The 56364-nt window shown below is 55.5% G+C and carries 58 protein-coding genes and 1 tRNA gene (2 of these 59 running past the window's edge); 32 read left to right on the top strand and 27 right to left on the bottom strand.

Going from position 1 to position 56364, the window contains the following annotated elements; translation table 11 throughout:
- Together FIV00_RS28015 and FIV00_RS28010 are read right to left on the bottom strand one after the other, a co-directional pair.
- Positions 1 to 20: the 5' portion of a peptidase U32 family protein gene (locus FIV00_RS28015; RefSeq protein WP_152504497.1), read on the bottom strand. Its footprint begins 967 nt before the window's first position; only the first 20 of its 987 coding nucleotides appear in the window; its start codon is at positions 18 to 20; its stop codon lies beyond the left edge, outside the window.
- 17 nt (positions 21 to 37) lie between these two features.
- Complete coding sequence (locus FIV00_RS28010; RefSeq protein ID WP_152503776.1) at positions 38 to 601, bottom strand: SCP2 domain-containing protein; 564 nt, start codon at positions 599 to 601, stop codon at positions 38 to 40.
- A 210-nt stretch (positions 602 to 811) separates the two neighbouring features.
- On the opposite strand from FIV00_RS28010, the gene FIV00_RS28005 reads away from it, so the two are divergent.
- From FIV00_RS28005 to FIV00_RS27995, 3 genes are all read left to right on the top strand, one after another.
- On the top strand, positions 812 to 2278 hold the full coding sequence (locus tag FIV00_RS28005) for a UbiD family decarboxylase (protein WP_247649304.1): 1467 nt from the start codon (positions 812 to 814) through the stop codon (positions 2276 to 2278).
- Positions 2275 to 2895 (top strand): UbiX family flavin prenyltransferase, encoded by a 621-nt coding sequence (locus FIV00_RS28000; RefSeq protein ID WP_152503774.1) that lies wholly within the window; start codon positions 2275 to 2277, stop codon positions 2893 to 2895. Before FIV00_RS28005 ends, FIV00_RS28000 begins: the two co-directional genes overlap by 4 nt.
- 128 nt (positions 2896 to 3023) lie before the next feature.
- Complete coding sequence (locus tag FIV00_RS27995) at positions 3024 to 3419, top strand: VOC family protein (protein WP_173006192.1); 396 nt, start codon at positions 3024 to 3026, stop codon at positions 3417 to 3419.
- Between the two features lie 240 nt (positions 3420 to 3659).
- Here FIV00_RS27995 and FIV00_RS27990 read toward each other — a convergent pair whose 3' ends face one another.
- The 13 genes from FIV00_RS27990 to FIV00_RS27930 form a co-directional block, all read right to left on the bottom strand.
- Positions 3660 to 4586, bottom strand: coding sequence for an SMP-30/gluconolactonase/LRE family protein (locus tag FIV00_RS27990; RefSeq protein ID WP_152503773.1), 927 nt, complete (start codon positions 4584 to 4586; stop codon positions 3660 to 3662).
- Positions 4586 to 5329, bottom strand: coding sequence for a cytochrome b561 domain-containing protein (locus FIV00_RS27985; protein WP_152503772.1), 744 nt, complete (start codon positions 5327 to 5329; stop codon positions 4586 to 4588). The genes FIV00_RS27990 and FIV00_RS27985 overlap by 1 nt, the downstream gene beginning before the upstream one ends.
- Positions 5326 to 6198, bottom strand: a complete 873-nt coding sequence (locus tag FIV00_RS27980) for a carbohydrate ABC transporter permease (protein ID WP_152503771.1) — start codon at positions 6196 to 6198, stop codon at positions 5326 to 5328. The genes FIV00_RS27985 and FIV00_RS27980 overlap by 4 nt, the downstream gene beginning before the upstream one ends.
- Positions 6198 to 7121, bottom strand: a complete 924-nt coding sequence (locus FIV00_RS27975) for a carbohydrate ABC transporter permease (protein WP_152503770.1) — start codon at positions 7119 to 7121, stop codon at positions 6198 to 6200. The genes FIV00_RS27980 and FIV00_RS27975 overlap by 1 nt, the downstream gene beginning before the upstream one ends.
- A gap of 67 nt (positions 7122 to 7188) precedes the next feature.
- Positions 7189 to 8520 carry an extracellular solute-binding protein gene (locus FIV00_RS27970; protein WP_152503769.1) on the bottom strand — a complete coding sequence of 444 codons (1332 nt, stop codon included), beginning with the start codon at positions 8518 to 8520 and terminating at the stop codon, positions 7189 to 7191.
- Between the two features lie 29 nt (positions 8521 to 8549).
- On the bottom strand, positions 8550 to 9641 hold the full coding sequence (locus FIV00_RS27965) for an ABC transporter ATP-binding protein (RefSeq protein ID WP_152503768.1): 1092 nt from the start codon (positions 9639 to 9641) through the stop codon (positions 8550 to 8552).
- Positions 9642 to 9765: 124 nt separating this feature from the next.
- The gene (locus tag FIV00_RS27960; protein ID WP_247649303.1) at positions 9766 to 10797 is read right to left on the bottom strand and encodes a LacI family DNA-binding transcriptional regulator; all 1032 of its coding nucleotides are present in this window, start codon (positions 10795 to 10797) and stop codon (positions 9766 to 9768) included.
- 287 nt (positions 10798 to 11084) lie between these two features.
- Positions 11085 to 12227, bottom strand: coding sequence for a substrate-binding domain-containing protein (locus FIV00_RS27955; RefSeq protein ID WP_247649302.1), 1143 nt, complete (start codon positions 12225 to 12227; stop codon positions 11085 to 11087).
- Between the two features lie 37 nt (positions 12228 to 12264).
- Complete coding sequence (locus tag FIV00_RS27950; protein WP_247649301.1) at positions 12265 to 13392, bottom strand: ABC transporter permease; 1128 nt, start codon at positions 13390 to 13392, stop codon at positions 12265 to 12267.
- Between the two features lie 9 nt (positions 13393 to 13401).
- Positions 13402 to 14199: an ATP-binding cassette domain-containing protein gene (locus FIV00_RS27945; protein ID WP_371419559.1), complete on the bottom strand. Its 798-nt coding sequence runs from the start codon at positions 14197 to 14199 to the stop codon at positions 13402 to 13404.
- 111 nt (positions 14200 to 14310) lie between these two features.
- Positions 14311 to 15360 (bottom strand): substrate-binding domain-containing protein, encoded by a 1050-nt coding sequence (locus FIV00_RS27940; RefSeq protein ID WP_152503767.1) that lies wholly within the window; start codon positions 15358 to 15360, stop codon positions 14311 to 14313.
- 23 nt (positions 15361 to 15383) lie between these two features.
- On the bottom strand, positions 15384 to 16406 hold the full coding sequence (locus tag FIV00_RS27935; protein WP_152503766.1) for an ABC transporter permease: 1023 nt from the start codon (positions 16404 to 16406) through the stop codon (positions 15384 to 15386).
- A gap of 11 nt (positions 16407 to 16417) precedes the next feature.
- Complete coding sequence (locus tag FIV00_RS27930) at positions 16418 to 17926, bottom strand: sugar ABC transporter ATP-binding protein (RefSeq protein ID WP_247649300.1); 1509 nt, start codon at positions 17924 to 17926, stop codon at positions 16418 to 16420.
- A gap of 208 nt (positions 17927 to 18134) precedes the next feature.
- Between FIV00_RS27930 and FIV00_RS27925 the strand changes: the two genes are divergently transcribed.
- Positions 18135 to 19082 carry a LacI family DNA-binding transcriptional regulator gene (locus FIV00_RS27925; RefSeq protein ID WP_152503764.1) on the top strand — a complete coding sequence of 316 codons (948 nt, stop codon included), beginning with the start codon at positions 18135 to 18137 and terminating at the stop codon, positions 19080 to 19082.
- Positions 19083 to 19100: 18 nt separating this feature from the next.
- Here FIV00_RS27925 and FIV00_RS27920 read toward each other — a convergent pair whose 3' ends face one another.
- Positions 19101 to 20093 carry a LacI family DNA-binding transcriptional regulator gene (locus FIV00_RS27920; RefSeq protein WP_152503763.1) on the bottom strand — a complete coding sequence of 331 codons (993 nt, stop codon included), beginning with the start codon at positions 20091 to 20093 and terminating at the stop codon, positions 19101 to 19103.
- Positions 20094 to 20246: 153 nt separating this feature from the next.
- Here FIV00_RS27920 and FIV00_RS27915 point away from each other — a divergent pair, with 153 nt between their 5' ends.
- The 3 genes from FIV00_RS27915 to FIV00_RS27905 are packed head-to-tail and all read left to right on the top strand — an operon-like array spanning position 20247 to position 23013.
- Positions 20247 to 20735: a TRAP transporter small permease gene (locus FIV00_RS27915; RefSeq protein ID WP_209006737.1), complete on the top strand. Its 489-nt coding sequence runs from the start codon at positions 20247 to 20249 to the stop codon at positions 20733 to 20735.
- Complete coding sequence (locus FIV00_RS27910) at positions 20732 to 22012, top strand: TRAP transporter large permease subunit (protein WP_152503762.1); 1281 nt, start codon at positions 20732 to 20734, stop codon at positions 22010 to 22012. The genes FIV00_RS27915 and FIV00_RS27910 overlap by 4 nt, the downstream gene beginning before the upstream one ends.
- Positions 22013 to 22029: 17 nt before the next feature.
- Positions 22030 to 23013 carry a DctP family TRAP transporter solute-binding subunit gene (locus FIV00_RS27905; protein ID WP_152503761.1) on the top strand — a complete coding sequence of 328 codons (984 nt, stop codon included), beginning with the start codon at positions 22030 to 22032 and terminating at the stop codon, positions 23011 to 23013.
- Between the two features lie 7 nt (positions 23014 to 23020).
- On the opposite strand, the gene FIV00_RS27900 is transcribed toward FIV00_RS27905, so the two are convergent.
- The 5 genes from FIV00_RS27900 to FIV00_RS27880 all read right to left on the bottom strand — a co-directional run bounded on the left by FIV00_RS27900 (position 23021) and on the right by FIV00_RS27880 (position 26629).
- Positions 23021 to 24037 (bottom strand): LacI family DNA-binding transcriptional regulator, encoded by a 1017-nt coding sequence (locus tag FIV00_RS27900; protein WP_152503760.1) that lies wholly within the window; start codon positions 24035 to 24037, stop codon positions 23021 to 23023.
- 111 nt (positions 24038 to 24148) lie between these two features.
- Positions 24149 to 24481 (bottom strand): hypothetical protein, encoded by a 333-nt coding sequence (locus FIV00_RS27895; protein ID WP_152503759.1) that lies wholly within the window; start codon positions 24479 to 24481, stop codon positions 24149 to 24151.
- On the bottom strand, positions 24478 to 25365 hold the full coding sequence (locus FIV00_RS27890) for an NAD(P)-dependent oxidoreductase (protein ID WP_152503758.1): 888 nt from the start codon (positions 25363 to 25365) through the stop codon (positions 24478 to 24480). Before FIV00_RS27890 ends, FIV00_RS27895 begins: the two co-directional genes overlap by 4 nt.
- The gene (locus FIV00_RS27885) at positions 25362 to 25862 is read right to left on the bottom strand and encodes a gluconokinase (protein WP_152504490.1); all 501 of its coding nucleotides are present in this window, start codon (positions 25860 to 25862) and stop codon (positions 25362 to 25364) included. The genes FIV00_RS27890 and FIV00_RS27885 overlap by 4 nt, the downstream gene beginning before the upstream one ends.
- Positions 25862 to 26629 carry an SDR family oxidoreductase gene (locus FIV00_RS27880; protein WP_152503757.1) on the bottom strand — a complete coding sequence of 256 codons (768 nt, stop codon included), beginning with the start codon at positions 26627 to 26629 and terminating at the stop codon, positions 25862 to 25864. Before FIV00_RS27880 ends, FIV00_RS27885 begins: the two co-directional genes overlap by 1 nt.
- Before the next feature lie 85 nt (positions 26630 to 26714).
- Here FIV00_RS27880 and FIV00_RS27875 point away from each other — a divergent pair, with 85 nt between their 5' ends.
- Together FIV00_RS27875 and FIV00_RS27870 are read left to right on the top strand one after the other, a co-directional pair.
- Positions 26715 to 27662: a 2-hydroxyacid dehydrogenase gene (locus FIV00_RS27875; protein ID WP_152503756.1), complete on the top strand. Its 948-nt coding sequence runs from the start codon at positions 26715 to 26717 to the stop codon at positions 27660 to 27662.
- Positions 27663 to 27669: 7 nt separating this feature from the next.
- Complete coding sequence (locus FIV00_RS27870; protein ID WP_152503755.1) at positions 27670 to 28701, top strand: L-idonate 5-dehydrogenase; 1032 nt, start codon at positions 27670 to 27672, stop codon at positions 28699 to 28701.
- A 148-nt stretch (positions 28702 to 28849) separates the two neighbouring features.
- Here the strand turns inward: FIV00_RS27870 and FIV00_RS27865 are convergent, their stop codons facing one another.
- Positions 28850 to 29266 (bottom strand): heme-binding protein, encoded by a 417-nt coding sequence (locus FIV00_RS27865; RefSeq protein WP_247649299.1) that lies wholly within the window; start codon positions 29264 to 29266, stop codon positions 28850 to 28852.
- A 222-nt stretch (positions 29267 to 29488) separates the two neighbouring features.
- On the opposite strand from FIV00_RS27865, the gene FIV00_RS27860 reads away from it, so the two are divergent.
- Positions 29489 to 29836 carry a cupin domain-containing protein gene (locus FIV00_RS27860; RefSeq protein WP_152503753.1) on the top strand — a complete coding sequence of 116 codons (348 nt, stop codon included), beginning with the start codon at positions 29489 to 29491 and terminating at the stop codon, positions 29834 to 29836.
- 153 nt (positions 29837 to 29989) lie between these two features.
- Here the strand turns inward: FIV00_RS27860 and FIV00_RS27855 are convergent, their stop codons facing one another.
- Positions 29990 to 30670 (bottom strand): FadR/GntR family transcriptional regulator, encoded by a 681-nt coding sequence (locus FIV00_RS27855; RefSeq protein WP_209006736.1) that lies wholly within the window; start codon positions 30668 to 30670, stop codon positions 29990 to 29992.
- A 26-nt stretch (positions 30671 to 30696) separates the two neighbouring features.
- Positions 30697 to 31413 (bottom strand): ribonuclease activity regulator RraA, encoded by a 717-nt coding sequence (locus FIV00_RS27850; RefSeq protein WP_152503752.1) that lies wholly within the window; start codon positions 31411 to 31413, stop codon positions 30697 to 30699.
- 636 nt (positions 31414 to 32049) lie between these two features.
- Here FIV00_RS27850 and FIV00_RS27845 point away from each other — a divergent pair.
- The 9 genes from FIV00_RS27845 to FIV00_RS27805 all read left to right on the top strand — a co-directional run bounded on the left by FIV00_RS27845 (position 32050) and on the right by FIV00_RS27805 (position 42946).
- The gene (locus FIV00_RS27845) at positions 32050 to 33150 is read left to right on the top strand and encodes an ABC transporter ATP-binding protein (RefSeq protein ID WP_152503751.1); all 1101 of its coding nucleotides are present in this window, start codon (positions 32050 to 32052) and stop codon (positions 33148 to 33150) included.
- Positions 33151 to 33152: 2 nt separating this feature from the next.
- The gene (locus FIV00_RS27840) at positions 33153 to 34139 is read left to right on the top strand and encodes a sugar ABC transporter permease (RefSeq protein ID WP_152503750.1); all 987 of its coding nucleotides are present in this window, start codon (positions 33153 to 33155) and stop codon (positions 34137 to 34139) included.
- 13 nt (positions 34140 to 34152) lie between these two features.
- A complete protein-coding gene (locus FIV00_RS27835) occupies positions 34153 to 35034 on the top strand; it encodes a carbohydrate ABC transporter permease (RefSeq protein WP_152503749.1) in 882 nt (293 codons plus the stop codon).
- A gap of 27 nt (positions 35035 to 35061) precedes the next feature.
- The gene (locus tag FIV00_RS27830) at positions 35062 to 36624 is read left to right on the top strand and encodes an extracellular solute-binding protein (RefSeq protein WP_152503748.1); all 1563 of its coding nucleotides are present in this window, start codon (positions 35062 to 35064) and stop codon (positions 36622 to 36624) included.
- 65 nt (positions 36625 to 36689) lie between these two features.
- On the top strand, positions 36690 to 39026 hold the full coding sequence (locus FIV00_RS27825) for a DUF4962 domain-containing protein (RefSeq protein WP_152503747.1): 2337 nt from the start codon (positions 36690 to 36692) through the stop codon (positions 39024 to 39026).
- Between the two features lie 62 nt (positions 39027 to 39088).
- Positions 39089 to 39835 carry an SDR family NAD(P)-dependent oxidoreductase gene (locus FIV00_RS27820; RefSeq protein WP_152503746.1) on the top strand — a complete coding sequence of 249 codons (747 nt, stop codon included), beginning with the start codon at positions 39089 to 39091 and terminating at the stop codon, positions 39833 to 39835.
- A 236-nt stretch (positions 39836 to 40071) separates the two neighbouring features.
- Positions 40072 to 41070, top strand: coding sequence for a TRAP transporter substrate-binding protein (locus FIV00_RS27815; RefSeq protein WP_247649298.1), 999 nt, complete (start codon positions 40072 to 40074; stop codon positions 41068 to 41070).
- Positions 41071 to 41127: 57 nt separating this feature from the next.
- Positions 41128 to 41664 (top strand): TRAP transporter small permease, encoded by a 537-nt coding sequence (locus tag FIV00_RS27810; protein ID WP_209006735.1) that lies wholly within the window; start codon positions 41128 to 41130, stop codon positions 41662 to 41664.
- A gap of 1 nt (position 41665) precedes the next feature.
- Complete coding sequence (locus tag FIV00_RS27805; protein WP_152503745.1) at positions 41666 to 42946, top strand: TRAP transporter large permease; 1281 nt, start codon at positions 41666 to 41668, stop codon at positions 42944 to 42946.
- A gap of 688 nt (positions 42947 to 43634) precedes the next feature.
- On the opposite strand, the gene FIV00_RS27800 is transcribed toward FIV00_RS27805, so the two are convergent.
- On the bottom strand, positions 43635 to 44048 hold the full coding sequence (locus FIV00_RS27800) for a VOC family protein (protein WP_152503744.1): 414 nt from the start codon (positions 44046 to 44048) through the stop codon (positions 43635 to 43637).
- A 406-nt stretch (positions 44049 to 44454) separates the two neighbouring features.
- Between FIV00_RS27800 and FIV00_RS27795 the strand changes: the two genes are divergently transcribed.
- Entirely contained in the window at positions 44455 to 44931 is a 477-nt protein-coding gene (locus FIV00_RS27795) for a GNAT family N-acetyltransferase (protein ID WP_152503743.1), read from the top strand.
- A 40-nt stretch (positions 44932 to 44971) separates the two neighbouring features.
- Here FIV00_RS27795 and FIV00_RS27790 read toward each other — a convergent pair whose 3' ends face one another.
- Positions 44972 to 46546 carry an ABC-F family ATP-binding cassette domain-containing protein gene (locus tag FIV00_RS27790; protein ID WP_152503742.1) on the bottom strand — a complete coding sequence of 525 codons (1575 nt, stop codon included), beginning with the start codon at positions 46544 to 46546 and terminating at the stop codon, positions 44972 to 44974.
- Positions 46547 to 47142: 596 nt separating this feature from the next.
- Here FIV00_RS27790 and FIV00_RS27785 point away from each other — a divergent pair.
- Complete coding sequence (locus tag FIV00_RS27785; RefSeq protein ID WP_152503741.1) at positions 47143 to 47520, top strand: hypothetical protein; 378 nt, start codon at positions 47143 to 47145, stop codon at positions 47518 to 47520.
- Positions 47521 to 47707: 187 nt separating this feature from the next.
- Here FIV00_RS27785 and FIV00_RS27780 read toward each other — a convergent pair.
- Positions 47708 to 47797 (bottom strand) — tRNA-Ser (locus tag FIV00_RS27780).
- Positions 47798 to 48365: 568 nt separating this feature from the next.
- On the opposite strand from FIV00_RS27780, the gene FIV00_RS27775 reads away from it, so the two are divergent.
- The 11 genes from FIV00_RS27775 to rsfS form a co-directional block, all read left to right on the top strand.
- Positions 48366 to 49013 (top strand): 50S ribosomal protein L21, encoded by a 648-nt coding sequence (locus FIV00_RS27775; protein WP_152503740.1) that lies wholly within the window; start codon positions 48366 to 48368, stop codon positions 49011 to 49013.
- A 56-nt stretch (positions 49014 to 49069) separates the two neighbouring features.
- The gene (gene rpmA / locus FIV00_RS27770) at positions 49070 to 49339 is read left to right on the top strand and encodes a 50S ribosomal protein L27 (protein ID WP_152503739.1); all 270 of its coding nucleotides are present in this window, start codon (positions 49070 to 49072) and stop codon (positions 49337 to 49339) included.
- A 141-nt stretch (positions 49340 to 49480) separates the two neighbouring features.
- On the top strand, positions 49481 to 50086 hold the full coding sequence (locus tag FIV00_RS27765; protein WP_173006191.1) for a GNAT family N-acetyltransferase: 606 nt from the start codon (positions 49481 to 49483) through the stop codon (positions 50084 to 50086).
- Positions 50083 to 50652 carry a GNAT family N-acetyltransferase gene (locus FIV00_RS27760; protein WP_152503738.1) on the top strand — a complete coding sequence of 190 codons (570 nt, stop codon included), beginning with the start codon at positions 50083 to 50085 and terminating at the stop codon, positions 50650 to 50652. The genes FIV00_RS27765 and FIV00_RS27760 overlap by 4 nt, the downstream gene beginning before the upstream one ends.
- Entirely contained in the window at positions 50649 to 51203 is a 555-nt protein-coding gene (locus FIV00_RS27755; protein ID WP_152503737.1) for a GNAT family N-acetyltransferase, read from the top strand. Before FIV00_RS27760 ends, FIV00_RS27755 begins: the two co-directional genes overlap by 4 nt.
- Complete coding sequence (locus FIV00_RS27750; RefSeq protein ID WP_152503736.1) at positions 51190 to 51735, top strand: GNAT family N-acetyltransferase; 546 nt, start codon at positions 51190 to 51192, stop codon at positions 51733 to 51735. Before FIV00_RS27755 ends, FIV00_RS27750 begins: the two co-directional genes overlap by 14 nt.
- Before the next feature lie 49 nt (positions 51736 to 51784).
- Complete coding sequence (gene obgE, locus FIV00_RS27745; protein WP_152503735.1) at positions 51785 to 52831, top strand: GTPase ObgE; 1047 nt, start codon at positions 51785 to 51787, stop codon at positions 52829 to 52831.
- The gene (proB, locus tag FIV00_RS27740; protein WP_371419598.1) at positions 52828 to 53964 is read left to right on the top strand and encodes a glutamate 5-kinase; all 1137 of its coding nucleotides are present in this window, start codon (positions 52828 to 52830) and stop codon (positions 53962 to 53964) included. The genes obgE and proB overlap by 4 nt, the downstream gene beginning before the upstream one ends.
- A gap of 50 nt (positions 53965 to 54014) precedes the next feature.
- Positions 54015 to 55295, top strand: coding sequence for a glutamate-5-semialdehyde dehydrogenase (locus tag FIV00_RS27735; protein WP_152503733.1), 1281 nt, complete (start codon positions 54015 to 54017; stop codon positions 55293 to 55295).
- 10 nt (positions 55296 to 55305) lie between these two features.
- Positions 55306 to 55944, top strand: a complete 639-nt coding sequence (locus FIV00_RS27730; protein WP_152503732.1) for a nicotinate-nucleotide adenylyltransferase — start codon at positions 55306 to 55308, stop codon at positions 55942 to 55944.
- A 202-nt stretch (positions 55945 to 56146) separates the two neighbouring features.
- Positions 56147 to 56364: the 5' portion of a ribosome silencing factor gene (rsfS, locus tag FIV00_RS27725; RefSeq protein ID WP_209006734.1), read on the top strand. 193 nt of this gene lie beyond the right edge of the window; 218 of the gene's 411 nt are visible here — the first part of the coding sequence; it begins with the start codon at positions 56147 to 56149; its stop codon lies beyond the right edge, outside the window.

The following is a 56364-nucleotide window of genomic DNA, read 5'->3' as shown; positions in this document are numbered from 1 at the left end:
GCCGGGCAGACAAGCTCCATCCGCGTTTTTTCACTGCTCACCACTGCCCGCCCTGCTCAAGAGAGCTGGTGTGCCGGCTTTGGTTCCCGGTTAGCCTCTTGGCTTTGTCGAGCAACGTTCCGCTGAAGCCATTCATCCACTGCGCCGGTTTTCCACTCAAACCGAAAAATTCTCCAGGCGTCAGATCAGCTTCTTCCAGTGTGTTGCGCAGTGCCAACACATGTTCGGTCCTGCCCTCGATTCTAAGGTCCCGCGTGAAGAACAGGGCATCGGCGTCATATGTTCCATCAAGCAGTCCCAATAGGACCAGGAAGGGTGCCCTGACAACAGCCTTGGCTCGCGTGATTTGGTCCTTGTTGCAGATTTCGACGTTGGATTTGTCATTGTCCAAAGACAGAAGAAATGCATGTGGCATGTCATCTGGAACAATGGCGATCGGCACTTTGACAACAGCACCTAGCCTTTGAAGCAGCTCCGGTCTGCGCGCTAACAGGCGCCGCGTGAACCTTGTCAGAAGAACCTCCATCGGCGTTTTCGGCAAGGGAGCGATCAAGGTTGAAATAAGGGGGGGCAGACTGAGGGCAGGCGCAGTGGTTTGCATTTGGGGTCTCACTTTCAGCGCTGAATGTAATTCGCGCAAACGCCCGAATGACTTGACAAAGATCAAGGTTCAATCGCGTCCGTTCAGGACAATCGATCGTCTTGAGTGAGGGCATAAGCATCGGAGCTAAATGCTTGAAAACTCCTTTGACAGCAAAGCGATACGATGTCCGGCCGTGACTTGCCGAAATTTCATAACCTTCAGGAATTTATGACGTTTTTAGCTTCCGAAGAGGAGCTGAAACAACTTTCTGAACCCGTTGATATTCATCTGGAAGCGACAGCTTTGCACCAGCGGGTCATCCGTGACGGTGGGCCTGCATTGCTGCTGAAGGCTCCCAGTAGCGGGGCCCGGGTGCAATTTGCCGCATCCCTGCTTGTGAACATTTTCGGGACGCGAAAAAGGGTCGCAAACGGTCTTGGCGTCCATCCTGATCAATTGCCGGACCTGGGACGGTTTCTGGCCGCATTGCGCGCGCCAGAACCCCCGGCGTCTCTGCGTGATCTGCCAAGCCTGTTTCCTGTGGCCAAAGCCGGGTGGAACACCCGTCCCAAAAAAGTTGCTGCCTCCAAATATCTGCATGATGTTGCGCCGAACCTTTCGAGCCTACCCGTTCAGACCTGTTGGCCGGAAGACGCCGGACCGCTGATCACCTGGGGGCTTGTCATCACAAGGCCACCCGGCGAAGACGATCCACGGCTCTATAATCTGGGCATTTACCGAATGCAGGTTCTGGACGGCCAACGTGCCATCGTGCGCTGGCTACCGTTTCGCGGTGGGGCGCAGCACTACAGGCAATGGCAGGGCAAGGGCCAAGCGATGCCCGTTGCCGTCGTCATCGGTTGCGATCCAGCGACACTTCTTGCCGCCGTGATCCCGGCTCCGGGCAATATCAGTGAACTGGCGCTCGCTGGCATTTTTAACGGCAGGCCCGCGCGTCTTGCGCCCTGCCGCAGCATTCAGATGCATGTTCCAGAAGGCGCGGAAATCATACTGGAAGGTGAGATCCATCCTGATGAGACGGCTGTCGAGGGTCCATTCGGTGATCACACCGGCTATTACAATGACCCTGCCGATTATCCGGTCTTTCACCTGAAGGCGCTCCGCATGCGCGAAAATGCGGTTTATCTGTCGACCTTCACAGGGCGTGCACCCGACGAACCATCGGTTATCGGCGAGGCCATGACAGATCTCTTTCGCCCGATCCTGCAGCAGGCCTTGCCGGAAATTCTGGATGTCTTTCTGCCACCGGCGACCTGTTCCTACCGGTTCGCCATTCTCAAGATCGACAAGTCATATCCGGGACAGGCACGACGCGCGATGATGGGTTTCTGGTCGTTGCTGCCGCAATTCTCGATGACCAAATACGTCATTGTGGTCGACGCCGACATCGACATTCGAAACTGGGACGAGGTGATGTGGGCCGTCGCGACCCGATCCGACCCGGAACGCGATCTTCTTGTTCTCAACTCCACGCCGGTTGACCAGCTCGATTTTGCAAGTCCAAGAGAAGGCCTGGGCGGTAAACTCGGGTTGGATGCAACCATCAAGATCGGTTCAGAAACCGCGCGGCCATTTTCGAAGAAACTTGTGATGCCGCGGGATGTGGAAACGCGAGCGGAAGGTCTCTTCCGCAAACTGAATTCTCCTAAGTGTGTGGAATCCCCAAGACTATGACTTCATCCAGACGCGTCATCATCGGCATATCCGGGGCGTCGGGCGCTGCAATTGCACTTGAGATGCTGCGCATGTTGGCGGCCCTTCAGGTTGAACGATATGTCATCGTTACCCGCGGGGCGGAACACACAATCGATCACGAACTGGGTCCAGATGGCCGCGAGCAGATCGGTGCATTGGCGACAGTTGAACATCCGCAGTCGGATCTTTTTGCACCTGTCGCAAGTGGGTCGTTCTCAATGGACGCAATGCTGGTTGCACCATGTTCCATGCGAAGTCTTGCCTCGATCGCCTATGGAACAGGCGAAGGGCTCTTGTGCCGCGCTGCGGATGTGACGCTGAAAGAGCGTCGGCCTCTTGTTCTATTGGCCCGCGAAACGCCACTCCACGAAGGACACCTGGAAGCCATGCTGAAAGTAACGCGCATGGGAGCAATCGTCTCGCCGCCCGTGCCGCCCTTTTATGCCGGATTGACCGATCTGGACGATCTTGTCCGCCAGACCGCCGCCAGAGCCCTGGCAACTGCCGGTATCGATCCACAGGCAAACCTGCGCAGATGGCAGGGTGCCACTGAGCAGGTTGTCAGCCCCTTGCTGAAAGGATCTGAGCCAGCTTGACGATGGCCAGAAACGGACAACCCGGTAGGCACCTTGAACCCGGATTGCTGGTTGCCGCCGGAACATCTGAGAGCCGTTGAATCTATTTTGTTCTTGTTTTATTCTCCTCTTTTTCAGGAGAAACAACAATGTCAGTGATCAGTCATATCACGCTCGGCACCAACGATATCGAACGTGCTGGTGGTTTCTACGATAAAGTTCTTGGGGTCCTTGGTTTCGAAAGACTGCCCAAGCCACCCGGTAAGCCGCCGGCTTATGAAAAAGGCGGCATGCCAACCATTTATCTCTATCCGCCCGAAGATGGTCGGCCAGCCACCTGGGGAAATGGCACTCACGTTGCGTTCGTCGCTGAAACGAACGAAGCCGTCAGAGCTTTCCACCAAGCCGCATTGCGCTTGGGAGGAAGCTGCGAAGGTGAACCTGGTAGGCGTCCACACTATGGGGACAATTATTACGCTGCCTATGTTCGAGACCCGGACGGAAACAAACTCCAGGCCGTCTGTTATGCGGATATGCATCAGTAATGCTAGGTGGCTGGTGCCAACGAGCTACCGAAATTGGAGTAAAATGGATAAGCTTCTGAGATGCTTGCTTGCAACGGACTGAGACCGTGCAAGCCTTGCATCTGGATTCCACAGGTGTAGTGACTAGGTTACTGTTTTTGCGAAATTGTTGACCGTCACAAGGCTTGAGGTTGAAGAATAGTACTATTTGGCCTTTGAGCGTTTCCGTTCTGCTTTTTTTGATTTGCCTACGTTTAACGCTCAGATCCCAACCCCATTTACATTCAGATAAACCGAATAGAGTGAACTTGTGCCGGTGATGAACAGGCGGTTGAGTTTGTCGCCGCCGAAGCAGACGTTGGAGACGATTTCGGGGATGTGGATCTTGCCGATGAGGTCCCCACGGGGATTGAGGCAGTGGACGCCGTCGGCGGCGGATGTCCAGATGCGGCCATCCCTGTCGAACCGGAAACCATCGAAGAAGCCGTTGGTGCAGTGTGCGAAAACCTCGCCGCCGTGAAGCGTCTTGCCGTCGCTGCCGATCTCGAATTTCCGGATATGCGCCGGCCCGTCTTCCTGGTGGGTCCCGCCCGTGTCGGCGATGAACAGGGACTTTTCATCCGGAGAAAAGGCCAGGCCATTCGGCTTGACGAAGTCGGTGGAAACCGTCTCGACGATGCCGGTGTCAGGGTCTGCACGGTAGACGTGGCAGGCTCCGATTTCACTCTCCGCGCGTTCGCCTTCATAGTCCATCAGAATGCCGTAGGAAGGATCGGTGAACCAAACCGAACCATCGGATTTCACAACGACATCATTGGGCGAGTTCAACCTTTTGCCGTCCCACGTGTCGGCAAGAACCTTGATGGATCCATCGTGTTCGGTCCGCGTCACACGCCGGGTCAGGTGTTCACAGGAGACAAGGCGGCCCTGTCTATCCGTCGTGTTGCCGTTTGAGTTGTTGGACGGCGCGCGAAAGACGGAGACAGAACCATCAGTTTCGTCCCATCGCATCATCCGATTGTTCGGAATATCCGACCAGACCAGATAGCGGCCTGCCGGAAACCAGGCAGGGCCTTCGGACCATCTGGCACCGGTCCACAGCCGTTCAACCCTTGCATGACCGATAAAGCAGGCTGCGAACTCGGGTTCGATGACTTCAAATCCGGTTCCTTCAAGCACGCCGAACATTACATATCTCGCTTCTTGCTATAAGGCCCAATGCTGGAATGAGGCGCTTGCACCTTGTCCTTGAGCCTTGTCATCCGATTGCCCGGGTGAGACGGGTCGGGCCCCCAAATCGCCTGATAGGTGTCAAAGGCCCAGCCTCTTTTTTCAAGGACAAAGGCCACAAAGAGCAAGCCCAGCCACCACGATGACAGAAAAATCCACATCCATTTGGGAGCATTTGCCTGCCAGAGACCACTGACAAATGCACCTATCATCAGGATCAATGCGATGTAACCCAAAAGCTTGTGATAGGTCTCGAAGAGTTGCCTGCGCAGCGTCATGTCATAGTGGTCACCACGCAATGAGCCGTCTGCAGCACGGCTGGTCGGTCCGCCTTTGCTGCCGCGCAACAGACCGGAAAGCGCCTGGAAGAGACCAAGCACCAAAACGCTGTAGCCGAAGGTTCGGTGCAGAATAGCTGCCCCGGTATTTTGTTCCGACACCAGAATCAGGCCGAGGCCAATGGCGGATAGCACCAGAACCAGGCTTTGCGATATCCAGTGCCAGCGCCACCAGGTCTTGTTGTCCAGTTCCTTCGGCCATTTCTGCCCCGGCAGCACCTTGAAATATCGCGCGGCGATCACCGCCGATGGTGCCAGCACTCCCCAGCCGAGGACCATGGTGCGGGCGTGCCAGGACAAGGCCACTCCCACATCATGGGCCCGGGCCGGGTCCGCCGGGGAGAGCAGCCAGTCCCAGATCATCCCTTGACGGCCCCCGCCGTCATTCCGGTGATGATCTGCTTTGATGCAACAAAGGTGAAGAGGATCGGCGGAATCGCCAGCAACATGCCAGTCGCCATGATCACTCCCCAATCAATGTCATATTCGGTAATCGAGTTCACGATCGTGACCGGTACTGTTCTGGTTGATCTGCCGGAGAGAGCGTTGGCCAGAAGAAACTCGTTCCAGGCGATGCGGAACGTGAAGATCGCCGCAGCTGCGAGCCCGGGCTGAATAATCGGCAGCACCACCAGAAAGAAGACCTGGAAGGGGTTGGCCCCATCCATGCGGGCAGCCTCTTCCAGCTGGATCGGTACCTGCACAATGAAACTCTGCAGGATCCAGATCACGAATGGCAGGTTCATGGCCGTATAGATCAGAATGATGCCGGTGTAGGTCTGGTCCAGACCGAACTGGAAGGTCCAGATACCGAATACAGGCACCAACAGAACCGCCGGTGGAACCATGCGCATCAATAGGGTGGTCATGGAGACCGTACCGCGTCCCATGAAGCGGAAGCGCACCAGCGCATAGGCCGCCATGCAGCCGATCACCAGCGTCAGCCCGGTTGAGATCAGGCCGACGATCAGGGAGTTCTTCAAGGCGCGCCCGAAGGTCGGGTCGCAATAGTCCACATGCGCCGGCTCATACCACAGAACATTGCACAAAACGGTTTCGTAGTTCTGGATTGTCGGCGTGAAGAAGAATGCGGAAACCGAAGCGTCGTAGACGTCGACATTGGTCTTGAACGATGTTGCCAGCATGAGCGCAATCGGGCCCGCGCTCATGAACACAAGTGCTGCGATCAGGGCGTAAAAGGCAGGATTGCGGGTCTGTGTTTGGGACGCCATCAGTCATCTCCCTTTTCGGCAATCGCCCGTTGCCTGGCAGCGCGCGCTTCCTGCACGCGGTTGTAAGCAAACATCCCGATTGTGATGGCCATGAGCAGCATCAGGAGGACATTCGACATGGCCGCGGCCTCGCCGAGCTCCTGAAATTCCTGAGCGGTTCTGAAGATCCTCAGCGCAAGAATTTCAGTTGAAAGACCAGGACCGCCATTTGTCAGAACCAGAATGACTTCCAAAACCTTGAACGCATCAATCAGGCGTAGAAGCAGTGTCACGATCAGGACCGGCATCATAAGGGGAAGTTTGATGAGAATGATCTTCTGCCACTCGCTCGCCCCGTCGATCTCGGCAGCCTCCAGCGCGGACCGGGGCAGGGATTGCATTGCAGCGAGAGCGAGGATGAAAATGAAGGGGGTCCATTGCCAGACATCGGCGATCACGACTGCAATGAACGACCATGTACTGTCGGAAAGCCAGGGGATGCCTTCCAGTCCCATATCCTTGAGGGTGCGATTGAAGATCCCGACGGTCGGGTGGTACATGTAGCGCCACATGAGACCGACAACGATGGGCGCGATCATCATCGGCAGGATGAAAACCGTGCGCAGGACGGCCATTCCGGGAATGTTGCGATCCAGAAGCAGTGCCAGCCCGACGCCTAACGCCATTTCCAACGTCACGACAACCGCAGCAAATCGGATGGTGACCCAGAAACTCTCGCGAAAGGCTTCATCGCTCATCAGATTGATGTAGTTGCGCAATCCGATGAATTCGGCCTGGCCGATCCGTTGGCTGGGGCTCCAGTCCAGAAAACTGGCATACACCATGTAGCCGATCGGATAGAGCAGCGCGATGATGAGGATGATCCCGGCAGGCGCCAGAAACAGATAGGGGGTCAGCCTGTTGGCCTTGATCGCAACGCTCATTGCTGATCGCTTTCAATGTCACGATTGAATTGGAGGCCCCCACGGCTGGGCCGTGGGGGACAGGATTTTATTGGGTCCAGGTGTAGTAACCGGCCTCATCCATGAGGGCACGGGTCCGTACCGAGACGCCTTCGAGGGATTCCTGGATCGGGAAGTCGTCGACGATGATCTTGGAGAGCGTGGTGCCCAGATCAGCGTTGATCTTACCCCAGACAGGGATAATCGGACGCCAGTCGGGATCGGCATTCTTCAATGCTTCGCCGAAGGTTTCCATGTGCGGAAACTTCTCGTTCACTTCAGGATCAGAGTGCGTCGAATAACGGGACGGATTGCCACCTGCGAGCGCAATCAGTTTGTCGGCTTTTTTCGATGTCAGCCACTGCATCAGCAGGAAGGCTGCGTCTTTGTTCGGCGCGTTTTTCGGAATGCCGATGCCAAAGCCACCGGTTTGGGAGCCGGCGCGCACGCCAACGGGGTGCGGAGCCCAGCCAATCTTGCCAACCACCTTAGATTTGTCGGGATTGTTGACCTGACCGGCAAAGACGGTGGAGTCGAGGAACATTGCGGAATTGCCCTGCAGGAAAGAAGCGCCTGCTTCAGCAAAGCCGAATGTCTTGGATCCTTCAGCACCGCAGTTCACGATCTTTTTCAACGCCTCGGCCGCTTTGACACCGGCTTCGTTGTCGACGATCGGGTTCCACTCGTCATCGAAAATTCTGCCGCCAAGCGGAGCAAGGTGAAGCAGGAAGGCGTGGCTGGCGTGGTGACCTGAAGCGGCACGTGAGGCCAAACCGCCCATGCCTGGTTCCAGTTCGGGGATCAGGCAGGCAAGTTCGAGAAGCTCATCATAGGTTTCGGGAACCTTGAGGTCATGCTTTTCGAAAATGTCCTTCCGGTAACCGAGGATGGATGTTTCCGATCCAAACGGCAGGCCGAACAAGGAGCCGGTCGGGCCCGGAAGATATCCCTTTTTGCCACCCGCGACGCCGATATTGGCGACGTATCCATCGATCAGATCTTCTGCGTCGAAATTCGGGTCAGCAAGCTTCGGGTTCATGAAATAGCGTGCAAGATTTTCCAGCTGATCGGCATAAACATAGTCAGCCTTGGAAAAGACGACATAGGCGATCAGGTCGTAGTCGCCCTTGTTCTTGGTCAGCTCAAGCGTCTGACGTTCGCGCATTTTCAGATATTGAAGCTGGTCGACTTCAACATTGATACCTGTTTCCTTGGTGAATTCCGGCAGCACCTTCATGACCGCATCGAAATGCGGGTGAGCAGGAAAATTCACGACCAGTGTTTCACCGCTATAATCCGCGTAAGGGTCTGCGATGGCCGAAGTCGCGGCCATGGCCAGCCCGGCGGCAGCGCATACGGTTGTTTTCAGATAACTCAGCATATTACTCCTCCCTTGCAACAATTCTCAGATCACCGAATGGCAACCTCTGTCTCGCGGTCGAACATGTGAATACCCTCCGTGTTGACCGCAAATCTCAGTGTTTCACCCAAGTCGATAGGTGTTTCCGACTTCAATTCGACTTCGACATTCTGGTCGCCGCACGCGCACAACAGCACTGACTGTGCGCCGATGTATTCAGAGACGATTACCTTGAGATCGATGGAACTTTCGTCCGGTGCGTCCGGGTTGAAATGAAGATCCGACGGCCGGATGCCCAATGTGAGGGTGGCATCGCTATGGGCCTTGGCCGCGGCGATCTTGTCTTCCGGCAACGCGATGTCGAAACCCGCTCCTTGCACAAAAAGCTGGCCGTCGCGCTCCTCCAGATTGGCATCCAGAAAATTCATGGGCGGAGACCCCAGAAATCCGGCAACGAATTTGTTGACCGGTCTTTTGAAGAGTTCTTCCGGTGTTCCCTGTTGCTGGATATAGCCGCCATGCATGACGACGATCCGATCAGCCAACGTCATGGCTTCGATCTGGTCGTGGGTCACATAAATCATGTTCTTGCGCACCTTTTGGCGCATGAGCGCCAGTTCGGCACGCATCTGGCCGCGAAGCTTGGCGTCCAGGTTCGATAGCGGTTCATCGAAAAGAAACGTGCCGGCGTCGCGGGTCAGGGCCCGCCCCATGGCAACTCGCTGCCGTTGTCCGCCGGATAGTTCTCCAGGCTTTCTGTGCAGGAACTTGGTCAGGCCGAGCATATCCGCAACTGCGCCGACTTTCTGGTCGATTTCCGCTTTGGGCCGCCTTTGCAGTCTCAATGCGAACGACATGTTCTTGGCGACATTCATATGCGGATAAAGCGCATAGTCCTGGAAGACCATTGCCAGGTCACGGGCCTTTGGCTCCAGATGACTGACCGGCTTTTCGTTGATATAGATTTCGCCGGAGCTCACGGTCTCCAGGCCCGCGATCATGCGCAATGTTGTCGACTTACCGCAGCCCGATGGCCCGACAAGAACGGTGAACTCGTTCTCGTGCATTTCCAGATTGATACCGTGCAGGACTTCAAAGTCGCCGTATCGCTTCACCAGATTTTCCAGATGAATACGAGGCATGTTTCCTCCCGAGCCGCCAAACTCTTCATTGGCACTGTTATGTTACCGGTCACATTAGCAGAAATGTTATCGGTAACAAGTATTTTTTTGACGCTGAGGGAAGAATCTTCGTTGGAGAGTGGGCTCAGCAGCTCTGTCGAAAGGCGACGGTCGCCGGCACATCTATGTGTTGGGGCGCGCTAAGCAACGGATCGCTTGAGGAAAACAGCTTCTTCAAAAGCTTGCCTGTTTCCCGACCGATCCCTTCAGGATTGACGACCACTGTCGAGATGCTCGGGGTGGCAAAGCGGGACACCTCGAAGTTACCAAAGCCAGCAACAGCAATATCGCCGGGGATCTTGTATCCCTGCGACAAGAGCCAGCTTTGCGCCCCGAATGCAGCAACGTCCGAAACACAGATCAGACATTGCGTGTCCGGATGGTCTCGCATCAACTGCGACGCGGCAGCAGCACCGCTCTCAATGGAAAGTGGCGGCATGCCGAAGCCGATCAGCCGATGACAATCCAGTCCGGCGTGTTCCATGGCGGAAACAAAGCCCATGCGCCGCGCCGCACCACGGGTCCAGTCATCCTGGCTTTCGCCCACAAAGGCAATCCGTTCATATCCTTTTGCGATGACTTGCTCAGTCATTTTCTTGGCGGCTTCGAAGTTGGAAAACCCGACTGTATGCGCAATCGGACGGTCAGGCTTCTCCCAGATTTCAACAACGGGAACGGCTGCGTCTTCCATCAAGCGCCTTGTCCTGTCGGTGTGACCGTCATAGGAAAGAACTATGGCTTCCGGCCGACGCCGAAGCATTGTTTCAAGCAGCTCTTCTTCCCTGTCAGCCGAGTAAGCCGTGTGGCCGAGCAGGATCTGCAATCCGATTTCCTCAAGCTCTTCGGTGAGCGATTGCACTGTCAGCGCAAAATGAAGGTTGTTGAGGGAAGGCAGGAGAGTTGCGACGAAGCCGGACTTCTTGGTTGTCAGGCTGCCTGCCATCTGGTCGGGAACATAGTTCATGTCCCGAACGATTTTCAGGATATGCGCTCGTGTTTCCGGAGAAACGGGGCTGTCCTTTCGCAGGGCGCGGGACACGGTCATTCGGGAAACGCCCGCAGCTTTTGCGACATCCCGCATCGTGACCGGACTTGGTTTACCGCTTTGCTCCGTCACCCCTTTGCCTCCAGGTAGTCTCAGCACACCGGTGCAATTCCATCACATGCTCTGGCGCCCATCAGGAACAAAGATCCTGAAGGGGTGTCGGGTGTCCTCAGCAAGCGATGGAGGCTTGCCTGGATACCGGTGCCACCTCCCAATGGCAGGGTAGGACAAACTGTCCTTCCGACAAAGAGATGGGATGTTATCGATCACATATGTGAGCGGAAACATCCCACCAGTCAAGTGAAGTTAAAGGCTTTTATCCAGCCCCGGGCAGGTGTCCAGGGCTTAGTTCAGACCGGTTAGCGCTCAAGCGCACCAATGCCGGAGAAGCGGAAGGCTTCTTGTTGAAGAGCATCAAGTTCTGCCGCCTCAAGCTGATCATGGGCAACGGTGATCCTGCCGAGGAAAACAAGTGGCAGTTCGCTCGCGCGATCTTCCAGATCGGCCTTGATCGCTTCAGCTGTCGCAGCACCGACATCGTCACCCATGCGCATGGGCGTTGCGTCCAACTCGCCACGGCGAATGGCATCAAGCTCAAGGCCTGTACCGCCCCAGCCGGTCGAAAAGACTTCCTTTTCCTTGCCAACCGAAACTTGCGCCTCAACGCTGCCCATCGCCATGGCGGTGTTGGCGTTGTGGATGATGGTTGCTTCCGGATAGGCCTGAAGGATCAGGCTTGTGCCTTCAAATCCACCTTCACGCTGATATTCGCCATAGTGCTCGTAAGCGACTTTCCAGTTGCCTTTTTCCATGACGCAGTCTTTGAAATCACCGGACCGCTGATCGTCTGTGATACCCGGAATACCCCGGTTCATTGCCATGGTGACATCCGACCCGAGACGCTCCAGCATATAGTCGCACATGACAAGAGCACCTGCTGCCGACGAGAAGTCGAACCACACGTCAGGCTGGTTCTTCAGGTCCTTTAGCGGCGTGTGGAATGCCCAAACGTACGTTGTGAAGTCTTCATTCTCGGCCAGTTTGTCGATGTTGTCGGCCTGAATGGCCAGTTCGGACGGACCGAAGATCACATAGTCATAAATGTCTCCGTCCTGGAGCACCTGATTGGCATAGGTCGACTGAAGCGAGTGTTCAATCTGACGGCTGGCAAACTCGGTGGTGTTGTATTTGATGCCGAGTTCATCCAGGCGCTTTGTCAAAGCCAGATAGTTTCTCGCCCAGAAGTCGGATGTGTCCGCCGATGGGTAGATCAACGCGATTTCCACCGGCTTTTCCTGCGTTCCGGTAAAGGGCACGCCTTCAGCACCGACAACCGCCTGCAGTGCCTCCAGTTTTCCTTCCGCGTTTACCTCCCCGGGGACCCAGTAGTCGCGGTCTGCGATACCGGGCAGCTCCTTCAAAGGCAATTTATCTTCAGCAAGTGCGCTCGTGCCGGATAGCAGCAGGAGAGCGAGTGTGGACTTAAGCAGTGTATTCATCATCTTTTCCTCCCTGTGATGAATGCCGCGGTAAGGGATCTCAGCCACTGGCAACGGGTGCGCCAGACAACAGAGATCCAATGAGAAGTAGAAGCAGCAGTCCTCCGCTGATCAGGCCGCACAGCCGCAGCAGCCTGAGGCTTTCGGGCGTCGTCAGACCGGCCACGAAACCTTTGGCTCCGTCACGGTCCTTCTTTTGAAGCCATGTGTAGAGTGCCACCGATGAAACAATCACGACCCCGGAGGCAACGGATTGCCAGAAGAACTCGATCCTGAGTGTGACCAATGCATTGATCATCATCGACAGAAGCAGGACACCTGCCAGTGAGCCGAGCATGGAAGCCCGCCCGCCAAAGAGAGACGTTCCGCCAACGACAACCGCCGCAATGACATGAAGGTTGAAATAAGGTGCTGACGTTGCCTGGATCGCGTTCAGTTTGCCTGTCAGCATGACGCCGGCGAGTGCTGCTGACGCACCCATTAGAACATAGGCATAAATCTTGTAGCGATCGACAGCGATCCCGGTCATTTCCGCAGCTTCCGGATTGGAGCCGATTGCGACTGTGTAGCGCCCGAAATAGGTCTTCTTCAGCAGCCAGTAGCCGAGTGCCATTGTCAAAAGGCCAATGATCACCGGCACGGGAATGAAGCCCGGGATCTGTCCTCTGCCGATGTCGGTCATAAGATCCGGAAATCTCGCCAGCACAAGGCCCTTGGCAATGACAAGAGCAAGTCCGCGATAGACAAGGTCCATGGCCAGGGTGCCGATCAGATCAGGAACCTTGAACTTGGTGATCACCAGACCGTTGATCAGGCCAAACAGGGCGCCGAGCATCAGTGCAAATGCAATTGCGATAGGCGTTGAAAATCCATATTGCTTGATCAGGAACGCCATCACGATGCTCGACAGAGCCGCGATCGAGCCAATGGAAAGGTCGATGCCTCGCTGGGTTATGACGAATGTCATCGCCATTGCCATCGGCATATAAAGAGCAGCGTCCAAAAGGATCAGGTTCAGGTTTGAAAGCCTGAAATACCGTGCCGGTTCGGCCACTCCCATGAAGAGAAGTATGGCCAGGATCATGACCATCGGACCGATAATGGCCAGGAACGGCTCGATGCGTTCTGAAAGCTTCATCGGTGTTCCAGGATGTGTGGTTGTTGCCATCTTGTCCTCCTAAGCCGCTTCTTCCGCGCCGACGATCAGACCCAGCACATCCTGCTGGGAACTGTCGGCTACCTTGACCACGCCGGCACATTTGCCGCGGCGCTGGACATGAACGCGGTCGGCGACTTCAAAAACGTCGTCCAGGGAGTGGGAGATCAAAATGACCACCAGGCCCTGTTCCTTCAGTGTCTTGATGAGTTTCAGCGTGCGCGCTGTTTCCTGGGGCCCGAGAGCCGCAGTCGGTTCGTCCATCACGAGGACCCGAAGGCCCTCGTGATAGACGGCCCGCGCGATGGCCACCGCCTGTCGCTGACCTCCAGACAGGCTTGCTGTGGGAACATCGAGCGAGCGTAACCGAACGCCGAGACGTTCAAACAGCACGCGCTCCGTTTCGGTGCGCATCTTCTTGTTGTCGAGCGTGGTTATGCCGAGGAAAGAACGGGTGAGCTCGTTTCCAAGGAACATATTCGCTGCCGGATCGAGGTGATCTGCAAGAGCCAGTGTCTGATACACAGCATCGATGCCCTGATCGATCGCATCGGAGTGGCTGTTCATGACGAGTTGTTCGCCGCCGACGAATATTTCGCCCTCGGTCGGTTGATAAACGCCGGTTAGAATCTTGATCAGTGTCGATTTGCCTGCCCCGTTGTCGCCGACAATCGCAAGGACTTCGCCTGCATAAGCCTCCAGATTGACTTGCGAGAGCGCGTGGACCCCGCCAAATCGCTTGGAGATGTTGCGCATAACGACCAAGGGTTCTGCATCTTTGGTGCCCGAAGACATTGTTCCACCCTGAATTTTAGACAAAGCTCTCCTGTCCACGGCAGCGCCACGGCAAAAAAGACCTTCAGTTGTTGCTTTGCTCGTTTGTCAGCAGGTCGCCTGGCGGCTGCGTCAGGCGACCCGCTTCGTGATTGCTTACTTGCCCCAGATGGCGGAGTAAGCCTCACGGTAAGGCGTATCGGGATCGAAGGAGTTGCTGTCACCCATCTTCTCAAGTCCTGCTTTGGTCACAAGAGCCGGTGAAGTGACATAGCCGGAACAAGGCTGCCCTTGCACGGCACGGTTCAACTCGTCGACAAGCTGCCAGCCTTGCAGGTTAAGCGGTTCAGCAACGGTGATCGTCTGGTAGCCACCGGTCCGGATACGTTGGAAAGCAGCTTCCGAACCGTCTCCGGCGGAACCCGCCTGCGGGCCGTCAGCGGCGGAAATTCCTGCAGACGTCAGCGCCGGTCCCATGAAATCGAAATAGAGATCATTGATCGCGAGCGCATGGGTCCAGCTGTCTCCGTATTTCTGCAAAAGACTTGTGGTGAGTGGGCCCATACGGGTCGATGTGTCGGCAATTGGGGTGTCGACATATTCCAGAACCTTGCCACCGGCGGCTTCAACGGTTTCTTTCAGCCGATCAGCCTTGTCGATCGCGATCTGATAGGTGGAGTCGGTGAAGATAATCACACCGATATCCTTGCCGCCATCGTCGATGGCCCAATTCGCAGCGACTTCAGAAACGGTCATCGCATCGGTTGAGATGTTGGCGAAGATGCCTCCAGGTGCGTCACAGCCGATCTTGGGACCGGAGTGCCATGCAACCATTGGAATATTTGCTGAGACAACGCCTTCAAGTGCAGCTTGCTGCTCAACAGCGTCAAAGCCGTTAATGACAATCCCGTCGGGCTGAAGTGCCAGAGCCTGACCGATGGCAGCGGTCCGGCCTTGGATAGAGCCTGCGCCGTCCAGGACGCGGACTTCCCAACCAATTTTGTCGGCAGCTTCTTCAACACCATTGGTCACACCCAGGATGCCGCCGTTCTTGAGGTCGGCTGCGACCACTACGATGGTCTTGCCATCAGCACCCGCCGGGCCGCTTGTCGGGCCGTCCCATGCGGCCTCTGCAAATGCAGGCAACACGGAACCTGCAAGCATTGTTGTTGCCAAGATGGTCTTTAGAAAATCACGCTTTTGCATTCTATCCTCCCTATGCAAAATTCTTATTTTTTCGCAGCGCCTTTGCGGCGTTGCGCATAGCCGGCAATGCCGATCGCGATCAGCAACGTCACGCCATTGAAGAGCGGCTCGACCCAGAACGATCCGCCAAATTGCTGGATGCCAGAGATCCCGACAGCCAGGATGGCAACACCGACAACGGTGCCCCAAACATTGACCCTCCCGGGTTTGATGGTTGTTGATCCGAGGAACGCACCGACCAGCGCAGGCAGCAGGAATTCAAGGCCGACGCTCGCCTGACCAATCCGAAGCTTTGAAGCCAGCAATACTCCGGCAAGCGCAGTCATCATCCCGGACGCCATGAAGGACCCGATGACATATTTGCGTGTGGGAATGCCGTTGAGTTGGGCAGCACGCTGGTTGGCGCCGATGGCGTAAAGGTATCGGCCAATGGGTGTGTATTCGAGCACCAGCCACATGGCGATGGTAATGGCAAGCACGTAAAACCCGGTAATCGGCAGGCCGAACAGGAACGTGCCATTAACTGCATAAAACCCTTCCGGCAAGACACCGACCACCTGGCGACCACCTGTGTGCCAAAGTGCAATCGCGTAAAGTACCGTGCCGGTGCCGAGGGTTGCGATGAAACTGTCAATCTTGGCGACTTCCACGAGCAGTCCGTTGAAGAAACCGGTCATTGCACCGAGCATCAGAACGATCATGACTGCGGCCGGCCAGGGGATGCCGAACATGGTTTGCAGGCTGATAGCGAGAATATGCCAGAGCACGATGCCGTAACCGACCGTCAGGTCGATCCGTCCAGCCGCCATCGGGATCATTGCCCCAAGAGACAGGAGCGCAATGATGGCTTTGTCGGAAATGATCGCACGCAGGTTCAAGAGCGTTGGGAACGTCCGCGGCAACAGGATCGAAAACAGCAGGATAAGAAGCAGGGTCAGGATCACGAGCCCATAAACGGGCAGGAGCCTGAAAAGCCTGCTGCGCAGCGACAGGCCTTCCATTTCCGCCTTGGTCGGCTCCAGTGCATTGGATTCAAGAGATTGCATGTTTCTTATCCTTAGGCAGCTGCGGCATTGCTGGCCGAAGCCGCTTGAATCAGGTTTTCCGTGGACAGTTTGGTGCCCGAGAGTTCTTCAACGATCTTGCCCTGGCTGAAGACGATCGCGCGATGGCAGATCGTTGCGACTTCTTCAAAATCGGTCGACACGAGCAAAAGCCCGACGCCTTCGCGCAGTGCCTTGTTCAGGAGCGCATAGATTTCCGCCTTGGCGCCAACATCAACGCCGGCCGTCGGGTCTTCGCAGATCAGGAGCTTGCGTTTTGTCGCCAGCCACCTGGCGATCACAACCTTCTGCTGGTTGCCGCCCGAGAGCGCTTCAATGGCAAGCGACTGGTCGTTTGGGCTCAGTGCGACTTCCCGGCCGATTTCCTCCGCCATCTTTGTTTCCTTGTCCGGTGACAGGAAAGACAGGAGGCCCCGTCCGGTCGATGCCGGGTTCAAAAACGTGTTCTCGCGAATGGTGAGGGGAAGGGCAACGGACTCTTCGGTGCGGTCTCGGGCGACCAGACCAATGCCGGAATCAAGCGCTGTTTTGGCGTTGCGAAGGTCCGGGCTGCCCTGACCGTTCAGGACAACCTCGCCTTCATGATCTTCCATGCCGTAAAGGGCCCTGGCAATCTGCTCATGACCTGCGCCGCGCAACCCGACCAGCCCGACCAGCTCGTTCTGGTGCAGCGTGAAATCAACCGGTCCCGCATTGTGTGTTTTCAGGTTCGACACGCTAAGGACGGGTTTCCCGGGAGCTTCGGCAAGTTTGCTGACCTGACGGGTCTTGCGCCCGACAATCATGTGAACGAGTTCTTCCGTTGTCGTGTGCTGTATGGCCCGTACGCCAACAAGCACACCGTCGCGAAGAACCGCAACACGGTCGGCGATCTGGAAAATCTCGTCCAGCCTGTGGGACACATAGATCATGCCGACACCGCGTTCACGAAGCGGCCTGAGTGCATTGAACAGGCGGTTGACCTCATCTGCCGGAAGAGAAGCAGTCGGTTCATCCAGAACAAGGAAATCACAATCGACCGCAAGGGCACGGGCAATCGCCACGAGGGACTTTTCCGTTCTGGAAAGGTCCTGCACCCGGGTTGTTGGATCGAAATCGCAACCGACCTTCTTAAGGGCTTCAGCAGCGAAATTTTCTGCGTTGCCCCAATTAATCAGACCGAGTTTTTTGGAAAAGCCAAGCGCAAGAGACATATTCTCGGCAACGGTCATCCACTCGATCATGCCCAGATCCTGGTGGATGAAGGCGACGGATTGACGTTGCCCAAACCCACCCGGGCGATGCTCGTAAGGCTCGCCGTCGATCAAAACACGCCCTGCGTCGGGTTTGTGAATACCGCCGAGAATCTTGATGAGTGTTGATTTACCGGCGCCGTTCTCGCCCAAAAGCGCGACGATTTCGCCGCGGTCTACGGCAAGGGAAACGTCCCGAACGGCGTAAGTCCCACCGAAATGCTTTTGGATGCCGTCAAAGAACAGCCGGTTTTGTAAACTGCCTGGCACTATCTTCCTCCCGCCGCGACCGGACTGTGCATCTTCTCCCAAGACAGACATTGAGTTACCGGTAACGTGGCATTATCATTGACTCGTCATATGGGTAAGTCAATCAAAAAAGTTACCGGTAACTTAAATTTTGTCTGAACAGAAAATTGCTAGTAAAAACAATAAAGTAAGCCTTGCTGAGGTTGCCAGGGCGGCAGGCGTCTCCAAGATGACTGCCAGTCGCGTCCTCAGAGATGAAGGTGGTTTTTCCGAAAAGACACGCGTCAAGGTTTTGGCAGAGGTCGAGCGGCTCGGGTATCTGCCCAACCGACTGGCGACCGTCTTTGCCGGCGACAAGAAATCGACTTTTATAGGGGTGAGCATTCCCGACCTTGGCAATGAGGTGTTCACACACGTTCTGGAGGGGATCGACCGGAAGCTGGTGAGCTTCAATCATCAGACTGTTCTGGGCATGACACAGCATGTCTTGGCCGAAGAGGAAAGCTGGGTTGAGACCGTGTTGTCCTGGCAACCGGCAGGCTTGATCCTGACAGGCCGCGCGCATACGCCAAGAGCTTTGCAACTGCTCGTCGGGTCCGGTGTGCCGCTGGTAGAAATCTGGGATCTGAATTCCAGCCCGATCGACATGTGCGTCGGCCTCAACCACTTTGACAGCGGCTATGACATGGGCCGTTTTCTTTTGTCCAAGGGCTATCAGAAATTTGGTTATGTGGGCACGTCTCACGACACCGCGAATGCTGCAACAGCTCGGCTTCATGGATATGCGAAGGCTATTGAAGATGGCGGAGGCCGTCTGACTAAACAGCTTTGCCTGAATGATATTCCGGGGTTTTACCCCGGCTTTTATGGAACGGAGCAGCTTCTGTCCGCGGATCCGTCAGTAGAGGTTGTATTCTTTCAGAACGACAATATGGCGGTGGGTGCTGTCCAGTTCTGTGAAGCGCAGAAAATTTCCATACCGGGCGACCTGGGAATTGCAGGTTGGGGCGAGTTGCCGATTGCGTCTGTCCTGCCGTATCGATTGACCACGGTACAGGTAAATCATCTCCGCATCGGACAGCTGGCGGCTGAAAAACTGCTTTTGCGGATCAATGGCGACCTGCTTGAGCCTGTCTCTGATGTCGGCTTCACGCTTGTCGCCGGAGATACGGTTTGAGGTTACGTGAGCTTCAGGTTAGGTGGTGTTGCCCAAATCCAGCGTGACAGGGCAAAGCGTGCAGCTTTTCGGCAATCGGCCGCCGATGTTTTCGAGAATAGCCTTCGCGACAGTCTGCCCGAGCTCGTGACCATTTGTGCTGATTGTTGTGAGTCTTGTGTTGATCGTCTGTTCTCTCGACGTTCCGTTGAAGCCCATGACCCGTACATCCTCGGGTACTCGGAAGCCTGCCTTCAGGAGGACCCTCAATCCTCCGATGGCCATTGCATCATTCAGATAAAAAATCCCGTCAACTTGCAAACCGTCTTCTAGCAAGCGATGTGTCAGGAGCTCTCCACTCTCTGCCTGACGCGGAAGGTCGGGTTCCGTCAGAACGCGCGTTTCCGCACCGGCTGCGGTCATGTCACCTATGAAACTTTCCATGCGCCGGGATGCACAAATGTCTTTATGCGTTTCAGCGCCTATGTAAGCGACCTTGCGCAGCCCGAGTTCCAGAAAGTGGCTTGCTGCAATTTTCCCGGCTTCCACATGTGATGGGCCGACGGTGGCTTGCCCTTGCGGGTCATCTCCATCCCAGATTTGAATGTGAGGAACTCCGAACCGCTGAAGAAGTATTTTGGTGCGCTCAGTGGAGGCGATGCCACCACTGCGTACCAGAAATGCCGGTCGCAAGCTCAGGAGTTCCTGGACCTGACGTTCTTCCACATCAGGGTCCATGAGACTTTCCGCAATGAAGATTGAGAGCGAGGCTTGATCGAGGAGGCTGTGAAGGCTGCTTATGATCTCGGCATAAACCGTATCGGCTATGGATGGGATCAGCACCGCGACCAGCATGCTCTTGCGCGCACTGAGCGAGCCGGCGAGTCGATTTGGAACATACCCGAGTTGGTCGGCAGCTTCGAAAACGCGTGTTCGCGTCTGCTTGGAGATAGCGCCAGTACCCCGCAAAACCTTCGAAACAGTCATGGTGCTGACATTCGCCAACTTGGCGACGTCCTCTAGCGTGACCATACATTTTCCTCCAACCCGGGTGCCCGTCCTCTGTGACAAAATAACTGTCTTAGCTGAGTTGACAATCGAATTTGTTATCGATAACTCGTAATAAGGTTATCGATAACCTAAAGGCAAATTTGCACTTGAGTGATCGATTTTCGGGAGGACAGATTGGTTTACTGGCGGTGGCTATGGCGCTTCATTGACTGGACGATGGCAGCGCTGCTCCTGGCGATGATTGTGCTGGTTTTTACAAATGTGGTCTTGCGATACGGCTTTTCATCCGGATTGCGACCATCTGTCGAGCTGTCACGATTGGGACTTGTCTGGGTTGTCATGCTTGGCGCGGCTGTGGTTCTGCGCCGAAGTGAACACCTTGCAGTGACGGAATTTTCCGAGGTGCTGTTTCCAAAGCTTGTACCGCTGCTGCGTCGCTTGGCCTACCTCGTCATTCTGGTCGCAGTCTTGATGCTGTTCTGGGGTGCGTTTCGTCAGATGAACGCAAACTGGAACAATATCTCGCAGCTGACCGGGTTGCCATCCGCCCTGTTTTATCTTGCCGGCGTTGTCTCCGCCGTCTTGATGACCGTCATCGCTGCTGTGCGTGTCTTTTTTCCGGACGCGTTGGACTTCGATGAAGAACAGGAGGAAAGTCATTGACCCTCCTTCTGTTTCTGAGCGTCCTCATCGGCGCTATTCTTCTCGGATTGCCGGTTGCTTTTGCCCTGCTCCTGGCGGCAATCGCGCTGATGCTTCAACTGAATCTGTTCAGCGCCGACATCCTTGCCCAGGCGCTCATCAACGGTGTCGACAGTTTCCCGCTGCTTGCAATTCCGTTTTTTCTGGTCGCTGGCGAAGTGATGTCCACCGGCGGATTGTCCAAGCGCATAGTGCGCATGGCGGTTTCCTTGATCGGTCACAAGCGTGGCGGCCTCGGCTATGTCGCCATTCTGACGGCGATCCTTCTTGCGGGCCTTTCAGGTTCGGCTGTCGCTGACGCGGCAGCGCTCGTCGCGATCCTTTATCCGATGATGCAAAAGGCCGGATATCCAAGCGGTCGTTCGGTTGGCCTGCTGGCGTCAGGCGGGATCATTGCGCCCGTGATCCCACCTTCACTGCCGCTGATCCTGATCGGGGTTGCCGGAAATATTTCGATCAAGAACCTCTTCCTGGGCGGCATCGTTCCCGGCCTGATGATGGGTGTCGCGCTGATGCTGGTCTGGAATGTGCTCATGCGGCACGAAAACATCGAAACGCTGGAGCGGGCGACGACTGAAGAACGGATCGCCGCATTCAAGGATGGCATCTGGGCGCTGTTGTTGCCGGTCATCATCATTGGAGGCATCCGCTTCGGTGTCTTCACTCCAACGGAAGCAGCAGTGGTTGCAGCCGTCTACGCGATCCTGGTTTCAACGGTGATCTACCGTGAAATGACGCTGCAGGGGTTCTTCCAGATACTCGTGAACGCGGGACGTTCGACGGCCATGGTGATGTTTCTGGTCGGCTGCGCCATGGTGGCCGCTTGGCTCATCACCGTTGCGCAACTGCCGCAACAACTGGCGACCTTGCTCGGCCCGTTGGTTGAGAACCCGCGTCTGCTGATGGCCGTGATCATGATACTGGTGCTGTGCGTCGGGATGGTGATGGATCTGTCGCCAACGATCCTCATCCTGGTACCGCTGCTCATGCCGGTGGTCAAACTGGCCAACATCGATCCTGTCTATTTCGGACTGATGTTCGTCATCAACTGCTCCATCGGACTGATCACTCCTCCAGTTGGAACTGTCCTGAACGTCGTTTGCGGCGTCGGCCGTGTGCCGATGTCAGCGGCGGTCAAAGGCTCTTGGCCTTTCATCGCTGCATATCTGGTGCTCCTCGCACTCTTCGTTGCGTTCCCGAGCATCATCACAGTCCCGATGAAATGGTTCATCGGCTGAGTAGGGAGGAATTCTCAATGAAAAATCACCTGACAAAAATTGGTCTGGCCACGTTCCTGACACTGAGCATGGCAACATCGTCGCTAGCAGAAGTCACACTCAAGTTTGCACACGCAGCACCTGAGACCGATCTGCAGCAGGATCTTGCGAAGTTCTTTCAAAAGGAAGTCGATGCGCGTACCAACGGCGAGGTCAAGGTTCAGATCTTTCCTCAAGGGCAGCTTGGAAATGACGCGACCATGATCGATGGCGCGCGTGCGGGCATCATCGATGTCGTCATGGTCGGCCTCAATAACTTTTCCGGTCTGATGCCGGAGTCGGCTGCCTTCACGCTGCCATTCATGTTCCCGACGCGCGAGACAGCTTACTCGGTTCTGGATGGAGACGTTGGTCAGAGCGTTCTTGCAAAATTCGAAGATCATGGCCTGAAGGGGCTTGGGTTTCCCGAAAACGGCTACCGCAACATGACCAACAACAAAGGCCCTATCCGCACACCTGACGATGTTGCGGGATTGCGTATGCGTGTCAACAATTCCAAAGCGCTCAACGACATGTTCGCCGCGCTGGATGCGAACCCACAGCAAATCCCGGTGGCAGAGCTTTATACCGCCCTGGAAACTGGAGTTGTCGACAGTCAGGACCATCCGATTGGGGTCACACTGTCTTTCAAGTTCTATGAGGTTCAGGACTATCTGAGCATGACACAGCATGCCTATTCGCCCTTGGCGGTTGCCATGAACCTGAGCAAGTTCAATGGATTGACCGAAGAGCAGCAAAAGACTGTACTTGAGGTTGCCGCTGAAGCTGTCGCCATGCAGCGCGAGTTGAGCATCTCCAAGGAAGACGAAATGATCACCGCGCTTGAGGAAGCCGGAATGAAGGTCAACCGCGACGTGGATGGAGCGGCATTTCAGGACAAGGTAAAGCCTGTATGGGACGCCTTTATCGAGCAAAATGGCGACACGCTTGTAAACGCCATTCTCGCAGCGTCGCAAAATTAATCGACGCCTAAGAACTCGATTGTCTAATGCTCAGCTGTGGCCCGATCTCCAAGCGGATCGGGCCGCTGTCATTGTCACCCGTGCCGCGCAGCAGCGAGACAATGATTTCTCCTGCCTTTTGACCGATTTCGACCGGATGCGGATCGACCGTCGTTAGTGTCGGCACACAGACTGATGAGATGTCGTAAGCGCCGAAGCCGGCAATGGCGATGTCCTCAGGCACTCTTACGTCTTTGCGCATGCATTCTGTCAAAGCACCGAACGCCGACAGATCCGAAACGCAAATAACAGCGTCCGTATCCGGGTAATTCTTCAAGAGCAGGGACATCGCGTCAGCGCCTTCGCGCATTGAAATCGGTGGTTCTCCTGCGCCGATCAATCGATCCTTCGACAGTTTGTGCCGGTTCATGGCGTCGATGAAACCGCGGCGACGGTCAGCACCACGCGTGTCACCGTCGGTATCCCCTCCGATAAAGGCGATGCGTTTTCGACCGGTTTTGACCAGATGCCCGACAAGGTCATGCATGGTGGCCGAATTGGAAAACCCGACAACGTGGCCTATCGGGTCTTCAGGCAGATCCCAGGTCTCGATAACGGGGATTTTGGCTCTTTCAAGGAGTTGGCGTGTTCGCGTTGTGTGGCGCCCGCCTGTGAGCACAATGGCTTCAGGCCGCCGTTTCAGGAACTGCTCGACAATCCGCTCCTCTTCTCGAATGTCGTAGTTGGAATACCCAAGGAGCACTTGCAGATCCGAATTCTTGAGAACTTCGGAAAGCGCGCCGACCGTATCGGCAAAGTTTGCATTGTTGATGGAAGGGATCGTCACGGCGACAAATCCGGTGCGCTGAGACTTGAAGGTCGCCGCAGTGCTGTCGAAAACATATCCGAGATCGTCGGCGATCTGCAGGATGCGTTTCCGCGTCTTCTCACCGACCGATGCATGCTTTTTGAAGGCACGGCTGACGGTCATTACGGAAACGCCCGCCTTTTCAGCGACATCCTTCATTGTAACAGGTCGTTGCATACGCCCTCCGCTCTCAAAACAGGCGTAAAACTGTCAGAACGCACAAGCAACTGCAAACAAGACTGCCGTCGGCTGACCATGCGCTCTAACGAAACCAAGAATTCGGCGGTTTCAGCCTGTGTATTCGTTGGCCTCGGTTACGTGGTGATGAATGCGGCCATCGAAAAACTCAGCCACTATTTCGCCGGTGACTTCGCGCGATTCGTTGCGGGCTGCGCTTTCCAGTGCACCCGCCATCGCGGTTTTGTCAGGATAGGTTATGGCCAGGATAAGCGGGAATTCCGGAGCGCCTTCGTCCCGTTCTTCACCGAACATTACCCGCACATCCGTATTGCCGGGAAATTGCCGCCACAGAGGAACAAGGCGTTCGGTTACCGCAGATCTGAACGCGTCTGTCCGGCCTGTCTTGATGCTGCCCTCGAAAAGCGCGAAACGAGTGATCATTTAAATTGCTCCTTGTCGGGTCCCTTGAAAAATTCCATCAGCGCGGCCTGGTCTTCACCGCCAAGTCCGGCAGATGTCAGCATCCTGTGCACCTCAGCGCACAAGGCCGTCAGCGGCATTGCAGTATGGGTCCGGCGTGCCAGATCCTGCGCGCCGTTGAGATCCTTGACCATGTTGTCGATCCGACCCGTGCGCCGGTAATCCTTGTCGACGAAACGGGGCATGTATTCCTGCAGGATGGCACTGTCTGCCCGGCCACCTTTCAGCGCTGTGGGGATCTTTTGTGCGTCGACTCCGGCATCCAGCGCGAGCTGGGTTGCTTCTGCGACGGCCAGAAAACCGAGGCCACAAAGGACCTGGTTGATAAGCTTGGTCGTCTGACCGGCGCCAACCGGGCCCATATGAGTGTAGTTGCTGGAGACATGTTTCAGGAGCCGGTGTGCATCCTGAACGTCAGCTTCAGCACCACCGGCCATCAGCGTCAGCTCGCCGATCAAGGCCTTTGGCGCACCGCCAGACAGTGGGCTGTCCACCCATCGCAAACCTGCGTCGGCGGCCTGTGCCGCCAGAGCCTTGGTCGCATCCGGGTCGATGGACGACATGTCGATGATGAGAGTGCCAGGCCGTGCGCCGGAAGAAACGCCGTTCTCGCCAAAAACGGCGATCTCGACGATCTTGGGCGAATTCAGGCTTGTGACCACAAAGTCCGCCTGGGACGCCGCTTCGGCAGCCGAGGCTGCGGCAGTGGCACCTTTTTCGACCAGCGCAGAAACTTTTTCGGCGTCCAGATCGAATACGGTCAGTGAATTACCGGTTTCCAGAAGGCGCATTCCGATTGCACCTCCCATGGCACCAGCGCCGATTAGAGCTGCTTTTTCGCTCATTTTGTTTCCCTTCGAAGTCCGGACAACAAGGCGGCAATCACCATGTCCGGTGTTTGATCGATTGACGCAGAGACGAACATTTCGTCCGCGGCAGGCGGTTCCAGCGTCGCGAGCTGGCTGTCCAGCAAGGCAACAGGCATGAAGTGCCCCGATCGATTCTTCATGCGGCTGGTGAGAATTTCACGCGAGCCTTCCAGATAAAGAAAAGTCACAGGTCGTTCGGCTCTGTCGGAAATACGTTCGCGGTAGATACGCTTGAGTGCTGAACAGGCGATGACTGTTGGTGTGTCCGCGTCCTTCAGCCTGTCTCCGACCTTGTCCAGCCAAGGCGCGCGATCATCATCCGTCAGAGGCTCGCCGCGGCCCATTTTTGCAATGTTCTCTTCCGGGTGGAGATCGTCTCCATCAACAAATGTCCCACCGATCGCACGCGCGAAACCACGACCGATTTCCGATTTGCCGCAACCCGATACGCCCATGACGACATAGGCAACCATCACAGACACGCCGAAATGCCACCGTCGACAAAGACGGTCGTGCCGTTGACGAAGGAGGAAGCATCGGAGGACAGGAACACACAGGTTCCGACCAGCTCTTCAACTTTGCCCCAGCGGCCGGCCGGTGTGCGTTTTTCCAGCCAGGCGCTGAATTCAGGATCATTCACCAGGGCTGCGTTCAGTGGCGTGTCGAAATACCCTGGTGCGAGCCCGTTGCACTGCAGACCATGCTTGGCCCAGTCGGTCGCCATACCTTTGGTCAGGTTCGCTACCGCTCCCTTTGTCGCTGTATAGGGTGCGATGCCGGGACGTGCGAGCGCCGTTTGAACAGAACAGATATTGACGATCTTGCCGGCTCCGCGCGTGATCATGTGGCGTGCAACCGCCTGTCCGACATGGAAAACAGAGGCAATGTTGGTCTGGAGCAAGCGCTCAAACGCATCTGCCGGAAAGTCTTCCAGCTGTGTGCGGTGTTGCATGCCCGCATTGTTGACGAGAATATCGATGGGACCTGTGGCCGCTTCGAAATCATTGACAGCTTTGCGAACGGCATCGTGATCGGTCACATCGAACAACAGCTCTTCAACGTTGAAGCCCTCCGAGCGAAGCTGAGTGGCTGCCGCAGCAAGTTTGTCCGCCGAACGGCCGTTCAAAACGATCTTGGCGCCTGAAGCCGCGAGGCCACGCGCCAGAGCAAAGCCGATTCCTTGCGAAGAGCCGGTAATCAGCGCCCGTTTACCGGACAGATCAAACAGTGAAAGGCTCATCGAATTTCCTTTTTGTCGCGAATTGATTGACAGTTTTTTCGAATATGTTATCGATAACATTAGTTGTCAAGTAGGGAGCGTGCCAATGAGCAAACCCGACATTCTTCAAGTCGGTCCGTATCCGGAGTGGGATCAGATCCCGCTTCAGGAAAGTTTTCACATGCATAAGCTGTTCGAGGCATCAGACGCTGCAGCCTTTCTGTCTTCGGTTGGCGAGAGCATCCAAGGGATCGCAACGCGCGGAGAGCTGGGTGCAGACAGGGCGATGATCGAGGCCTGTCCCAACCTGGAGGTCATTTCTGTTTATGGCGTCGGGTTTGATGCGGTGGATCTTCAAGCCTGCCGGGAACGCAATATACGCGTGACCAACACACCTGACGTGCTGACCAACGATGTGGCCGACCTTGGTGTTGCCATGATGCTCGCGCAATCGCGCGGAATTGTCGGAGCAGAAACCTGGGTCAAGGATGGCAGTTGGGCCGCAAAGGGGCTCTATCCTCTCAAAAGCCGCGTCTGGGGCAAGAAGGCCGGCATTCTCGGCCTCGGCCGGATTGGTTATGAAGTTGGCAAAAGGCTTGCCGGCTTCGATCTTGATATCGCCTACAGCGACATCGGCCCGAAGGATTATGCTGCAGATTGGACATTTGTGCCCGATGCCGTCGAACTGGCACGTCACTCGGACTTCCTCTTTGTCACTCTCGCAGCCTCAGCGGAAACCCGGCATATCGTCAACAGTCAGGTGATCGAGGCGGTCGGCCCGCAAGGCATGGTGATCAATATCAGCCGTGCGTCGAATATCGACGAGGACGCATTGCTGGATGCGCTTGAAAACGGACGCCTCGGAGCAGCTGCCCTTGACGTGTTTGAGGGCGAGCCAGCACTGAATCCGCGGTTTCTGGAATTGAACAACGTGCTCTTACAGCCGCACCACGCCTCCGGTACCGTCGAAACCAGAAAGGCCATGGGCAAGCTGGTACGTGACAATCTGAAAGCTCATTTCGATGGTCGCGATCTATTGACGCCTGTGCTGTGAGGACATCATGAAAGCCATAGTGATACACGCAGCCGAAGACCTGCGCATTGAGGAGCAGAGCGTTGTGCCTCCCGGTCCGGGTGAGGTTCAGATCGAACTTGCGAGAGGCGGCATTTGCGGCTCCGATCTGCACTACTACAACCATGGCGGCTTTGGACCTGTTCGCCTGAAAGAGCCAATGATCCTCGGTCATGAAGTTGCAGGCCATATCACCGCGCTGGGCGAAGGCGTTTCAGGCCTGTCCATTGGACAGCTGGTCGCCGTATCGCCGTCACGACCGTGCGGGAATTGCCGGTTCTGCGACGAGGGGCAATTCAATCAGTGCCTGAATATGCGGTTCTACGGCAGCGCTATGCCTTTTCCGCACATTCAGGGAGCATTTCGCGAAGTTCTTGTCGCAGATGCTTCGCAATGCGCACCAGCTGACGGACTGTCTCCTGGAGAAGCGGCCATGGCAGAGCCGCTCGCTGTGTGTCTGCATGCCGTGCGCAATGCCGGCAGCATGCTTGGAAAGTCTGTCCTGGTGACAGGGTGCGGCCCGATCGGGATCTTGTGCATCCTCGCGGCGCGTCGCGCCGGTGCGGACCTCATCGTTGCAACGGATCTCAGTGCCTTCACGCTGTCCAAGGCTGAAGCTGCTGGTGCCGATCGCGTCATCAACATGGCTGAAACTCCGGAAGGGCTTGAAGGTTATTTCGCCGACAAGGGTACGTTCGATGTTCTCTTTGAGTGTTCAGGAGCCGCCCCGGCGCTCGCATCCGGTATTTCGGCCATGCAACCGGGCGGCACAATTGTCCAGCTTGGTCTAGGCGGTGACATGCCGGTGCCAATGATGGCGTTGACGGCCAAGGAGCTTTCGTTGAAGGGCTCTTTTCGGTTCCACGAAGAGTTCTTCACCGGTGTCAGTCTGATGCAAAAGGGCCTGATTGATGTCAAGCCGTTCATCACCCAGACATTCCCGCTCAGCGATGCCGTCGCGGCTTTCAAGACAGCCGGGGATCGCAGCCAGGCCGTGAAGGCGCAGATCGCCTTTAACTGAGAAACTGCGACACAGCTGCTCTGACATATCGTTCTGGCCGGGCCTTCCTTTTGAGAGGCCCGGCCTGGACAGCGCAAACGGGCAAGATACCCGTTAGAGAGACCCGTAATTTGTGTTTAAGCGGCGCTCCATCAACAAGCCGGCACCCTCAGGTTTCAGCTCCAATGGCCGCAAGCGCGGCACGCGCGACTTCAATGTCTTGTTGCCCCGACCCGGAGCCAACACCGATCCCGCCTAGCACCGTGCCGTCGACGACAATCGGCATTCCGCCCGGAAGCCCTGTCACGTTTCCACCAGTTGCGAGCCCGATCAGTGCGCGGACCTCTTCTGGAATATTGACGGTGGCAGAGCCAATGGAGGACGCTGTCAATGCTTTCGCAAGAGCACTTTTTCGGCTCAGGAATTTTGCTCCGGTCATGCGGATTTCCGCCAGGACTTCACCACTCGCATCCACGATGACGATGCATTGTGGCTGACCGATTTCTTCAGCTTTGGCGACAGCAGCCGTCAAGAGTTTCAAGGCACCCTGATGGGTCAGGATTTGGGTTGTCTGTGTCGTTTCCACGGCGCTTTCTCCAAAATGATATCGATAACATTTTGCCGTTTTGTGCGTGACTTGCAAGCCCTGAAAGGTGCAAGCCAGTGCCCGTGGTGGCCGGAAAAGCTGGTGGCGAAATATCGCCCGCCAAGTGGTTGCCACGGGACCACGACTTTTCAATTGCATGTGGAGCAGAATTTGTTTACAAATTAAACAAATCAGATACAAATTTTACAAATAGGCGGCGACATGATTGTAAATTCCGATGCAGCCTCTGAATGGATGGACAGTGGACCAGGCGCGAAACGGCGCATTCTTTGTGAAGACAAGGACATTATGATGGTCGAGTTCCGATTTGAAAAAGGCGGTGAGGGCGCAGCGCACAATCATCCTCATCTGCAAACGACCTATGTTGCCTCCGGACGCTTTCGGTTCACGGTGGAGGGGCAGACCAAAGTGCTTGGTCCTGGCGATGCGATGGTCATTCCGTCAAACGCCGTTCATTCCTGTGTCTGTGAAGAGGCAGGCAGCCTCCTGGACGCCTTCACACCGCGCCGCGACGACTTTCTGGAAGCTCATGGGTGGCCTCAAACCTAACCCAATTGATTTCCCTCCCGAGGAAAGAACAGCTGTCGTTGGTCCTGCACTTGTGTAAGGGCTGGCGGCAGCTGCTTCGGTTTCCGGCCTCTCGGCTCAAGACTGGCTCACGCAGTCCGTTGCGGTGTATTGGTTTCGATCCAACGGGAACGACTAGCCTTCAAAAATGCGCTTGCGTGCGTTTTCAACATGGGCCCGCATAGCGTTGCGCGCTGAGTCTCGGTCGCCTTTTTCGATGGCTTCGAAAATCTCATAGTGCTCAGCTTGAACCAGCTTCATACGGTCTTGTGGCTTGGTGAGTGAAAGATTGCGGGTCAAGTTCATGCCCGTCAGGATATTTGACTTCATGGAAGACCGTGCCGCGACAAAATACTTGTTGTCTGCAGCGTTGCAGACCGCAACATGAAAGACCTCGTCTGCAGCTACGCCCAGTTCACCCTCGGCGATACAGCGGTCAAGTTCCGCAAGAGAAGCGCGCAGTTCGTTCAGATCTGAATCCGTGCGCCTTTCAGCGGCCAGATAGGCGGCTTCCCCTTCCACGGCTGCCCGGAATTCGAAAGTACGCTGAATGTCGGCAATCGAGCCGATTGGGGCAAAATCGAGAATAGCGCCTTCAGGGCGCCGTTTCACAAAAGATCCCGACCCTTGGCGGGACACGATCACATCATCTTCGCGCAACTGTTTCAGCGCCTGGCGCAGGACGGGGCGGGAAACTCCGAGTTCACTTGAAAGAACCTGCTCAGTTGGAAGTTTGCCGCCAACTGGAATGTCACCATCCATGATTTTGGACAGGATGTTTTCATAGGCGCGATCGGACAGGGTTCTGTCCCGCACCTGTCGTTCACTCAAGTGGGTTTGATTTACCGTCCGTTTTTCTGCCGCCACACTATAAACCTGTCTTCGGTAGACGGATCAGTCGGGGGATAGAGCCCGAATGTTGATGCGCCTTGTTTCACCATCTCCATCACGAAGTCTTCGAAGACCGTCATTTCGGCAGCTTCGTTCGCAACTTCATTTGCCATATGTTTCGGTATGCAAACAACTCCCTCGTTGTCGCCAACAATAATATCGCCCGGAAACACGGAAACGCCGCCGCATGCAATCGGATCATTTACCGCAACAGCATGATGCTTCGTCAGGTTGGTCGGTGCGCTCGGTCTAGAATGATAACCGGGCATATCGAGTTCGGCAATTTCCGGCGTGTCGCGAAATCCGCCATCGGTGACGACACCGGCGCATCCTCTGGCCTGAAGGCGCATGGCAAGGATACAGCCGGCGGATGCTGCGGAGGCATCCCCTCGGGAATCAATGACAAAAACAGCTCCGTGAGGGCATTCCTCGACACCCTTGCGCTGGGCATTTGTCCTGTCGGCAAAGGAATCCAGATTGTCCAGGTCTTCACGTGCCGGAATGTAGCGCAGCGTATAGGCCGGACCAACCATGTTCGGTCCTTTGCGAAGCCGGTGCAGGCCTTGCAGGAATATGTTCCGAAGTCCACGTTTGAACATGACTGTTGTCAGAGTTGCTGTGCTCACTCGCAACAGTTTCTCGTGAGTTTCGGTGCTCAATCCGCTCATGGCGTGGGTTCCACCGTTTCGGCAGTTTTCGCTTGGCTGGGTCATATCCCGATGAATAACTGTCGCTTTCCAACTTGTCAATAATTTGTAAAAATCGAAATTCGACGAGAGACTTGTCGCCAATTCATCGGTATTTGAGGCATGTTGAAAAATTTCATCAATTAAAACAGATGTTTAATAGGTAACGGAAACTTTCTCAAGCGTTTGGCGACTTTGTTTCAGGAGGTGATTTTGTTCTGAAGTTTTTTATGAAAGGCATTTTTGTAATTTATTTGTAAAAATTAGTCTTGATATGTGCTCCTGCATCTTGTAAGGCTGAATGCGTGGCGCACCGAAAGGCGAGGTGATGTGTCGCTGTGCCGCGCGAACGACCAGACGCGATGATCGTCAAAGGCGAAGGTCTGAAACATGAATTAAAACAAATGTCTGGCTCAACTCAAAGGTTGGGTCTGGCGGATGTTCAAAATACGTGCGAGCGGTCTCTTGATACGCGGCGGAGCCTGATTGGGAGTTGGGCAAGGGCCAAGAGATCGAAAAATGTTTGAATTTGTAAGTCGGACAATGCCGGGCGAGCCTCTATCGCCCGAACGATGAGCTATGGCTGATTGGCGGTTGTCCGGCTTCCAGGGAGGAAGCATGTCCGGAGTTGTCCTTAGCAAAATTGTGAAGAAATACGGGGCGCTTCAGGTCGTGCATGGGATAGATCTGAGGATTGATCCCAAGGAGTTTGTGGTGCTGGTCGGTCCCTCCGGCTGCGGTAAATCCACGACACTGCGCATGATTGCCGGACTGGAAACAATCACCGGCGGGACACTCACCATTGATGACCGCGTCGTGAACAAGGTTGCGCCCAAGGATCGGGACGTTGCCATGGTCTTTCAGAATTACGCTCTCTATCCGCATTTGAATGTTGCCGAGAATATTGCGTTTGGTCTCAGGATCCGAAAGGTTCCAAAAGCTGAAATCAGGAAGGCCGTGCACGACGTTGCGGAGATCCTGGGTCTGACGGAATACCTTGCACGCAGACCTTCTGACCTTTCTGGTGGACAGCGTCAGCGTGTTGCCATGGGCCGGGCAATTGTACGGCACCCGAAGGTCTTCCTGTTCGACGAACCACTTTCCAACCTCGACGCCAAGCTACGGACCCAGATGCGTGCCGAAATCAAGCGGCTTCACAAACGGCTCGGCGTCACGAGCATTTACGTGACCCACGATCAGGTTGAGGCAATGACACTCGCCGACCGTATCGTGGTGATGAACCAGGGTGTGATCGAACAAATCGGAACACCGATGGATTTGTTCAACAACCCAGCAAACAGGTTTGTTGCCGGATTTATCGGCTCACCGCCGATGAACCAGCTTCATGGATTTCTGGAAGCTGGTGATAGCGGCCCTCTGGCGCAGGTTGGACGAATAAAGGTCAAGTTGCCCCAATCGGAAACCCTCAGACATGAAACGGGCAGACCGGTCATTCTGGGAGTTCGCCCGGAACATGTCACCGTCAACGAAGTTCCGGGATCCTTCCCGATCAATGTCAATCTCGACCTGGTGGAAACGCTGGGATCGGAAGCCTTGTTGCACACAGATCTCGACGGCATGTCCTTTGTTGCGCGTGTCGAAACACTTGGCGACGTGGGCCATCTGAACGGCGTGGACACGCTTCATGTCAGACCCGATCTCATGAAGTTGTTTGACGCAGAAACAGGTCGCTCCCTTCCTCTTGAGGCGGGAGCTTGATCATGTCGGTCCATGAAAAGGAGCGACAGCTAACGCCAAGCGGCGTCACAAGCTCTGAAGAGCACGAGGCCGTCAATGACCGTTTCGAAGCAATCGTCGAGCATCTGAGGCGCGAATGGCAACTCTACCTCATGCTGTTGCCGATGATCATCTGGTTCATCGTCTTCCTCTACAAGCCGATGTACGGTCTGCAGATCGCGTTCAAGGACTACTCGATCTTTCGCGGCATTGCAGGCAGTCCCTGGGTCGGGTTGGAGCATTTCGAGACACTCTTTGCCAATGATCAGTTCCTTCGTGCGATCAAGAACACGGTCACGATCAGCGCGCTCAACCTTCTGTTCGGTTTCCCGGCGCCGATCATTCTGGCTTTGATGTTCAATGAGGTTCTGAACGCGAGCTACAAGAGGACAGCGCAGACCATTGTCTATCTGCCGCATTTCATCTCTTCGGTGATTATTGCCGGCATCGTCATCACTGCCTTCTCGCCGACCGCCGGCATCGTGAACACTGTCATCAGTTGGTTCGGACTTGACCCGATTTACTTCCTCACCCAGCCGGAATGGTTTCGGCCGATCTTCATAGGGACGGGCATCTGGCAGGAGGCGGGCTTTGGGTCGATCGTGTTCCTGGCAGCAATCGCAGGCGTGAATCCATCGCTCTATGAAAGTGCGGTCGTGGACGGCGCTAACCGGTGGCAAATGATGTGGAAGATCACGATCCCGTCGATCCTGCCGACGATCCTGATCATGCTGATCATCCGTATCGGAAACATCATGGAAGTGTCTTTCGAGCTGGTCATTCTGCTTTACCAGCCCGCAACCTATGAAACTGCCGATGTCGTGAATACCTGGATCTATCGGCAGGGTCTGCAATCGGGTCAGTACGACCTGGCTGCAGCAGCAGGTCTCTTCAACGCAGTTGTCGCCTTTGTTCTGGTGATGACGGCCAACACCTTGTCGCGGCGCTTCTCGCGCACGTCGCTTTGGTAGAGGAGGCGGATCAATGATGAATTGGAACCTTTACTCTCGCGGCGACAAATTCTTCGCCATCGTGGTCTCGGTCCTGATCGGCATGTTCACGGTCGCGACGCTTTACCCGTTTATCTATATCGCGGCGGTGTCTTTCAGTTCCGGATTTGCAGCGCAGGCAGGAAAGGTGGTTCTCACACCGATCGATGCGACGCTCGAGGCCTATGGATATATCCTCAAGGACCCGCAATTCTGGATCTCCTACCGCAACACCTTCATCTACACGATCGGTGGAACAGTGATGAGCCTTGCGTTCATCATTCCAGGCGCGTACGCGCTTTCGCGGCCGCAACTGAAGGGGCGCAGGTTCTTCAACCTCTTCATCGCCTTCACCATGTGGTTCAACGCGGGGCTGATACCGTTTTTCCTGAATATGCGGGACCTGAACCTGCTGGACAGCATGTTTGGCATCATTCTCGCCTTCGCCGTGAATGCCTTCAACGTCATCTTGCTGAGAAATTTCTTCGAAGCGATACCGAAAAGCTTTGAAGAGGCCGCACGGATGGATGGGGCCAATGACTTTCAGGTTCTTTGGAAGGTGTTTGTGCCCCTCAGCAAACCGGCCATCGCGACCATCACACTTTTCTGCATCGTGTCGCGCTGGAACGGGTTCTTCTGGGCGATGGTGCTCTTGCAGAGTGAGGACAAGATCCCACTGCAGGTATTTCTGCGGCACACGATTTCAAATCTCAGCGATGACGACGAATTCGCAATCGTGCAAACCGCGGCAGGGTTCAGCGCCGAAACCGTGACTGCCGCAATCATCGTCTGCTCCATCATCCCGGTTTTGATCGTCTACCCCTTCATTCAGAAATATTTCGAGAAGGGAATTCTTCTCGGAGGGGTCAAAGAGTAGTCGCAATGAACGCAAAGGGAGGAAACCATGCGTAAACTTACCTTGTCGGCAGCTGTCTTGGCCGCAACTGCCCTGACGACACCCTCGTTGGCGGACGACCACCTCAAGATTGTCGAAGGTGAGCCGTTGGAACTGACGATCCAGATGAATCACGCACGATATCCAGTCTACAAGGAAGACTGGCCGGTGGAACAACAGGCCCGGGAATGGACCAACGTTCACCTGATCGACGTGACTGTTGGCGCCAACATGCGCACCGATGAGAACACCGGACGCACGGAAGCCCTGAACCTGATGCTCGCCGGGGGAAAGATCCCGGACATCGTCGGCTCCAGCCGGATCAAGGATTTTGTCAATCAGTACGGCCCGGAAGGCGCATTCCTGCCGCTGAACGACCTGATTGAAGAGCACGCGCCTAACCTGAAGGCGTATTTCGACGAGCGGCCGGAGATTGCTGCTGCGATTTCGGCGGCCGACGGCCAGATGTACTACATCCCCTATCTGCCGGACGGGAAGTACGGGCGCGCCTACTGGATCCGAACCGATTGGCTCGAAAAACTGGGGCTGGACGTTCCGGAAACGGTCGAAGACTTCGAAGCGGTGCTGCGTGCGTTCAAGACCCAGGACCCCAACGGCAACGGCGAAGCGGATGAAGTGCCTTATTTCGCCCGTCAGTGGCCTGAGCTCATTCGCCTCGTCACGCTTTGGGATGGCCGGTCGTCCGGCTCCGATACCTACCACGATTTCTATGTCGACAATGGCCAGTTGAAACACCCTTACGCGGAAGAAGGCTACCGCGAAGGTGTCAAGAACCTGGCGCGTTGGTATGCCGAAGGGCTCATTGATGCGGAGATCTTTACCCGTGGCAGCTCGGCGCGTGATTTCCTCCTGTCGGAAAACCTCGGAGGAGCAACCCACGACTGGTTTGCGTCGACCTCCGGCTACAATCGTTTGTCCTCGGATATCGAAGGGTTCGAATTCAAGGCGATGGCGCCACCTGCCTCGATCTCGGGCAAGCGCATCGAGGAGCATCGCCGTATCCCGATCAAACCGGACGGATGGGCGATCGGTCACACCAACGAACACCCTATCGAGACCATCAAGTATTTTGACTTCTGGTTCACAGAAGAAGGCCGTCGTCTGGCGAACTTCGGCGTTGAAGGCATGCATTACGACATGGTCGACGGCAAGGCGGTCTTCAAGCAGGAGTTTCTGGATGCTGGCCCTGTAAACCGCTCGCTCTACCAGATCGGCTCACAGCTACAGAGCCGCGGCTACTTCCAGGATTATGGTTATGAGATCCAGTGGTCGAACGAATATGCCCTCGAAGGCATCGCGCTTTACGACGAAGGAGACTACCTGATCGATCAGTTCCTTGGCGTGGCTTTCGATGCGGACGAGCAGAAAGTCTATGACAAACACTGGAGCTCGATCCGAGACTACATGCTGGAGCGGCAGCAAAGCTGGATCCTGGGCAATGGTGACGTGGAGGCCGAATGGGACGACTACCTCGCCCAGTTGGAAAAACTCGGTCTGAACGACGTGCTTGAAGTCATGCAGTCCGCTTATGAACGTCAGTATAATAAGTAAAACAATCGCTTAACAGGTCGTTCGCCACAAGGCGGATGACCTTTTCCTGCGAGCAAAGAAGTGTCATGTCAGTGAATAGTGATCTGAAACCGGGATTTTTGGACCAGCCGAAAGCTGGGCGTCTGAACATTCAATACGGGCCTGCCAACGGCGCGACTGTCGACGAAGTTCCGCCCAGATTTACCTGGATCCCGGACATCGAAGAGAGTGCGCGTTACGTTTTGCGGGTTTCCTCAAGTCCGGATTTTCCCGCAGGTGACACGACCATCTTTGAAAACCTGAAACGAAATTTCTTCACGCCCGACCAGGTGCTGGAACCTGGAACATACTATTGGAGCTATGCGATCTGGGACGAAGGCGCCAGGTGTCCCGCCTCTCAATGGAGCACCATTCGGCAATTTGACATTCCAGCCGATCTGCCTCGCTCACCGCTTGCCGCTGCTGCCACGCGATACGATCACTGCAGCCGCGCGCACCCGCGGCTTTGGCTTACGATCGAGACCTTGCCGACTTTCCGCAAAGCCGTTGCTGCTGATGCCGATCATTGCGGCTGGTCAGTCTTTTTTGAAAAATCGGTCCGGCCCTGGATGGATCGTCCGGTCATGGCTGAACCGTCTCCTTATCCGAACAACCAGCGCACCGCACCGATCTGGCGTCAGACCTATATCGACTGCCAGGAACTCATTTACGCGATCCGGCATCTTGCCATTGCAGGGCATGTCCTGGAAGAAGAGCCCTTGCGGCTTAAGGCGAAGGACTGGTTGCTCGCTGCTGCAAGTTGGGATCCTGCGGGCACGACGTCGCGCGCTTATACCGATGAATGGGCGTTCCGCGTCACGCTTGCTCTCGCATGGGGGTATGACTGGCTTCACGGTGACTTAAGTGAAACTGAGCGTGAAGAAGTCAGAACCGCATTGCTGACGCGCACGCGCGAAATAGCCCATCACGTTTTCAAGCACGCCAACATTCACATCTTTCCCTTTGACAGCCATGCCGTGCGTGCGGTCTCCGCTGTCCTGATCCCTGCCAGTCTCGTTCTGCTGGACGAAGAAGGCTGCGAGGAGGCAAGAGACTGGCTCGACTGTTCGATCGAGTTTCTGTTCAGCGTCTATTCACCCTGGGGCGATGCGGATGGCGGCTGGGCTGAAGGACCGCATTACTGGATGACCGGTATGGCCTATCTGATTGATGCGGCCAACCTTCTGAAAAACTACACGGGTATAGATCTTTACAGTCGTCCTTTCTTCCACAAGACCGGAGATTTCCCGCTCTATACCAAAGCGCCCGATACGCGCCGTGCCACTTTCGGCGATGACAGCACGATGGGTGACCTGCCGTGTCTGAAGGTAGGCTACAATTTGCGGCAATTCGCCGGTGTGACCGGAAATCCGGCCTATCAATGGTTTTTTGAAGAGGTGAAACGGAACGATCCCGGCACTGAAATGGCTTTCTACAATTACGGTTGGTGGGACCTCAATTTTGACGACCTGATGTATCGAAGCGATTGGCCATCGATTGAACCGTCAGCTCCAGGTGACAACGACAAGCTGAGGTGGTTCAAGGGCATCGGTTGGGCTGCGATCCAGCACAAGATGGACGATCCGGACGAGCACATTCACTTCGTGATGAAGTCATCGCCCTTCGGCTCCATCAGTCACAGCCACGGTGACCAGAACGCCTTCTGTCTGTCGGCCTTCGGCGAGGACCTCGCGATACAGTCCGGACACTACGTTGCCTTCAACAGCTCCATGCACCGAAACTGGCGGCGTCAAACCCGTTCCAAAAACGCGATCCTGATCGATGGAAAGGGCCAATATGCCGATCGGGACAAGGCCAGGGCGATGCAGGCAACAGGTTGCATCGAAATCGCAGAGCAGCGCGAAGATCACATCTATATGCGCGGCAATGCGACCGCTGCCTATCGGAGCCTGACCCCTTCTCTCCAGAAAGTGGAGCGGGAAATCTATTTCGTGCATGAAAGCTATTTCGTGATTGTCGACAGCATCGACAGCGATGCTCCGGTCTCGGTGGATTGGCTGCTGCATGCCAATGCACCGTTCGAACTGGGCGATACCAGTTTCAGGTACTCCGGTGAAAAGGCCGGATTCTATGTCCAGTTTCTTTGGTCGGAAGCAGGAGCTGCAACGCTTTCGCAGGAAACCGGATTCCCAGGTGTGGATGAGGGCGACTATGAAGGATTGCCGGTCAGCACTTGCCTGAAGGCGAGTTTTCCGAAATCGACAAGACACCGCGTCGCTGCACTGCTGGTTCCCTATCCGGCAGATGATCCCAGACGCGTATTTCACTTCCTCGACGACCAGGGATACGACTGCGACCTCTATTTCTCCGACGCGCAGGAGAGGTCCTTCAAGGTTGTCATCGAGAAACTGGCGAAAGCCTGAACCAAAGAACACGAGACCGGCAGGTCCGTGAACAACACCCAAGGCATTACAAGGAGCCACTAATGGACCTCAAGGGAAAAACAGCAATCGTCACTGGCGGTGGCCGGGATATCGGTCGGGCATGCGTTATGGCGCTTGCAGCACGTGGCGCGAATGTCGCCATCAACTATTTCAGCAGCAGCAAGGGCGCGGACAGCGCTGTCTCGGAGATCACATCGGCTGGCGGCAAGGCCCTTGCCATGCAGGGCGACATGACAAAGCCCGACGATGTTGCGGCGCTGGTCAACCGAACGGTTGAGGAGTTCGGCGGCGTCGATATTGTCATGCCGATCACAGGCGGCATCGTCGCACGCCGGCCGCTGTCGGAGATTTCTCTCGATTACTGGCAGTCCGTATTCGATCTCAACACCACATCGGCGCTGCTCGTCATCAAGGAAGCCGTTCCGCATATGAAAAATGGCGGCGCTATTGTGACGATGGCCTCACAGGCCGGCAGAGATGGCGGCGGTCCGGGAGCTCTTGCCTACGGAATGTCGAAAGGCGCGGTCATGACGCTCACACGCGGATTGGCCAAGGAATTGGGCCCTGACATTCGCGTCAATGCGATGTGCCCGGGAATGATCGACACCGACTTCCATAATATCTTTACGAAGCCAGAAGTGCGCAAACACGTGGCTGGCGTGACGCCATTGAAACGGGAAGGGGCTTCTGAAGATGTTGCAAATCTTGCTGTTTTCCTGGCGTCCGAGCAGTCCGCCTTTATCACCGGCGCTTGCGTCGACATCAACGGCGGGATGCTTTTTTCCTGACGATTGGCGAGGGGGCTTCTGAGGCCCCCATATGCCGGCCTGCAATCTCCCGCGACCCGATTGGCGCAATGCTGAGATGCTCCAATCAATGAAGCAGATGCGAGAGGTCGGAGTAATTTATCTCAAATAAAACAATCGCTTAAACAAGTCGCGAAATTAATTTGTTTTATTGATTTTTTAACTTGTAAATATTTGTAAATTGCGTATCGTTTTATCAGGTCAAAAGGGAGGAACCAATGACCCTGTTCAATTCAAAGAAAGCTGGCATGCTGTTTGGTTCAGTCGTTGCCGCAAGCCTTGCATTCGCAACCGTTGCTGCCGAAGCACGTGACTTGCGCGGCTGGAATATCCATGTCGAGGACTACCCTGTTTCACACGGAATGGAAGCATTCCTGAAAGAGGTCGACGAAAAAACCGGCGGCGAAATAAGCGGTAAAGTCTTCCATGCGGGCGTGCTTGGTTCGCAGCCCGACGCAATCGAGCAAACCCGTCTCGGCGTGATCGATTTCGGTGTCTTCAGCCTTGGGCCGATGGGTCAGGTTGTTCCGGAAGCAAACGTGGTGTCGCTGCCGTTCATCTTCAAAAGCGTTTCGCAAATGTATGAAGTCATGGACGGTGAGCCGGGCAAGGCGCTCAGCAAAGGTCTGGAGGCCAAAGGCCTTGTTGCGCTCGGATATTATGATGCCGGCGCCCGTTCATTCTACACATCCGCAAAAGCGATCACGGAACCTGCTGATCTGACAGGCATGAAGATCCGCGTCATGAACAACGATCTCTTCGTCGGCATGGTTGACTCCATGGGTGGAAACGCAACCCCAATGGCCTTCGCGGAAGTCTATCAGGCAATCAAGACCGGCGTCGTGGACGGCGCAGAGAACAATCCACCGTCCTACGAATCCACCAACCATTTCGAGGTTGCTCAATTTTATTCCCTGACACAGCACCTGATCATTCCCGAGTGCCTGTGCATGAGCAAGCGGACCTTCGATTCCCTGACGCCTGAGCAGCAGGCAATTGTCATTGAGGCCGGCCGCAACAGCACCGAGCTTCAGCGCAAGCTGTGGCAGGAGCGGGAAGCTGCAAGCATGGCCAAAGTCGCTGAAGGTGGTGTCGCCGTGAACGAGATTGCTGACAAGGCAGCATTCCAGGCAGCCATGGAACCGGTTTATGCGCAATTCCTTGAGCAGAGCCCGGATCTGGCCGGACTTGTCGAGATGTTCAAAAACGCAGAATAATAGCGGATAGGGGCCGTGCTGAACCTTCCGGCACGGCCCCTTTCTATTTGGGGGAATATGATGTCGCACACCGGAAGCTTACTGGACCGGCTCGAACTTTGGCTGGTCTGGTTGAAACGTGTCTGCGTGTTGGTAGGGTCTGTGGCTCTCGTCGTTCTTGTTGCAACGTTCGGCTGGCTCGTGTTCGGGCGATACGTTCTCAATCAAACCCCCACCTGGGTTGAACAGCTCGCTCTTCTTCTCATTTGTTACATCACTTTCCTTGGTGCTGCCGTAGGCATTCACGAGGAATCCCACCTTGGCGTCACCCTTGTTCGCGATGCTCTTCCGCCAAAGATCAGACAATTGCTGCTGCTTCTGACGGATTTCGTGCTTGCCGTCTTTGGTGGCGTGATGCTGGTCGCTGGTCTTGAGCTCTTCAACTTCGGCTGGTCGACGTTGCTGCCCATGCTCAACATTCCTGAAAGCATAAGAACCGCAGCTGCGGTTGCTTGCGGCGGATTGATGGTTGTCTTTGCCGGAGCCCGCTTTCTGCTGCGCGGACGATGCGCCTTGCGCGGTGAGATCTACGAAAACAAAGAAAAGGTAAGCTGAGATGGGTCTCGCAATTTTGCTGGGTGTTTTTGCCGTCAGCGTCGTTCTTGGTGTGCCTGTTGCGTTTGCCATGGGAATATCTGCGGCGGCGGCATTCTGGTACGAAGGCTTCCCCTTGCTGATGACCTTTCAGCGGACCATTTCGGGGGTCACCACCTTTTCATTGCTGGCCATCCCGTTTTTCGTGTTTGCCGGAGAACTGATGCTGCATGGCGGGATCGCCGTCCGGCTTGTTAAGTTCGCATCCTCACTGGTCGGCCATATTCGCGGCGGTTTGGCATCGGTCAATATATTCTCAAGCATGCTGTTCGGCGGCATTTCCGGCTCTGCCATTGCAGATATCTCGGCGCTTGGATCGCTGCTCATTCCTGTCATGAAGGAAAAGGGCTACCGGCCGGACTACGCGGTTAACGTGACCGTGACATCGTCTATCGCAGGCATTGTTATTCCGCCGAGCCACAACATGATCATTTTCGTTGTTGCCGCCGGTGGGGGCATCTCGATCTCCAAATTGTTTCTGGCTGGCGTGATTCCGGGCATTCTCATGTGCCTGTGTCTGGCTATTGCCGCCTACTTCGTGGCTTTGAAACACAATTACGGATCTGAACCTTTCCCTGGCTGGCAGGTCGTTGCGCAAACGGCCATCACTGCAATCCCGGGCCTGATCACAGCCGTGATCATTGTCGGCGGCGTGTTGTCCGGCATCTTCACCGTCACTGAGTCCGGCGCCTTCGGTGCCATCTATGCGCTCGTTCTGACAGCCGTTGCCTATCGAACGCTCGGATGGAACGAATTTGTCGTCTCCGTCACCTCGGCCCTCAGAACAACCGCGATGGTGATGATCCTGATCGGGTTTGCGAGCTCTTTTGCCTATCTTCTGGCGCTTTATCAGGTGCCGACAAAACTCAGCGAATTTCTCCTCGGTATCTCCGAAAACAAGATCGCCATCCTGTTGATGATCAATCTGATGTTGCTCATGCTCGGAATGATCATGGACATGGCTGCCCTGATCCTGATCTGCACACCGATTTTCCTGCCAATCGCTCGTGACCTTGGTATGGACCCGGTGCAGTTCGGCATCATGATGCTGGTCAATCTTGGTCTCGGACTGTGCACACCGCCTGTCGGCACCTGTCTTTTCGTTGGCTGCGCCGTCGGCAAGATCAAGATCGAAGAGGCCCTGAAATCCATCTGGCCGTTCTATCTGGCACTGTTCGTGGCCCTTATGCTGATCACCTACGTGCCGGCGTTCTCAATGTACCTGCCGTCGCTGTTCGACTAGGTCCGAAAAGGCTAAGGGTGGTCCAGCTCTTTGCAATCGCGCTCAAACGACAAGTCAGAGCCCGTTGAGCCCCTGAGGTCAAAAATCCAATACCGACGGCTACCTGAGAAGTCGAGACTCACTAAACGTGGTGTATCTCAACACTTCAACACACAATTTAAGTATTCCCCCTGATCGGTTCAGTTTGTGCGTGAAACAACTATTTAAGCACGCCACACTGCAAATCTTTTGCAAGCGACTAGAATACATTGTGTGAGTTTTTTTGGTTTTAGTTGCCATATGCAGCGCGTCGAGGATGTGAGTTAGTGGAAAATGCAATGCTTATTGTTCGGCAAAAACGCTCTTCCTCAACTACACTGCTCAACAGTTCGGTGCTGTCTGCAACCCAACGCAATGCTTTTAAACTTAAGAATAGTCTTCTTGTCTTAAAATTACGTAGGAGTTAGTAAATTAAATTAATAAGTAGAAAAATTAAATATATTTTATCAGATATATTATATATCTTCGAGTAATATTGAAATATTTTAATATACATTATCATTAGATATTTGAAAGTTATCTATTCATAATTGAAAATCTCGCTCATACTTAGTCTGTCAATTTTCCGCCGCCGACCCTGCAGAACGTTGCTCTAGGCAAGGTCAACTTGCCTTTCCAAGCACTTGAGCATCAGGAAATCATGCTGCGATCAGTCCCGTCCGGGCTCATCAGGATTGCTGGAGAAAAGTGCAATCTTGTTGCCCTGCGGATCGCGAAGGTAGCCGACGTAAAAACGGGGACCGTATGAGGCACGGAAGCCCGGCTGGCCCTCGTCAGTGCCGCCTGCGGCGAGCGCAGCGGCGTGAAGGTCTCGAACCTGCTGCTGACTGCGAGCTTCAAAGGCAATCATGGCGCCGTTGCCAGCGGACGCCGTATTTCCGTCAAAGGGAGGTTTGACATAGAATTCCGGCTGAACGGCAGACTGTCCTGATTTGACAGGCAGCGTATAGCTCAGGCCCTCGGGACTCTCTTCCAGCGTATAGTCAAGGGCCGGCAGAAACGCGGAGTAGAACTGCTTTGCCCGCGCGATGTCATCAGCACCAACAGTGACGTATGCAATCATGCTGTGACTGCCCTTCCAGAGGTATTTGTGCAACGAGTTTGTTGCCTTATTAAGTAGAGCAACACACATTTGGGCTCAATTGCGATCTGACCTTCACGGCGGTCTCTTGCGCGCTCGCACACGCCCGCCAAAATGCCTGTTGGTTGAATGCCGCACCAAAGCAGACATTGATGTGATCAGGCTGAGAGCACTTTTGTAGGCCATTTGGCCATTCAGATTTCGGACGGATGGAAAAAGTAACGTCTAAAATTCACCGCGGCTTTTGACAAACGCTCAACAGACTGGCTCTCCAAATTGCGCCCGGCCACCACATATGAGTGGATGAAATGGTCAACTTAAGACCGCGCTGTTCGCTGCTCGAGCAGGACACCGCTAGTCCATCATTTAACTGCCAAGGGAACTTGCCTTGAGACACAACATCGCTTTTGCCCGTCTGCCTGACATTGAGCCCGCCGAGATTGAGTCTCACATGTCTGACCCAAGGGTCGCGGAACACATGCCGCTTTTGACATTCGAATGGGACGCGGCAGCTGTGGCGAATTTTGTTGCTCAGAAGGAAAAGTGCTGGGAGCGCGATGGGCTCGGCCACTGGGCGATATTGTCAGATGGCCGCTATGTTGGTTGGGGCGGTTTTCAGAAAGAGGGTGATGAGTGGGATTTCGGACTGGTTCTGCGGCCCGATGCCTTCGGTCTGGGAACTTCGATATCGAAAAAGGCGTTGGAGTTTGCGAAAGCTGACGAACGCATTCCATTCGTGACATTTCTGTTGCCGCCATCCCGCAAGAACCTGGGGGCTCTCAAGCGGATTGGAGCGCACTGTATCGGCGAGATTGAGTATGACGGTGCAAAATTCCTTAAGTTCCGACTTGAGACCGATCAATAACAACCAGACTTGATCGCCAGGTAAACGCTCAATTTTGGCGTCAAAGGGAAAGCGTTCGTTCCACGCCAATGTTCTGCAGAAATGCTTCATCGTGACTGACAACCAGGATCGCGCCATCGTAGTCGGTCAACGCCCTTTCAAGAATTTCGATCGCCTCGATGTCGAGATGATTGTTCGGCTCATCCAGCAGCAAGAGCTGGCGTGGTCTGCTATGTCCGAGCGTGCAGGCAAGACCAGCGCGCAAGCGCTGTCCGCCGCTGAGAGATCCGACCTTCTGCTTTGCGTCATCTCCTCGAAACAGAAATCGCGCCAGGATCGCCCGTCGCTCATTCTCGCCGGCATCCGGGTCGAGCCGCGCAAAGGCGTCTCGTACGGTCTCTTCCGGTTTCAGCAGGCTAAGATCCTGATCCAAAAGTGCCGTTGGAACATGAACCGAGACAGATCCGCTTTGTGGTTGAAGATCGCCGTGGATGCACGCAAGTAAAGTCGATTTGCCCGACCCATTCCTGCCTTCAATCGCGACACGTTCCGGTCCGCGAACCGCAAAGGATACGTCCTGAAGCAGGGGTGCCCCACCTGAATATCGGAACCTGAGGTCCTCAACGCGCAGCACATCACGACCGGCAGCAAGTCCGGATGGAGGAATATCCATCTTGAGGGGCTGCAAGATCTCGACGGACTTCTGCGCCGCTTCCAAAGCATCAGCGGCGGCCTGGGCCTGGCGGCGTTTAAGACGTGCTGCAGCACTGCCTGAAGACTGACTTCGTTCTTTTGCAGCATTTAGAATGAGCTTGGACTGGCTGCCGGATGCGCGGAGTTGTTTGCCTTGCCGGTCGGTGCGGGCCTTTCGTTCCATGGCCAGCTGCGCACGTGCTTGCGTATGTGTGACGGCCTGTTCTGCCCGCGCGAGTTCGGCTTCGGAGTGTGCCAATTCAGCGGCTTTCATTTGGCGATAGGTTTCGTAATTGCCACCGTAGCTGCGCGCACCAAGGCTCGTCAGCTCGACGATTGCGTCCATCGCCCCCAGCAAAATCCGGTCGTGGCTGGCAATAATCGCGCAACCGTTCCACGCCCGTAGTGCGTCGATCACACTGCGGCGTCCCGCTTCGTCGAGGTGATTGGTTGGTTCATCCAGCAAGAGTACATCCGGTTCTGCGAACATCAGCGCGGCGAGAGCCGCACGCGTGCGCTGCCCACCGGAGAGGGAACTGACCGGCAGGTCGATAGGCTGTTCGAGCCCCAGGTTTGAGAGGGCTGCGCCCAGTCGGGCCTCCAATGTCCAATCAGTATTTGCCAGATCTTCCGCCGTTGCCTCACCGCGTTCCGCACGATCCAGAAGGGCGAGTTGATCACGAACATCGAATAGATCGGCTAGCGTCTCGTTGGGGTGCTGTGCAGGATCCTGCCGGAGGAAACCGACCGATGGCGGTTTAATGATCTTGCCGCTCACAGGAGCGATCTCACCGCAGATCAGACGCAAGAGGGTCGTCTTGCCTGTACCGTTTCGACCGACAAGTCCCGTTCGGACCGGCCCGAAAGTCAGATTCAAATTGTCGAAAAGAAAGGTGTTGTCAGGAGTTTGCCAACTCAGGTTGGCGATAACGATAGAAGACATGGAAGATGCTCACGATTGCAAACCTCTGGGTTCAGGTGGTGAGCGTGTGGTCCATCGTCTTGTTCCAGTTCCTTGTATCTCTACCGGATCTCGTGTCTCTGCTGAATATAGGAACGGCCTTACAGAACCTCAATACACAGGGCGCGTTGTTCAGAAGCTGTTTTCGCAGGCGGTAGTTGATGCGAATGTCCACGTTTCCAAGACACACGGTAGTTTTGTTCGGAAAGAAGGCACTTGCGTATGATGAAAAAACCTTACGGCCTGCATTTGATGGCTCAACTGGACGTCGGAAAATGGGTTTTGAAAAACGAGAAGTCATTGATCTGGAGCGGCTATGAATATCGCAAACAATAGCGCATTTTTGGAAAATGGCGGACCTGCTGGGAGAATGTCGGAACCTTTTTGGCGACATTTCCGGAGAGCTGGAGCGCTGGGGAGCAATTCTAACGGCCCTAGCGGAGCCAGACGAGGAATACGCTGAAGTATCTCCCATGTAGGAATTGAACAAGAGTCAAAGTCTGCAATCAGCTCAAAGTACCAAATGGTGCAAGTGGCACGAATGTCGGCTAATCGGTCACCCGAGAGAGAAGAATAAAATGCTAAAAGGCGCAGTTTTATATGCAAAGAGCCTCGAAAACCTGACTCAGTTTTACCTTCAAATTGGTGGTCAGATTACCGACGAAAGAAAAGGAGAGTTCTCTGCCATTACGAATAGAGGTTCCGAGCTCATTATACTTCAAGCACCAAGCGAAATTGCGTCTCAGATCGTCATCAACGACCCTCCTGCCATTCGCTCAGCAACACCGTTGAAGCTAATACTTGAGACGTCTTCGATTGAAGACACTTTGCACGAAATATTGAAGTTCGGCGGCAGACCTGTTCCGGGTGCAAAGCTCTGGAAATTCCGACAGTATCTTGTTCAGGACATAGTAGATCCAGAAGGAAACGTCGTTCAACTCTGGCAATCAGAATAGGGTCTAAGCGAGCGCTAGTTTGTCATGCTGCAAGGTTCGATTGGTCCGAGTTCGGTCCATTTGGCAGATGTTTGCCCAACATACGCCCGATGGATAAGTTGAGTGACCTAAACTCGACCTTGAAGATTATGAATTAGTTGTTCTGGTACCGCTATATGTGCAGCAAACGCCAGAGCTTCATGAAAAATGGCGGAGAGAGGGGGATTCGAACCCCCGGAACGCTTGCGCGCTCAACGGTTTTCGAGACCGCCCCGTTCAACCACTCCGGCACCTCTCCGCGGCACTTTGAGAAAAACGGGTCTCAAGTGGCGCGGAACATAGACAAGCTCCGTACAGCCCGCAAGTCCGGATTTCAGTTCTTCACCTCGATTGTCGATATCGGTGGAAACCGATTGGAATCCGCGCGCGGATACGCACGGTTGAGCCTGTTTTCAGGCCGTTCTTGACATAGTTGGACCCGGTTCGGGACACGAAAGCACTACGAGTGAGCTTTGTGCGTAGACAAGCGAATTGCAGCCTCTCAGTTGACTTGCCGGAAGAAAGCCGGCTCACTTGCACCAAGCGATTCATTCCGCGGTGCTTTTTAGCAGCGCTCGACCGTATTTCCGTTTGACATCCTCCGCGTGCCGATTATATTGCGCGGGCTCGAAAAGGGTAGCTTTTTCGGGTTTTCTTTGTCGTTCTAGGCCTGCCGGGCAATCAAGCTTTAAGCGAAACCCGTCACAAAGACCTGTCAACCGTTCGCGGGGAGACTGGCGCCTGAGGTCGACCTGAATACAGCCGGATCAACGATCCATCAGGATCTTGAACGGCATGTCAAAAACGAAAAGAAGGACGTGCGAGACATGTTCGCAGTGATCAAAACCGGTGGCAAACAGTATACTGTTGCCGCAGATGACCTCCTGAAGGTCGAAAAACTTGAAGCCGAAGCCGGCAGCACCGTCACTTTTGATGAAGTGCTTATGGTTGGCAACGACACCGACACAACCGTTGGCGCACCGACTGTTGAAGGTGCCAGCGTAGTTGCAGAAGTGGTCGAGCAGGGCCGCGGCCGCAAGGTAATAATTTTCAAGAAGCGTCGGCGTCAGAATTCACGTCGCCGCAATGGCCACCGTCAGTCCTTCACCCTGGTAAAGGTGACCGACATCCTGACCGGTGGTGCAAAGCCGGCCAAGAAGGCTGCGCCGAAAAAGGCTGCGCCGAAAAAAGCCGAAGAGCCGAAAGCCGAAGAAGCCAAGGCTGCAGAGAAAAAAGAAGACGCAGCTGTTGAGCCGCTCTTCACCGCACCGGAAGGCAAGGACGATCTGAAGAAGATCTCCGGCGTTGGCCCGGTACTTGAGAAGAAACTGAACGCTCTGGGCATCACCACCTATGAGCAGATCGTCAACTTCTCAGCGGAAGACATCGCCCGCGTTGATGAGGTCCTGAACTTCAAGGGCCGTATCGAACGCGACAACTGGGTTGATCAGGCCAAGGAACTGGCTGGCAAATAAGCCACCGTTTTCTTAGAGACTGACTAAAAGTATTCGAAGAACGAGGAGTTCTAACGATGGCACATAAAAAGGCAGGCGGTTCATCCCGCAACGGCCGCGACTCAGCTGGCCGCCGTCTTGGCATCAAAAAATACGGCGGGGAAGCAGTGATTCCCGGCAACATTATCGCTCGTCAGCGTGGCACACAGTGGCACCCGGGCAACGGCGTGGGCATGGGTAAGGACCATACCATTTTCGCGACCGTGGAAGGCAAGGTTGAGTTTCAGGCGAAAGCCAACAAACGAACCTACATCAATGTGGTCCCAGTGGCGGAAGCTGCGGAGTAAAGCCGACGTGAAGTTTCGAAGCGCCGGCGTCCCACAAGACCCCGGCAATTCGAGACAGGTCAGCAACCAAAGACCAGTCGAAGATCCAAGGGGGAGATGGGGCGCCATCTCCCCCTTGATTTGTTTTGACTGGAGGAAAAGATGGTTGTTGAAAGTGATGGACTGTTAGACGAAAGCTGTTTGGTTGCGGCCCCGTTGCCGCAGGAAGCGGTTCATGTGCGGCTCGACAAACCGCGAATGGACGATCTGGCCGATCTTGTGTTTTTGGCCAACAACAAGACCGTTGCGGCAAACCTCGCCGCAATGCCTCACCCCTATACGATTGAAAACGCCCGTACGCTTGTGAAACAGGCGGATCGGGTTCGTGACAAGTCGGCTATGTTTGCGATCCGGCTGAAGAGCACGGGCCGGTTGATTGGTGTGGCCAAATATGCGCCCGTGGACGCGGAAGGTCCGGTCCATATCGGCTATTGGCTCGGCGAGCCTTTCTGGGGGCAGGGACTGGCGACTGAGGCCGTGCATGCGCTGGTCGATCATGCCTTCACCTATCACGACATCAATGAACTGCAGGGCTCCTGCAGGGTCACCAATCCGGCGTCCCGTCGGGTGCTTGTCAAATCCGGGTTCCAGTTCAGGGACCAGGCGATGATTCGGTCGATCGGCGCAGGCGGCTCCGTACCAATTGAACGCTACACGCTGGAACGCACCGTTTGGAAGTCTTTGAAAGGATGGGGGCAGGGACGATGACTGGACTGCAGGAATTGAAGACACGACGACTGGTTCTGCGACCGATTGCCATGTCGGATGCTGATGCGATCGTGGAGCTTGGCGGCAAGGATTTTGCCGTTGCCCGCTGGATCAGCTCCTTTGCCTGGCCTTATGAGGAAGGCTCTGCCGAAGCTTTCCTGAAAACGGTGGTCGGAAAGGACCCGCTGAAAACGGAAGCCGTTTTCGCGATCACGCTTGGTGGAGTTTTCATTGGCGTTGCTGCAGTTGAGGCACCGGGAGATCTGGAAGATCTGCCTGACCTGCCGACCATCGGGTATTGGATCGGCCGCGCGTTCCAGGGCCATGGTTATGCCAGTGAAGCGGTGGAAGCCGTGATTGATTGGGCGTTTGCCAGCTACCGGACGGAGGCTATCGCTGCGCGGGCGTTTGAGGACAATTTCCGGTCTCGTGGACTGCTGCGCAAGATGGGTTTCAAGCCTTACAGCATGACAGAGCGGTTCTCCAGAGCGCTCGACAGGCGGGTGTCCAATGTCGTCGTGCGTCTGGCGCGAGCCGATTTCGAGGCGCGGAAGGAAGCGGCGTGAAACTGCCGAGTATGAGAACCGGACGTCTTTCGCTGCGTCCGGTTCAGGAAAAGGAACTCTCGGATCTGGTCCGTCTCATCGACGACTATGATGTCGCCAAGATGCTCACGACTGTGCCGCATCCTTATGCGCTTTCCGATGCGCGCGACTGGCACGGGCAAACCGCGGTAGAAGGACGGGACGGGGAGCGAGCATTTGCGATCGACAAGGGTCAGGGACTGATCGGTGTTGTGACTTGCGGCAAACCAGACGGGACACCTGAGTTCGGATACTGGCTTGCCAGAAGATACTGGGGTCAGGGCATCATGACTGAGGCGGGCAAGGCGGTGTTGGCGTGGCATTTTGACTGTTCGCCCGGCGCACCGGTCTTGAGCGGGGCACTGGACGAAAATCGGGCGTCGCTCAATGTTCTCACCAAGCTCGGATTCACCGAGATCGGGCCATATCGCCTTTCTATCAGGTCGCGGGGAGAAACGCTCCCAGCAACACGTATGAAACTGGAACCGGAAGCTTTTGAGCGGATGCGGGAAGGTAATCATGAGCGCGGTTAGCCTGAAAACAAGCCGGCTTGAGTTGCGGCCGCCAGAGCCGGACGATCTGGAGCGCTGTGCTGAACTCCTCGGTGACTATGAAGTCGTCAAAATGCTCTCGCGCGTCCCTTATCCCTACGACCTGGAAGCGGGAAAGGACTATCTTGCTCGGTCCGTGGAGCGCTGGCGAGACGTGGCATCAGCTGACGAGTTGGGGTTTCATATTGACCATGACGGCCAAATGATCGGGGCGATTGGCTTCAAGACATTGCAGGAGACCCCGAAGATCGGCTATTGGCTTGGGCGCTCCTATTGGGGCAACGGGTTTATGAGCGAGGCGGTCCAGGCTGCTGTAACCTGGCTGTTCCGGAATACCGCGCATGATCTTCTGGCCGGCGAAGCCATGATTGAGAATTCCGGTTCGCTGAAAGTGTTGGAAAAACTTGGCTTTCGTGGGGTTTCAAAAGTTGACTGCGAAAGCGTTTCGCGCGGCAGCTCCGTGCCGGCACTTCGAACGGAAGTCACTCGAACCGAATTTCTGAACGGCCACTGACCGTCGCTGGACCAGGGCCTGACAGCAGGACAAGAAAAAAGAGAAGAAAATGAAATTCCTCGATCAGGCCAAGATTTATGTGCGTTCCGGCAACGGGGGCGCCGGGTGTGTGTCGTTTCGCCGAGAAAAATACATTGAATATGGCGGCCCGGACGGCGGAGACGGCGGTAAGGGCGGCGATGTGATCGTAGAGTGCGTTGATGGTCTCAATACCCTGATCGACTATCGCTACAAACAGCATTTCAAAGCAGGGACAGGCATCCATGGCATGGGGCGCAACCGAACAGGTGCCCATGGTGATGACGTGGTTCTGAAAGTGCCGGTCGGCACCCAGATCCTTGAAGAGGACAACGAAACGCTGATTGCCGATCTGACGGAGCTTGGCCAGCGTGTTCTTCTGATGAAGGGCGGCAATGGCGGTTTCGGCAATGCGCATTTCAAATCGTCCGTAAACCAGGCGCCACGCCGGGCAAATCCGGGTCTGGAAGGCGAGGAGAAGTGGATCTGGCTTCGTCTCAAGCTGATTGCAGACGCGGGACTGGTTGGACTGCCGAATGCCGGTAAGTCCACTTTTCTGGCAACTGTCTCGGCCGCTAAGCCGAAAATCGCCGACTATCCGTTCACTACCCTCCACCCCAATCTCGGTATCGTCCAGATCGATGGACACAGCTTTGCAATGGCCGATATTCCCGGCCTGATCGAAGGCGCGCATGAAGGCACGGGCCTTGGCGACCGGTTTCTCGGACATGTCGAACGTACACGGGTGTTGCTGCATCTCGTTGACGGGTCGGGCGAAGAAGACCCTGGCGAAGCCTACCGTGTCGTGCGCGGTGAACTTGAGGCCTATGGTGCAGGGCTCATGGACAAGCCGGAGATCGTCGCCTTGTCGAAATGCGATGCACTCACGGAAGACCTGATCGCTGAAAGGTCGGCGAGCCTGGAGGCTGCCTGTGGCCAGAAGCCGTTGGTGCTGTCATCGGCAAGTGGCCAGAATGTCGATCGGGCTTTGCGCATGATTGTGCGTGCAATCGACAAGGACAAGGAAGATGCCGCCAATCAGGTGCCTGCGCCTGAACAGGAGGGCTGGCACCCCTGATGTCCAGAAGTCTGAAATCTTTCAATCGGATCGTCGTCAAGATCGGATCTGCCCTGCTGGTTGATCAGGGCGAATTGAAACGGGCCTGGCTCGACGCGCTTGTCTCCGACATTGTGTCTTTGTCGGAGGCAGGAGCGGACATCCTGATCGTTTCTTCGGGCTCGATTGCACTCGGGCGGGGTGTCTTGGGGTTACCGGCAGGCCCGTTGAAACTTGAGGAAAGTCAGGCAGCAGCAGCGGCCGGACAGATTGCGCTTGCGCAGGCCTATGCGGATGCACTCGGTAGGCATGGTAAAAAGGCCGGCCAGATCCTGTTGACGCTCGGCGATACGGAAGAACGCAGGCGGTACCTGAACGCGCGCGCCACCATTGGCATGCTGTTGAAGATGGGTGCCGTGCCGATCGTCAACGAGAACGATTCTGTCGCGACCTCGGAAATTCGATATGGCGACAATGACAGGTTGGCCGCACGGGTTGCCACCATGGCCAGCGCGGATTGTCTCGTGCTCCTGTCAGATATCGATGGGCTGTACACCGCGCCGCCGAGTGAAGATCCTGATGCTGTCTTTCTGCCTGAAGTGCCGCGTATCACGCGAGAGATCGAAGCCATGGCGGGCAGTGCCGGGTCAGAACTCTCCCGCGGAGGAATGAAGACCAAGATCGATGCGGGCAAGATCGCGACAGCGGCCGGAACAACAATGATCATTACCTCCGGCAAGGAACTCAATCCATTGAAGCGCTTGGCTGAGGGTGGGCGGGGAACATGGTTTCCCGCTCTCGGTTCTCCGGCAAGCGCCCGCAAGGCCTGGATTGGCGGGCACCTGGAGCCGCGTGGACGGATAACGTTGGACGAAGGTGCGGTTCAGGCCATGAAATCCGGCAAAAGCCTGCTGCCCGCCGGGGTTTCATCCGTGTCGGGTGCGTTTACGCGTGGGGATGCCGTAATCGTGGAGACCCTGCAGGGGCGCATCATTGGTCGTGGGCTGATCGCATATGACGCAGATGAGGCAAGGCTGATTGCGGGACGCAACAGCCGTGAGATTGAAGCAATTGTCGGATACCCGGGCCGGGCTGAGATGATCCACCGAGACGATCTTGTGCTGGATGATGTCTTTTTGCACGGAACAGGCTAAAAAGTCACAAAACAGGCGGTCTGGTAACCGCAATTTGGGAGTTTGGAAGAATGTTGGAAGCGGTCGAAGCAATGACGACTGAGGATCTGATGGCGGAGATCGGGCAGCGCGCCCGCGCCGCCGGGAATGTCCTGGCGACCGCACCAGCTGATCAGAAAAACGATGCGCTGCGCAAAATGGCGGAGGCAGTTCGTCAGGCAACACCAGACATTCTGGCTGGCAACAAGCTGGACGTCGACGCCATGACCGCAAATGGTCAGACGGCAGCGTTTCTCGATCGCGGCACGTTGACGGCCGAGCGCATCGAAGCCATTGCTGCCGCGCTGGAAGACATCGTTGCGCTTGACGATCCGGTGGGCAGCGTCATGGCGGCATGGGAGCGGCCTAACGGACTGAAGATCGAACGGGTTCGGACACCTCTTGGAGTGATCGGCGTTATTTATGAGAGCCGCCCCAATGTGACAGCCGACGCCGGTGCACTGTGTCTTAAAGCCGGGAACGCTGTCGTTCTTCGCGGTGGTTCTGACACGATCCACTCCAACAGGGCCATTCATGCGGCGCTGCAAAAGGGCCTGTCCGCCGCAGGGCTGCCGGAAGATGCGATCCAGATTGTGCCGGTAACGGATAGGGCTGCAGTCGGCGAGATGCTGCGTGGCCTTGGTGGCAATCTTGATGTGATTGTTCCGCGCGGCGGCCGGAGCCTGGTTGAACGCGTGCAAACTGAAGCGCGCGTGCCGGTATTTGCTCATTTGGAAGGTCTGGTTCACATTTTCCTCGACAAGTCGGCGGATCTGGAGAAATCACTGGACATTGTCGTCAATTCAAAGCTGCGCCGCACCGGCATTTGCGGTGCGCTTGAGACGCTACTGGTGCATGAGGGTGTCGCAAACAGCCATATGCCTCAGATCATCAGGGCTCTTCAGGAAAAGGGATGTGAAATTCGAGGCGACGACCGTGTGCGCGACATTTGTGAAGGCGTTGTGCCGGCAAGTGAAGAGGACTGGTCCACTGAATATCTCGACAAGATCCTGTCGGTGAAGGTCGTGCCGGATCTGAATGCGGCGATGTCTCATATCAGCCGGCATGGGTCCAGCCACACCGACTGTATCCTGTCTGAAGATCAGGCAGCAGCGGACCGTTTTCAGAGCGAGGTCGATTCAGCGATTGTTCTGCACAATGCGTCAACGCAATTTGCCGACGGCGGTGAGTTCGGCATGGGCGCTGAAATTGGCATTGCGACAGGCCGTATGCATGCGCGTGGTCCGGTTGGCGTCGAACAGCTTACCAGCTTCAAATACAAGGTTCGTGGTACGGGTCAGACCCGTCCATGAGACTTCGCGCATGAGTGAAGGAAATCCGGTCTCAGAACTTGACTGGCAGTGGCTGAAATTGCCTCACGCCGAAGCTGGCAATCGCATCGGCATTTTCGGCGGATCCTTCAATCCCCCTCATTCGGGGCACCGTCTGGTTGCGATCACCGCTTTGAAAAGGCTTGGTCTCGATCAGATCTGGTGGCTGGTGACGCCGGGAAACCCTCTCAAGAGCCATTCAGATCTGGCGCCTCTTGATTTGCGGCTGCGTAAGACAAGAGCGCTTGCAGATCATCCGCGCATGAAAGTGACTGCATTTGAGAAAGTGCTCGGATCAGCCTACACCGCGAAAACCGTCACGTCGCTGAGGGCAATAAGGCCGAAAGTCCGATTCGTTTGGGTCATGGGTGCTGACAATCTTGCAAGCTTTCATCACTGGCAGGATTGGCGAGAAATCGTTGGTTCGGTTCCGATCGCGGTGGTTGACCGGCCTGGTGCTTCCTTGTCGACAGTGTCTGCACCTATGGCAAAAGCGTTTGAAAAATATAGGCTTCCGGAGAAGAGTGCGGCCATGCTTCCGGACTTGCAACCACCGGTCTGGACTTTCTTGCACACGCCCCTCGATCAAACGTCATCCACTGATCTGAGGCTAACGAAATCCGGGGTGTGACCGGCAATTTTGCCAAGAAAACCCGCTTGTCTTGAAAATGCCAAAAGGGAAGCGGTATTATAGGGTCGGTCGCGACGAGCGCGGCCGAGGTACGGTCAACCGGTCCTGTCTCCAAAACGGGTGACGTACGAAACCGAAACCATCGGTTCGTGACGACGTTGGGAACAGGGCGGACAAACGGCGAAAGGCACTACATCTGACCATGACCTTTGACAGTGAGCGGGCAACCATGTCCACTCCTCTGAAGGCTTCCGTAAGCAAAGATCTTGCGGCAGACCTCCTCGATACGGTCCTCACCAGTCTTGACGATTCCAAAGCTGAGGACGTCGTTACTCTAAACATCGCAGGAAAAAGCTCCCTGGCAGATCACATGGTGATCGTGTCCGGACGCTCCCATCGACATGTGGGCGCGATCGCGGA

The organism is Labrenzia sp. THAF82, assembly GCF_009363435.1.
Lineage (GTDB): Bacteria > Pseudomonadota > Alphaproteobacteria > Rhizobiales > Stappiaceae > Roseibium > Roseibium porphyridii.
Note: the sequence above shows the minus strand (reverse complement) of the source record. Positions and strands in the feature narration are given on the sequence as shown.

Excerpts from the sequence above, each read along its gene's own strand:
- FIV00_RS28010 (WP_152503776.1), bottom strand. The coding sequence starts at position 601 with ATGCAAACCACTGCGCCTGCCCTCAGTCTGCCCCCCCTTATTTCAACC.
- FIV00_RS28005 (WP_247649304.1), top strand. The coding sequence starts at position 812 with ATGACGTTTTTAGCTTCCGAAGAGGAGCTGAAACAACTTTCTGAACCC.
- FIV00_RS28000 (WP_152503774.1), top strand. The coding sequence starts at position 2,275 with ATGACTTCATCCAGACGCGTCATCATCGGCATATCCGGGGCGTCGGGC.
- FIV00_RS27995 (WP_173006192.1), top strand. The coding sequence starts at position 3,024 with ATGTCAGTGATCAGTCATATCACGCTCGGCACCAACGATATCGAACGT.
- FIV00_RS27990 (WP_152503773.1), bottom strand. The coding sequence starts at position 4,586 with ATGTTCGGCGTGCTTGAAGGAACCGGATTTGAAGTCATCGAACCCGAG.
- FIV00_RS27985 (WP_152503772.1), bottom strand. The coding sequence starts at position 5,329 with ATGATCTGGGACTGGCTGCTCTCCCCGGCGGACCCGGCCCGGGCCCAT.
- FIV00_RS27980 (WP_152503771.1), bottom strand. The coding sequence starts at position 6,198 with ATGGCGTCCCAAACACAGACCCGCAATCCTGCCTTTTACGCCCTGATC.
- FIV00_RS27975 (WP_152503770.1), bottom strand. The coding sequence starts at position 7,121 with ATGAGCGTTGCGATCAAGGCCAACAGGCTGACCCCCTATCTGTTTCTG.
- FIV00_RS27970 (WP_152503769.1), bottom strand. The coding sequence starts at position 8,520 with ATGCTGAGTTATCTGAAAACAACCGTATGCGCTGCCGCCGGGCTGGCC.
- FIV00_RS27965 (WP_152503768.1), bottom strand. The coding sequence starts at position 9,641 with ATGCCTCGTATTCATCTGGAAAATCTGGTGAAGCGATACGGCGACTTT.
- FIV00_RS27955 (WP_247649302.1), bottom strand. The coding sequence starts at position 12,227 with ATGATGAATACACTGCTTAAGTCCACACTCGCTCTCCTGCTGCTATCC.
- FIV00_RS27950 (WP_247649301.1), bottom strand. The coding sequence starts at position 13,392 with ATGGCAACAACCACACATCCTGGAACACCGATGAAGCTTTCAGAACGC.
- FIV00_RS27940 (WP_152503767.1), bottom strand. The coding sequence starts at position 15,360 with ATGCAAAAGCGTGATTTTCTAAAGACCATCTTGGCAACAACAATGCTT.
- FIV00_RS27935 (WP_152503766.1), bottom strand. The coding sequence starts at position 16,406 with ATGCAATCTCTTGAATCCAATGCACTGGAGCCGACCAAGGCGGAAATG.
- FIV00_RS27925 (WP_152503764.1), top strand. The coding sequence starts at position 18,135 with ATGACTGCCAGTCGCGTCCTCAGAGATGAAGGTGGTTTTTCCGAAAAG.
- FIV00_RS27920 (WP_152503763.1), bottom strand. The coding sequence starts at position 20,093 with ATGGTCACGCTAGAGGACGTCGCCAAGTTGGCGAATGTCAGCACCATG.
- FIV00_RS27905 (WP_152503761.1), top strand. The coding sequence starts at position 22,030 with ATGAAAAATCACCTGACAAAAATTGGTCTGGCCACGTTCCTGACACTG.
- FIV00_RS27900 (WP_152503760.1), bottom strand. The coding sequence starts at position 24,037 with ATGCAACGACCTGTTACAATGAAGGATGTCGCTGAAAAGGCGGGCGTT.
- FIV00_RS27895 (WP_152503759.1), bottom strand. The coding sequence starts at position 24,481 with ATGATCACTCGTTTCGCGCTTTTCGAGGGCAGCATCAAGACAGGCCGG.
- FIV00_RS27890 (WP_152503758.1), bottom strand. The coding sequence starts at position 25,365 with ATGAGCGAAAAAGCAGCTCTAATCGGCGCTGGTGCCATGGGAGGTGCA.
- FIV00_RS27885 (WP_152504490.1), bottom strand. The coding sequence starts at position 25,862 with ATGGTTGCCTATGTCGTCATGGGCGTATCGGGTTGCGGCAAATCGGAA.
- FIV00_RS27880 (WP_152503757.1), bottom strand. The coding sequence starts at position 26,629 with ATGAGCCTTTCACTGTTTGATCTGTCCGGTAAACGGGCGCTGATTACC.
- FIV00_RS27875 (WP_152503756.1), top strand. The coding sequence starts at position 26,715 with ATGAGCAAACCCGACATTCTTCAAGTCGGTCCGTATCCGGAGTGGGAT.
- FIV00_RS27870 (WP_152503755.1), top strand. The coding sequence starts at position 27,670 with ATGAAAGCCATAGTGATACACGCAGCCGAAGACCTGCGCATTGAGGAG.
- FIV00_RS27860 (WP_152503753.1), top strand. The coding sequence starts at position 29,489 with ATGATTGTAAATTCCGATGCAGCCTCTGAATGGATGGACAGTGGACCA.
- FIV00_RS27850 (WP_152503752.1), bottom strand. The coding sequence starts at position 31,413 with ATGAGCGGATTGAGCACCGAAACTCACGAGAAACTGTTGCGAGTGAGC.
- FIV00_RS27845 (WP_152503751.1), top strand. The coding sequence starts at position 32,050 with ATGTCCGGAGTTGTCCTTAGCAAAATTGTGAAGAAATACGGGGCGCTT.
- FIV00_RS27840 (WP_152503750.1), top strand. The coding sequence starts at position 33,153 with ATGTCGGTCCATGAAAAGGAGCGACAGCTAACGCCAAGCGGCGTCACA.
- FIV00_RS27835 (WP_152503749.1), top strand. The coding sequence starts at position 34,153 with ATGATGAATTGGAACCTTTACTCTCGCGGCGACAAATTCTTCGCCATC.
- FIV00_RS27830 (WP_152503748.1), top strand. The coding sequence starts at position 35,062 with ATGCGTAAACTTACCTTGTCGGCAGCTGTCTTGGCCGCAACTGCCCTG.
- FIV00_RS27825 (WP_152503747.1), top strand. The coding sequence starts at position 36,690 with ATGTCAGTGAATAGTGATCTGAAACCGGGATTTTTGGACCAGCCGAAA.
- FIV00_RS27820 (WP_152503746.1), top strand. The coding sequence starts at position 39,089 with ATGGACCTCAAGGGAAAAACAGCAATCGTCACTGGCGGTGGCCGGGAT.
- FIV00_RS27815 (WP_247649298.1), top strand. The coding sequence starts at position 40,072 with ATGACCCTGTTCAATTCAAAGAAAGCTGGCATGCTGTTTGGTTCAGTC.
- FIV00_RS27810 (WP_209006735.1), top strand. The coding sequence starts at position 41,128 with ATGATGTCGCACACCGGAAGCTTACTGGACCGGCTCGAACTTTGGCTG.
- FIV00_RS27805 (WP_152503745.1), top strand. The coding sequence starts at position 41,666 with ATGGGTCTCGCAATTTTGCTGGGTGTTTTTGCCGTCAGCGTCGTTCTT.
- FIV00_RS27800 (WP_152503744.1), bottom strand. The coding sequence starts at position 44,048 with ATGATTGCATACGTCACTGTTGGTGCTGATGACATCGCGCGGGCAAAG.
- FIV00_RS27790 (WP_152503742.1), bottom strand. The coding sequence starts at position 46,546 with ATGTCTTCTATCGTTATCGCCAACCTGAGTTGGCAAACTCCTGACAAC.
- FIV00_RS27785 (WP_152503741.1), top strand. The coding sequence starts at position 47,143 with ATGCTAAAAGGCGCAGTTTTATATGCAAAGAGCCTCGAAAACCTGACT.
- FIV00_RS27775 (WP_152503740.1), top strand. The coding sequence starts at position 48,366 with ATGTTCGCAGTGATCAAAACCGGTGGCAAACAGTATACTGTTGCCGCA.
- rpmA (WP_152503739.1), top strand. The coding sequence starts at position 49,070 with ATGGCACATAAAAAGGCAGGCGGTTCATCCCGCAACGGCCGCGACTCA.
- FIV00_RS27765 (WP_173006191.1), top strand. The coding sequence starts at position 49,481 with ATGGTTGTTGAAAGTGATGGACTGTTAGACGAAAGCTGTTTGGTTGCG.
- FIV00_RS27760 (WP_152503738.1), top strand. The coding sequence starts at position 50,083 with ATGACTGGACTGCAGGAATTGAAGACACGACGACTGGTTCTGCGACCG.
- FIV00_RS27750 (WP_152503736.1), top strand. The coding sequence starts at position 51,190 with ATGAGCGCGGTTAGCCTGAAAACAAGCCGGCTTGAGTTGCGGCCGCCA.
- obgE (WP_152503735.1), top strand. The coding sequence starts at position 51,785 with ATGAAATTCCTCGATCAGGCCAAGATTTATGTGCGTTCCGGCAACGGG.
- FIV00_RS27735 (WP_152503733.1), top strand. The coding sequence starts at position 54,015 with ATGTTGGAAGCGGTCGAAGCAATGACGACTGAGGATCTGATGGCGGAG.
- FIV00_RS27730 (WP_152503732.1), top strand. The coding sequence starts at position 55,306 with ATGAGTGAAGGAAATCCGGTCTCAGAACTTGACTGGCAGTGGCTGAAA.